Origin of the sequence: Haemophilus parainfluenzae (genome assembly GCF_003252725.1) — a bacterium.
In the GTDB taxonomy this organism is placed as follows: domain Bacteria; phylum Pseudomonadota; class Gammaproteobacteria; order Enterobacterales; family Pasteurellaceae; genus Haemophilus_D; species Haemophilus_D parainfluenzae_L.
This window is the reverse complement of record NZ_QEPO01000005.1, coordinates 1-57,671: the sequence shown is the minus strand read 5'-3', so window position 1 is coordinate 57,671 and position 57,671 is coordinate 1. Positions and strand designations below refer to the sequence as shown.

Below are 57,671 nucleotides of genomic sequence, written 5' to 3'. Positions count from 1 at the left end.
TGCGTTTAAGAGATAAATTGCATTATTTGGCTCAGGCGGGTGTGGATGTGGTGATCGTCGCGAAATTTGACCGCACTTTTGCTGATCTTCCAGCAGAACAATTCATTGAAGATTGGCTTGTACGCAAATTAAATGTGAAGTTTCTCAGCATTGGCGATGATTTCAAATTTGGTGCGAAACGTTTAGGCAATTTTGCCATGTTGCAACAAGCCGGAAAGCAGTTTGGTTTCGAAGTGGAAGACAGTCGCACCTTCTGTTTAGATGAGTTACGTATCAGTAGTACCGCTATTCGTGAAGCGTTGGCTAAAGATGATTTACAGCATGCGGAAAATTTACTCGGCAAGCCTTATCGTATTTTTGGTCGTGTGATACACGGCAATAAATTAGGGCGAACCATTGGTTTTCCTACCGCGAATGTTCGCTTACATCGCCAAGTGAACCCAGTAAAAGGGGTTTATGCGGTGAAAGTGCGGTTAAAATCAGGCGAGATTTTTAATGGCGTCGCCAACATGGGAAAACGCCCAACTATTAACGGCACGATACAATTATTAGAAGTCCATTTGTTTGATTTTTCTCAGAATATTTATGGACAAATGGTCGAAGTGGAATTCTGCCATAAGATTCGCGATGAGATAAAGTTTCCTTCTTTTGAAGCGTTGAAAGCTCAAATTGAACAAGACGTAAAAACAGCGAAAGCATTTTTTGCAAAATAGAATTATATTGAAATATAAAATTGGAAAATAACATGACAGTTGATTACAAAAACACGTTAAATTTACCTGAAACAGGTTTCCCAATGCGCGGCGATCTAGCCAAACGCGAACCTGTAATGTTAAAAAATTGGTATGACAAACAGTTGTATCAAAAAATCCGCCAAGCGACTAAAGGCAAAAAATCCTTTATTTTGCATGATGGCCCTCCATATGCGAACGGCAATATTCATATCGGTCACGCCGTTAATAAAATTCTGAAAGATATTATTGTTAAATCTAAAACTGCATTAGGTTTTAACTCGCCTTATATCCCAGGTTGGGACTGTCATGGCTTGCCAATTGAATTAAAAGTAGAAGGTTTAGTGGGCAAACCAAACGAGAAAGTTACTGCAGCTGAATTCCGCCAAAAATGCCGTGAATATGCCGCAGAGCAAGTAGAAGGTCAGAAAAAAGATTTTATCCGTTTAGGTGTGTTAGGCGATTGGGATAATCCTTATTTAACAATGAACTTCAACACAGAAGCAAACATCATCCGTACACTCGGTAAAGTGATTGCGAATGGCCATTTATACAAAGGTTCAAAACCAGTGCATTGGTGTTTGGATTGTGGCTCTTCTTTAGCAGAAGCAGAAGTGGAATATGAAGACAAAGTTTCTCCATCTATCTATGTTCGTTTCCCAGCAGTAAGTGCGGTTGAAATTGAAGAGAAATTTAACGCAGTAGGCAAAGGCCATGGCAAATTATCTGCGGTGATTTGGACAACCACTCCTTGGACAATGCCATCTAACCGTGCGATTGCGGTAAATGCAGACTTAGAATACAACTTGGTACAACTTGGCGATGAGCGCGTGATTTTAGCTGCTGAATTAGTTGAATCCGTAGCGAAAGCCGTGGGTGTAGAACAAGTTGAAGTTTTAGGTTCAGTAAAAGGTCAGGCGCTCGAGTTAGTTCGCTTTAACCATCCGTTCTATGATTTCACTGTACCAGTAATTTTAGGTGATCACGTGACCACTGATGGCGGTACGGGTTTAGTACATACCGCACCTGATCACGGTTTAGACGACTTTGTCGTGGGTAAACAATATGATTTACCGATGGCGGGTCTTGTATCGAATGACGGTAAATTTATTTCAACGACGGAATTCTTTGCAGGCAAAGGCGTATTTGAAGCGAATCCATTGGTTGTTGAAAAATTGCAAGAAGTGGGCAACTTATTGAAAGTTGAGAAAATCAAACACAGCTACCCACACTGCTGGCGTCACAAAACCCCGATTATTTTCCGTGCGACTCCGCAATGGTTTATCGGCATGGAAACACAGGGTTTACGCCAACAAGCATTAGGCGAGATCAAACAAGTTCGCTGGATTCCAGATTGGGGTCAAGCGCGTATCGAGAAAATGGTTGAAAACCGCCCTGACTGGTGTATTTCCCGTCAACGTACTTGGGGCGTGCCGATGACCTTATTCGTGCACAAAGAAACCGAAGAACTTCATCCGCGTACTTTAGCGTTACTTGAAGAAGTGGCGAAACGTGTAGAGAAAGCCGGTATTCAAGCATGGTGGGATTTAGACGAAAAAGAATTATTAGGTGCGGACGCAGAAACCTATCGTAAAGTGCCTGATACCCTTGACGTATGGTTTGACTCAGGATCAACCTATTCTTCTGTTGTGGCGAATCGTCCAGAATTTAACGGTCAAGATATCGATATGTATTTAGAAGGTTCTGACCAACACCGTGGTTGGTTTATGTCTTCTTTAATGCTTTCGACGGCAACAGACAGCAAAGCACCATATAAACAAGTATTAACTCATGGTTTCACCGTGGATGGTCAAGGCCGTAAGATGTCAAAATCTATCGGTAACATCGTGACACCACAAGAAGTGATGGATAAATTCGGTGGTGACATTTTACGTTTATGGGTGGCTTCTACCGACTATACCGGTGAAATGACCGTTTCTGATGAAATTTTAAAACGTGCCGCGGACAGCTATCGTCGTATTCGTAACACTGCGCGTTTCTTACTAGCTAACTTGAATGGTTTTGATCCGCAACGTGATGCCGTTAAACCGGAAGACATGATTAGCTTGGATCGTTGGGCGGTAGCTTGTGCGTTGGATGCACAAAAAGAAATTAAAGAGGCGTACGATAACTATCAATTCCACACTGTGGTACAACGTTTAATGCGTTTCTGTTCTGTGGAAATGGGCTCGTTCTACCTTGATATTATCAAAGACCGTCAATATACCACCAAAGCAGACAGCCTTGCGCGTCGTAGCTGCCAAACAGCGTTATGGCACATTGCGGAAGCTTTAGTTCGTTGGATGGCACCAATCTTGTCATTTACGGCTGATGAAATTTGGGGCTACTTGCCACAAACTGCGACTGCGCGTGCAGAATTCGTCTTCACTGAAGAATTCTACGACGGTTTATTTGGCTTAGGCGAGAATGAAAAATTAGATGATGCTTACTGGCAACAACTCATTAAAGTTCGTTCTGAAGTGAACCGTGTATTAGAAATCGCCCGTAACGATAAAGTGATCGGTGGTGGTTTAGAAGCAGAAGTAACAGTTTATGCTAACGATGAATATCGTGCATTGTTAGAGCAATTAGGCAATGAATTACGTTTCGTGTTAATTACCTCAAAAGCAGAAGTGAAACCATTAGCTGACAAACCAGCGGATGTGGCTGCGGGCGAGTTAGAGGGAATTGCGGTAAGCGTAGCTCGTTCTAACGGTGAAAAATGTCCACGTTGCTGGCATTATTCTGACAAAATCGGCGTGAATCCTGAACATCCTACACTTTGTCCACGTTGTGTGGAAAACGTAGCGGGTAACGGTGAAGTACGTCAGTTCGCATAAGCTTAAAATTATAAAGAAAAAGTGCGGTCAATTTGACCGCACTTTTTTATGTTGAAATGAACAGAAATAAAAAGGCTGATATGAATCAGCCTTAAAGATTTTATTGGTTAAAAGTATTACATACAGAAGGGTTAGCGCTTTGTAAGCCTTTTCTGAACCATTCTAGACGCTGTGCAGATGTACCGTGAGTGAAGCTATCAGGTACTACATAACCTTGGCTGCGTTTTTGTAAACGGTCATCACCTACGGCTTCTGCTGCATTAAACGCTTTTTCTTCATCGCCGCGTTCAAATAAACCACTTTTCACCGCTTGGCTCGCCCAAACACCAGCAAAACAGTCAGCTTGAAGTTCTAATTGAACAGAAAGTTGATTTGCCGTTTTACGATCGCTGCTTTGTTGTGCGCGATTCACTTGCGGCAGAATACCAAGCATATTTTGTACATGGTGACCGACTTCGTGCGCAATCACATAAGCAAAGGCTGAATCACCCGCTGCACCCAGTTTATTTTTCATTTCATTATAGAATGATAAATCAAGGTAAACTTTGCGATCGCTCGGACAGTAGAATGGGCCCATTGCAGATTGACCAGTACCACAAGCAGTTGGCGTTACGCCATTGTAAAGTACCATGGTTGGTTCACTATAGGTTTTACCCATTTGTCTAAAATATTGTCCCCAAACGGTTTCAGTATCCGCTAATACCACTTTAGAAAGACTCGCAAGCTGCTGTTCTTCTTGGGTTTCTAATCGTTGAGAGCTTTGTCCTGAAAAATCCGGTGTGCCCACTAAGCCTGAAAGATCCACGCCATAATAAGCACCAACTAATAAGATAATAATACCGAAAACACCAGTCCCTCTTCCGCCACCGAAGTTACCGCCGCCAGAGCCACGTCTATCTTCAATATTTGAGCTTTCTTTACGACCTTGCCAACGCATAATTTTTCCTTTCTGAGTGAGTAAATTAAAAATCGGCGTATTCTATCAAAGTGCGGTCAATTTTAGATCGGTTTTCTTGAAATATTTACATAGCTTTACACTCTGATTTATAGACTTCTGAAGGGAATTTCAGTATCGTAATAATCCCTTAAACAAACATACAAAAGGAACTTTAAAATGGGTTTATTTGATTTTGTCAGTGACATTGGTAAGAAAGTTTTCTCTAAAGAAGAAGAGGCGTCTAAAGCAGTGACTCAACACATCGCAGAAGACAATCCAGGCGTGGAAAACTTATCTGTTACCGTTGAAAATGGTGTAGCAAATATCCAAGGTGTGGCATCAACTGCAGCGGCATTAGAAAAAGCAGTATTAATGGCGGGTAACATTCAAGGTATCCACTCAGTAACAAGCGATGCAAGCATCAATAACGGTGAAACCTTAGGCAGTGATGAAACATTCTATGTAATCCAAAAAGGTGACACCTTGTGGAAAATCGCTGAGAAAGCTTACGGAAATGGCGCGAAATATACCGCTATTGTTGAAGCGAACAAAGAAGTGATTAAAGACGCGGATAAGATTTTCCCAGGTCAAAAAATTCGTTTACCGAAAGGTTTATAATTCGATAAAAAGTGCGGTTATTTTTGACCGCACTTTTTTCTTTATTCAAAATTGTTGATAAATTGTGCAATTTTAGCGGGTTTTCTATTGAATTTTCCGGTTTCTATCGACTGTTTGATTTTCTTTCGCTATAATTTGGCGGTTTTTTATTTTTACAAACAATAACGTGTTCGGTGTGGTTTTTACCGAGTGCAACATTAATTGAGGTTACAAATGTCATTAAATATTGAAACAACTCAAGGTTTAGAGCGTCGTGTGACGATCACCGTTCCAGCTGAAGCTGTAGAAAAAGCAACTCGTGAAGAATTCAAACGTGCAGCAAAAAATGTACGTGTTGATGGTTTCCGTAAAGGTCACGTGCCAGCTCACATCATTGAACAACGTTTTGGCGCATCAATCCGTCAAGATGTATTAAACGATTTATTACCACGTCATTTCTTTGACGCAGTAATCGCTGAGAAAATCAACATCGCAGGTCGTCCAACTTTCGCTATCGAAACGTTCGAACCGGGTAAAGATTTATCATTCACTGCAACTTTCGAAGTGTACCCAGAAGTTGAATTAAAAGGCTTAGAAAACATCAAAGTTGAGAAACCAACTGTTGAAATCACTGAAGCTGATATCGATAAAATGATCGATGTATTACGTAAACAACAAGCGACTTGGGCTGAAAGCAAAGCTGCAGCGAAAGCAGATTCTCGTGTAACCATCGACTTCGTTGGTTCAGTAGACGGCGAAGAATTCGAAGGCGGTAAAGCAACTGATTTCGTTCTATTCATGGGCCAAGGCCGCATGATCCCTGGTTTCGAAGAAGGTATCGTAGGCCACAAAGCAGGCGAACAATTCGATATCAATGTGACTTTCCCAGCGGAATACCATTCTGAAAACTTAAAAGGTAAAGATGCAAAATTTGCGATCACCTTGAAAAAAGTAGAAGAAATGGAATTACCAGAATTAACAGATGAGTTCGTTGCTAAATTTGGTCCAAACACCAAAACTGTGGCAGATTTACGTGCAGAAATCCGTAAAAACATGGAACGTGAATTGAAAAATGCATTAGTTTCTCGCGTTAAACAACAAGTCATCAACGGTTTAATCGAACAAAACCCAATTGATGTTCCAGCTTCTGCAGTAGAAGAAGAAATCAATGTGTTACGTAACCAAGCAGCACAACGCTTCGGTGGCAATGCACAACAAGCTGCACAATTACCACGTGAATTATTTGAAGCTGATGCAAAACGTCGTGTTCAAGTTGGTTTATTATTCTCTGAAGTGATCAAATCAAACGAATTGAAAGCGGATGAAGAACGTGCGAAAGCAATGATCGCGGATATCGCTTCTGCTTACGAACAACCAGCTGAAGTAGTTGAATATTACAGCAAAAATGAAGAGTTAATGAACAACATTCGCAATGTAGTATTAGAAGAACAAGCAGTTGATGCCGTTCTTGCTAAAGCTCAAGTGACTGAAAAAGCGTCTTCATTTGATGAGATCATGAATCCACAAGCATAATAATTGATAGAACGTGAATTAAATTCACAGATATATCATCGAAAAGTGCGGTTGTTTTTTTCAATGAAAAGCGACCGCATTTTGTTTTTACTGATTTTCGGGTAGAATATTGCCCGATTTTTTAGCACATATTTAGGGGCAAAAATGAGTGTAATTCCTATGGTTGTCGAACAAACCTCTCGTGGTGAACGTTCGTACGACATTTATTCCCGCCTATTAAAAGAGCGCGTGATCTTCTTGAATGGTGAAGTAGAAGATCATATGGCAAATTTGATCGTGGCACAGCTACTTTTCTTAGAATCAGAAGATCCGAAAAAAGACATCAATATTTATATTAACTCACCGGGCGGTTCAGTGACTGCGGGTATGGCAATTTACGATACCATGCAATTTATTAAACCGGATGTGCGTACTCTTTGCATTGGTCAAGCTTGCTCAATGGGCGCATTTTTACTTGCAGGGGGGGCAGCAGGAAAACGTGCTGCATTACCGAATGCACGAGTGATGATTCATCAACCGTTAGGTGGTTTCCGTGGACAAGCATCTGATATTCAGATCCACGCGCAAGAAATTTTAAAAATTAAACAAACCTTAAACGAGCGTCTTGCTTTCCATACCGGTCAAAGCATCGAACGTATCGAAAAAGACACCGATCGTGACAACTTTATGTCGGCGGAAGAAGCAAAAGCTTACGGCTTAGTGGACGATGTGTTGATTAAACGTTAAGGATTTAACATGACAACAAATGATAACGATCTTCACTGTTCTTTCTGCGGAAGAGAAAAAAGTGAAGTAGGTAAATTAATTGCGGGTACAGATGGTTATATTTGTAACGAGTGTATCGAGCTTTGCCACAGTATGTTGGAAGACAGTGGAGAAATCGAAACACCTAGCGAACTGGCAGTTGAAGAAAAATTACCGACACCGCACGAAATTCGTGCGCACTTAGATGATTATGTGATTGGGCAAGATTATGCGAAAAAAGTCTTGTCAGTGGCGGTTTACAATCACTATAAACGCTTACGTACGAACCACCAAAGCAATGATGTGGAATTAGGTAAAAGTAACATCTTGTTAATTGGTCCAACAGGTAGCGGTAAAACCTTATTAGCACAAACCTTGGCACGTCGTTTAAATGTACCTTTTGCTATGGCCGATGCGACGACGTTAACTGAAGCCGGTTATGTGGGCGAAGACGTGGAAAATGTTCTGCAAAAATTATTGCAAAATTGCGATTACGATACAGAAAAAGCAGAGCAGGGCATTATCTATATTGATGAAATTGATAAAATTAGCCGTAAATCAGAAGGCGCATCTATTACTCGAGATGTGTCTGGTGAAGGTGTGCAACAAGCCTTGTTGAAATTAATTGAAGGCACTATTGCGTCTGTACCACCACAAGGTGGACGTAAACATCCTCAACAAGAAATGTTGAAAGTGGATACCTCAAAAATCCTCTTTATTTGTGGTGGGGCATTTGCTGGCTTAGATAAAATCATCGGTAAGCGTACACAAACTGATACTGGAATTGGTTTTGATGCGAAAGTAGAGAAGGAAGAAGAGAAAGAAAATCTTTCTGAATTATTCCGTCAAGTTGAGCCGGATGATTTAATGAAATTCGGTTTAATTCCAGAATTTATTGGTCGTCTTCCGATGATTGCACCATTAAGCGAATTAGATGAAGAAGCGTTAATTCAGATCCTTACTCAACCGAAAAATGCACTGACCAAACAATATCAAGCATTATTTGGCTTAGAAGATGTGGAACTTGAATTCACGCCAGAAGCATTAAAAGCGATGGCGAAAAAAGCCCTTGAACGTAAAACCGGTGCGCGTGGTTTACGCTCAATCGTTGAGGCTGTATTGTTAGATACGATGTATGATTTACCTTCAATCGAAAACTTGCAAAAAGTGATTGTGGATGAAGAAACCATCGTTGATAACAAACCACCGAAGCTCGAATATAAAAACTAACAGAAAGTGCGGTTGTTTTTTCTAACATTTTTCATAGGCAATCCCGAAAGAAAATGCTACAATCGCACGTTCTGAAATTAATCTAAAAATTATTTATCCCTTATTTTATACGGATTCACTTATGGCAACTGAAATTGTTGAGAAAAAGAAACACGACCAAGAACAAGTCGTAGAAGGTAAATCAAAAGGCTTAAACATGCTTCTTTGGATTCTTTCTGTGGCATTTTTTACTGCTGCAGCGATTGGTAACGTTTATTTTAAAGACGCCTTCTCTTTACCTGTGCGTGTAGTTGGCGTAGTTGTCGCTTTATTAATTGCCTTTGGGTTAGCTGCAATTACTAACCAAGGTACAAAAGCTCGTACATTCTTTAGCGAAGCAAAAGTTGAAGGTCGTAAAGTGGTATGGCCAACTCGTGCAGAAACACGTCAAACAACTTTAATCGTAATTGGGGTAACCGTGCTTACCTCTTTATTCTTCTGGGCAATTGATTCAATTATCATTGCATTGATTAACTTCTTAACTGATTTGAGATTCTAAAATGAGCGAAACTGAAAACGTATCCAAAAAACGTTGGTATGTATTGCAAGCATTCTCAGGCTTTGAGAGTCGTGTTGCAATCACATTGCGTGAATATATCAAACAACAACAAATGGAAGATCAGTTTGGTGAAGTATTAGTGCCGACTGAAGAAGTCGTTGAAAACGTAGCAGGTAAACGTCGTAAAAGCGAACGTAAATTCTTCCCAGGCTATGTATTAGTTGAAATGGCAATGAATGATGACACATGGCACTTAGTGAAAAGCGTACCACGTGTAATGGGCTTTATCGGCGGTACACCAGATAAGCCAGCGCCAATTTCTAAACGTGAAGCAGATTTAATTTTAAATCGTTTAGAGCAAAGTGCTGAAAAACCACGTCATCGTAAAGAATATCAACCTGGTGAAGAAGTGCGTGTGACAGAAGGTCCATTTGCTGACTTTAATGGTACGGTTGAAGAAGTGGATTACGAAAAAGGTCGCTTAAAAGTGTCTGTATCTATCTTTGGTCGTGCAACACCAGTTGAGCTTGAATTTGGTCAAGTGGAAAAAACACGTTAATTTCCCTTTTCCAAAATAAGAAATTTAATGGCCGCACTTAAAAAATAAAGTGCGGTTGTTTTTCGAGTAGTTTTTCTGCTTGAAATTTCGAGGCCGATTAATTAAAATACGGCCTTTCATTAACAGGGGAGCCGATTTCGGCGTTATCACCCATTTAGAGGAAACTAAAAAATGGCAAAAAAAGTCCAAGCATACGTTAAGTTGCAAGTTGCAGCTGGTATGGCAAACCCATCACCACCAGTTGGTCCTGCATTAGGTCAACAAGGTGTGAACATCATGGAATTCTGTAAAGCATTCAACGCTCGTACTGAGAGCTTAGAAAAAGGTTTACCAATTCCAGTTGTTATCACTGTATATGCAGACCGTTCATTCACTTTCATTACTAAAACTCCACCAGCAGCAGTATTATTGAAAAAAGCAGCAGGTATCAAATCTGGTTCAGGTAAACCGAACAAAGATAAAGTGGGTAAAGTAACTTTAGATCAAGTTCGTCAAATCGCTGAAACTAAAGCAGCAGATATGACTGGCGCGACTATCGAAACTAAAATGAAATCAATTGCTGGTACTGCTCGCTCAATGGGCTTAGTGGTGGAGGAATAATACGATGGCTAAATTGACTAAAAAAATGAAAGCAATCAAAGCTGGCGTAGATTCTACTAAAGCATACGAAATCAACGAAGCAATCGCGTTATTAAAACAATTCGCAACGGCTAAATTCGTTGAAAGTGTTGACGTTGCAGTAAACTTAGGTATCGATCCTCGTAAATCAGACCAAAACGTTCGTGGTGCAACTGTATTACCACACGGTACTGGTCGTGAAGTACGCGTAGCTGTGTTCACCCAAGGTGCTAACGCAGATGCAGCTAAAGAAGCTGGCGCTGATTTAGTCGGTATGGAAGATTTAGCAGAGCAAATCAAAAAAGGCGAAATGAACTTTGACGTTGTTATCGCTTCTCCTGATGCAATGCGTGTTGTTGGTCAATTAGGTCAAGTATTAGGCCCACGTGGTTTAATGCCAAACCCTAAAGTTGGTACCGTAACACCAAACGTTGCTGAAGCAGTTAAAAATGCTAAATCTGGTCAGATCCGTTATCGTAACGATAAAAACGGTATCATCCACACAACAATTGGTAAAGCAAACTTCTCTGAAGTTCAATTAAAAGAAAACCTTCAAGCATTATTGGCTGCTTTAAACAAAGCAAAACCAACTACTGCAAAAGGTATCTTTATCAAGAAAGTAAGCATCTCTACAACTATGGGTGCTGGTGTGGCTGTTGATCAAGCTTCACTATAATTAAGCGTTAAAACTTAATTTAAATTAACCGCACTTTGGGTAACTGAAGTGCGGTTATTTTTTTGTGTTCTTTTCAATAAAGTGAAATATTGAGAATATAAAAAGAGCGGTCAAATTCCATTGTTTTGTGAATTTGACCGCTCTTTTTATGAGAGATTACTTCGCTAAAGCGAAAATTGCTTCAATAGCTTCTTTGGTATAAGTTTTTTCCACTTTCGCTCTGATAGCGGTTTGAACCGCATTTTCAACAATTTCAGCTAAGGTTTTATCATCAATGCCAAGTTGTTCAAGACGAGTTGGTGTACCGATTTTATCAAACCAAGCTTTTAGGGCTTGAATACCATCTTCAGCTTTATCTAAGCCAAATATTTCTTTAGCAAAGCGTTTGAATTGATCGGGTCTTTGAGATTGATACCATTGCATCCACGCAGGCATAATCACGGAAAGCCCAGCACCATGTGGCACATCTGAAATCGCACTCATGGAATGCTCAATCATATGATTTGGGAAACCGTAAGGTGAGATACCTAAATGCGTTAAACCATTCAACGCAAGTGTAGCCGCCCAGGCAAATTCACCACGAGCATTGAGATCTTGTGGATCATTGAGCAAGATTTCAGTCGTACGGATAACAGTTTTAATATTGCTTTCTACTAAGAAATCAATAATTTCAGGACGATATTCCGCCGTGAAATAGGCTTCAATAGAATGAGCAATGATATCTGCGGCAGAATACACTAAATAATCACGAGTGACGGTTGCTTGTAATTTCGGATTAATGACGGATACTTTCGGGAATAAATGATTGCTGTGAATTGAATATTTTTGCTGCGTTTCTTCATTAGTAATGACTGAGCCCCAGTTCATTTCACTGCCTGTTGCCGCAAGGGTGATTACATCAAAAATCATCAACGCTTTTTGCACCGGTGTGCCTTTAAAAAAGTCCCAAGTATCACCGTCATAGCACGCACCAGCCGCGATCGCTTTCGCACTATCAAGGCAAGAGCCGCCACCGATACTCAACACACTATCTGCACCAAAGGCTTTTGCCATTGCAACGGCTTCACGGACTTTGCTGATTGTCGGGTTACTTTTTACCCCACCACATTCAATGTATTCAATGCCATGCTTACGCAAGCTTTTCGCCACATCTTCAAATAAGCCGGATTGTTTGACACGATCACTGCCATAGATAATTAAGGCCTTTTTTGCACCGTATTCGTGCATATATTTACCCATCTCTTTTTCTTTATCGAGGCCAAATTCAATGCGAGTAGGGTTTTGAAAACTAAATGGATACATATTTATCTCCTTGTTATCTGTTAAGTGCGGTCAGTTTTTGCGTTGTTTTTATTCCACAAAGTAATGCGGAATGAAGTGGCTATCATTACCGGTAACTGGGGTAAAATCTTCTCTCAATCCAATGCCGCATGCTACATCACCCACTACCCAAGACCCAATCATTGGATACATGCCATCAAAATTTGGCAGTTCAAATTTTTGTTGATAGATGTAGCCTGCCTGATCATAAAAGGCAGAATGTTCGCTGCCTTTGGCGGCAAATTCTAGACCATTACGTTTTTCATAGTAAGAAACATTGGCGCCCTCACGACCTAATGTCGGTTTTTTCACCCATATTGATTGGCGATCGGTAATATCATGCTTGCTAAAGTAAGCGGGTAGTAATAAAGGATGATTTGGGTGTTTTTGCCACAATTTCGCTAATAGCACTTTATTGCTTAATAGTAATTTCCACGCAGGTTCGATAAAAGTAGTGGATGAATTAAGCATGTGTGGTGCATATTCTGTCATAGTCATCCATTCAAGCGGGTAGAGCTTAAATAAACAATCAATAGGTTGATTATTCAGATCGAGGAATTGCTGACTGTCTTTATCGTAGCCCACATCTTCAATGGCAAGCTGATGAATATGCCAACCTGCGTTGTAAGCCACATCTGCTAAGTAATCGATATTGCCCCAATCTTCACGGCCCGCTTCTTGCATGGCACTAAAATGGAAATCGTTTAGTCCTGTTTGCTGCTGAATAAACTGAAAGCGATTGAGCAATTCTTCGTGAATCCAATTAAATTGGTCACGATGTCCTAAGCCTTCAATTTGCTCTAACCATTGCCATTGCACCACAGCAGCTTCAAGCAGAGAAGTAGGCGTATCGGCATTGTATTCAAACATTTTGAGGTTTTCACCGTCATAACCAAAATCAAAACGGCCATATAAGTGCGGTACGTTTTTAGACCATGTTTGTTCAATCAGATTTTTCTGTAAATCGGTGAAGCGATAATGGGCATAATCACCTTGCTTCACTTCATCGTTAACAAAGTCCATACACATCGAGTGCAATTCGTTGGTGGCATCTTCAATACGATCGATTTCAGCTAGAGTAAATTCATATGCCACATTGTCCGACCAATAATGTGAGCCATCAGAGGAAGGCAGATTATAGTAATCAAAGCCCACATCTAATAATTGTTGCACCATATTGGGGCGAGTAGGAAAGCCTGTGATTCGTTTCATATTTAACCGCCTGAGCTCCGGCTGCTGCTTGAGCTAGCGCTTTTAAAGCCACCGCGTGAAACTGGTTTGCTGTAAGTGCTACCAGCATTGCCTTTTACTAATACAGGTTTACCGACAGAACGATTAGTTTGCGGTTGAATAACTTGACCCGTTGGCGTTGAGACGGCACGATTGCTTGGATTGTAACTAGGGCCTAAAAATGAACCCATCGTACGCGCGATCATATAGCCCATTGCGGCACCTGCAATCGCACTGCCCATACTGCCGTGTCCTTCTCCTGTTGCAGAACTAGTGTGGCTTGTTCCCTCAGCGCTGCTTGAATTGCCAGAGTGAGTTGCTCCATCTGGATTCAAGGTTTGTTTAACGGTCTGATTGTCTTCTGACCACTCGCTATTATTGCTTGGACGTGTATTTAAATTGCCTGAGAGAGAGGAGCCAGATCCAGCATGTGCAGTCGTGCTGCTGTTATTTTCATTAGATTGGTCAGCTTCGCACAATTCAATTTTTTGCCAATCGGCTAAACAATCCTCAAGGCTATTATAAACATCTCGTTGGACTTGCTCTTCTGAGCAACCGCCCAATAAAGCCACAATGGAAAGGCTGACGAGAACTTGATTTTTCTTTTTCATCATAGGGTTAAAGTGTTAATAATTCAGTTAAATGATTGATTTCTAATGTAGGCAAAACACTTGCTTCAGTAAATGAATTGAGGTTTTTACCCGATAAATTAATCCATACAGCTTGGCAACCAGCTTGAATGGCGCCTTGAACATCCGTAGTTAAGTTGTCACCGATGTGTAAAATTTCACTCGGTTTTACGCCAAAATAATGGGCGGTTTGATGGAACAAATCTTGATGAGGTTTCGCTCTGCCTTGTTCTCCACCACGTAAACTCAGCTGAAAGTGTTCAAGCCCAATGCGTGTAGCAATCACATTACCATTGGTAATCACGCTCAATAGGTAGCGTTCTTTAAGTTGGTTTAATACTTCAATACTTTCTGCGGGTACATCAATTTTGTGTCGCCATTCAATAAATTCTTCCATAGCGAGAGCCAAAGTGCGGTCAATTTCACCCGCACTTTTACCATGATGCGCAAGTAAGTTGCGTAACGTTTCGACACGCCAGGCAATCACATCTTCAGTAATCAAGGAATCTTTTTCCGCCAGTTGCCATTTCCATTCTCGCCAATATTCTGAGGTAAGAGCACTCAATCGAGTGTGCTCTTGCACACATTGAAGAAAATGCTCTTCGGCCAAACGAATGACATCACTGTTATCGTAAAGGGTGTCATCAAGATCAAAACTCATGACCTTGAAAGGCTGAAGACCGCGGTAAAATCGCATAGTTAATCCTATTTAATGGTATTCACACCAAGCCATGCGGTTGCTCGTTCATTGGTGATTTCTTCGTGTGTCCACATGCTCATTAAGTCAGGCTGAGGATGCTTGTTGGTGTTATAGCCGATCAAATGAGCAAAATCAAATACGGCATGCGGATAGCCGTTAATAAGCAATAAGGCTAAATAACCGCTTTCATCCCAGCAAATTTCTAATTTACGTGCCTCGTGGTGATTGCGAGTGTTATCGACGTTATAAACATGTAAGTAATCGACAACAGGCTGCGCATTTTGACGCATATCTAACGCATAAAAATAGCCCGTTTCACCGTCATCTTCAAACATCACCGCCAGATGATCATGCACAGTAGAGTGTGTGCCGACTTGTTTGGGTTGACCGAGAAAGAGTTGATCTTCGAGGGTTAAATGTAACATGGTATTTCCTAATCAAATTGTGTAGTCCAGTGGCTACTATGGTGTGCCTGAAAGCAAAGTTCAACCTGTGCGGGCGTATTTTTTTCTTCATTCATTGGTGGCAGTTCATTTAATGCAAAATAGGCAGATTGCACTGTTTCACTATTTGGTTGAAATTTACCACTTAATGGTTCGCACATGACGAAGGTTTTGAGTACAGGATGTACAAAAGGCGGAAAATTGCGTTTATGTTGTTCATGAATAGCAATAATAAAAGTCGGCTTAACATTAAGCCCCGCTTCTTCGCGTACTTCTTTAATCGTATTACTATGAATGGTTTCTAGCACATCTATCCAGCCGCCAGGCAGTGACCAAAGACCATCATGTTCTTGTACTAATAAAATTTTATCATCTTTGAAAATAGCTGCGCGCGAATCGATTTTAGGGGTTTGATAACCAGTCCCATTGCAGAAAAACGATTTGACAGTTTCTTTGGGTATTGCTGTTTTATAAGCGAGCATTTCAGCAGACAAATCCCGCAAGCGTTCATAGCGTTCAATATCATAGATATTTTTGCAATAAGTTAGCCCGTTTTGTGCAATACTTTGGATTTCGATAGCCCAAGATAGCCAAGGTTCAGTAAGAAGTGAATCCGATTGTGTCTTCATAAAAACACCGCACTTTTGTGCAAAGTGCGGTGAGATTTTACAGTAAATTCAGCGTGAATTACGCTTGACCTTTAACCGCTTTTAAACCTAAGAACGGAGCTGGTGTACCAGCGCGTTCTAATGCTTCTTCGATACGGATTAATTGGTTGTATTTCGCAATACGGTCAGAACGGCTCATAGAACCAGTTTTGATTTGACCTGCTGCTGTACCAACCGCTAAATCAGCGATAGTCGCATCTTCAGTTTCACCTGAACGGTGAGAGATAACCGCGGTGTAACCTGCATCTTTAGCCATTTTGATTGCTGCTAAAGTTTCAGTTAAAGAACCGATTTGGTTGAATTTGATTAAGATAGAGTTTGCGATACCTTTTTCGATACCTTCTTTTAAGATTTTGGTGTTAGTGACGAATAAGTCGTCGCCCACTAATTGAACGCGGTCGCCTAACACTTTAGTTTGGTATGCAAAACCATCCCAGTCAGATTCATCTTGACCATCTTCGATAGACACGATTGGGTATTGTTTGGTTAATTCTTCAAGATAATGTGTGAACTCTTGAGAAGTGAATGAACGGCCTTCGCCTTTCATTTCGTATTTGCCAGTTTCTTTGTTGTAGAACTCAGAAGAAGCACAGTCCATTGCTAAAGTGACGTCTTTACCTAATACATAACCAGCTTTTTCTACTGCTTCTTTGATACATGCTAAAGCATCTGCATTAGATGCTAAATTAGGTGCGAAACCACCTTCATCACCTACAGCAGTGCTCATGCCTTTAGATTTTAATACTTTCGCAAGGTTGTGGAATACTTCAGCACCGATACGAAGTGCTTCACGTAACGTTTTCGCACCAACTGGTTGAATCATGAATTCTTGGATATCAACGTTGTTGTCGGCGTGTTCACCACCGTTGATGATATTCATCATTGGTAATGGCATAGAGTAAACGCCTGGCGTGCCGTTAAGTTCTGCGATGTAAGCGTAAAGTGGTAAACCTTTAGATGCTGCAGCGGCTTTCGCTGTTGCTAAAGATACCGCTAAGATTGCGTTTGCACCGAAGTTAGATTTGTTTTCAGTACCGTCTAAATCGATCATGATTTGGTCGATTTCAGCTTGGTTAGACGCTTCTTTACCTACTAATGCATCTGCGATAGGACCGTTTACCGCTGCAACCGCTTTTAATACACCTTTACCTAAGAAACGAGATTTGTCGCCGTCACGTAATTCTAATGCTTCACGAGAACCAGTAGATGCACCTGATGGAGCCGCTGCTAAACCAACGAAACCACCTTCAAGATGAACTTCAGCTTCTACAGTTGGGTTACCACGAGAGTCGATGATTTCACGACCAATGACCTTAACGATTTTTGCCATTTTGTTTTCCTCTGTTTAAAGTTAATTAAAATTAGTTAGGCGAACCTAAAGTGGCAATATAATAAAGCAAATTTAGAAATTTGTCTTGGAAAAATGACCGCACTTTGATCTGTATCTTATTTTTCACTCAAGTGCGGTAAGTTTTTATCTCTTTTTCGCCAATTATTCTCTTATTTCAGTGGAATTGCCTTCAAAAGTTGGTTAAAGTTGCGCGAAATTTCGTATTATTTTACGGCGAATTATTTATTCTTAATTGAGACTTTGTTGCATTGAAAAAGGAATCATTATGTCTCTTTCGACTTTTTTTCAGCAGATCAAAACACAAATAAAATCAGCAATATCCACCCATCCGATTGAAATCTTCATGATTGCTGCATTTGCTCTTGGGATTTGGTTTGTGGATATGAACTCCGAAAAAGATCATTTAGCTTATTGGCTATTTGAGCCCATGCTGTTTGCCTTTATTTATTTATCTCGCCCTTATGCCTGGTATCGTTTTTCGTGGGTTGTGCCGCTTATTGCCGTTTTCACCATTTGGCAAGTGAATGATAATGCTGATTTTTATGGCTATAGCCCTAAGTTTTGGGGCGCTCAATTTATTGTATTATTGATATTATGTGGCTTTCCATTTGTTAGAAACAATCAAGCCTTTACTTATCGTAATTTTACGACGCTATATTACATCACTTCATCCATTGCTGGCTGGGGGCTCGTCTCTGGTTTGGTAGCCGCAATTTTGGCTTCAATCAGTACATTATTTAACATTGATTTTAGTGAATGGTTTCAAAAGCATCTTTATTCCTCAATTACTGCATTTTGTCTTCCTTTGTTCTTTTTGGTCTTTCAACAGCGCCACGAAAATACAGAGATGACGCTAAATCGTAGTTTTGACATTTTAGTGAATTTTATCTTAGCGCCCGCTTTGATGATTTTTACTGCACTACTTTATGCTTACGTTGGCAAAATTGTCTTAGCAGGGGCTTTGCCAAAAGGTATGGTGTCGAATATTGCGTTGCCTTACTTAGTTGGAGGCTTAGGTGTTTACGCTTTACGTAGTATTAGTGTGAAAGCAAATTGGGATAGTTTCTTTAAGTTTTTCCCATACCTTTCCACTGTGCCAATTGTATTGTTATGGTTGGCTATTGTCCGTCGAATTAGTGCCTATGCTTGGACTGAGCAACGGATTTATTTAGTGGCTCTAGCCTCGGCGATTACGATTGCTTATACCATTTTAATCATTCCTAAAATTCGTCAATATCGTTTGATTTCTGTCGTTGTGATAGTAGCTATTTTTGCCATGACTTGGGTGGTGAAACCGAAAGAAATCGCTTATCAAAGCCAAACAGAACGTTTTGAGCATTTACTCACAAAGCTTAATTTATCTGATAGGCAAGGAAAAATTCGTGATGATGTGGATTTTTTAAGTCGTTTAGAAAATATGCCAGAAAACGAACGCCAAGATTGGAATGAATTAGATGATGTATCTGATTATTTAGTCCATCGTTTGGACTTAGGGCCTTATGACAGCTCTAATTATGAAGAGAAACGAAAAGCCTTTGTACAAAGATATGGTGAAAAAGCGAATGAACTGATTTCATTGGATGTTTATGAGCATTCTTTCCGTATCAATGATAGTGACATTATGGCTCTGCAAAATAGCCCGGTTAGAGAAGCGGCGTTTGAATGGTCATCAATTGATGTGAGTTCGTATAAAAAATGGATCCATGTGCCAGTTTATCAATTCTATCGTGTGGACGATAACGGATCGAAAAAAGAAGAGAATGAGCCAAAAGAACGAGCCGAAGTTTGTTTTGTTGAAGAGCATGATAGATATTGTACCGATATGGATCAACACATTAAAAAGGTCTTTCAACAACATCATTTAGACTCAATGAAAAAACTGGCGGAATCAGATCTTAAACTAATCACCAAAGACTTGCTAAAAATTGATGCGCCAAGTTTTGCTATCTATTTAGGTTCACTTGAAATGCAATTTAGTCAAAAAAAGGGCTATCACTACAAAGAATTAACCGTCGAAGCCATTTTTGAAAAATAGGTTAGATATGTAAAGTACGGTGATGTTATTGCAAAAAATTTGGCTAAAAATGACCGCACTTTGATATTAAAACGGATAAAAATTTCCCTAATCCTATTCAGATTGGGGACGTAGTCTGATGAAGTAAAAGCTTTATTGCGTTCTTTGATACAAAAGCTTTTTCAAGAATTGTGTATGTGTATCTAAAATACTAAACATCGTTTCCCGATCTTCACCAAATAGTGAGATTTCATTATTTGAACGAACTTTGTCATAAGCTGAAAAGGCGATTTCAAACTCTTCAGTGCGTAATTTAATGCTTTTCCCGTGCAGTATAAGGCTCAGTAAGCTGACTTCTTTAGGTGTTAATTCTGGAAATAAATGACTTATCCATAGCTCCATAGAGTATTGAATAGACTCGCTAATTTTGTCATGTATTTTACTCGCTTGGCCTTGATGTATCCGATAAAACAATAATGGCTCTGGTAAATTCGCAAATTTCTTTTGATGTAATGCACATTGTACCCACATATGAAAATCGGGCGCTGTGGCTGTTTGTGCATAATTGATCGCAAGTGCCTTGATACTAGAATGTCGCCACATTGAAGAGGGATTAATGATATTGTCACGAGCTAAAGAAAAATGTGCTTTTATATCTTTATCTAAAAGAGGAAGTGTACTTACTTTAGACATTTTATCAGTTTGCCCATCATTAAAGAGCAGTGCATTACTTCCTAAAATATCAATTTCAGGATGCTCGTCTAAATATTGAACTTGTTTTTCAAGACGGTGTGGCACACAAATATCATCGGCATCCATACGTGCAACATATTCCACATTCATATAGTTAAGCATATCCATGGCAAATTGCATGACAGCAGGTTCACCTTGGTTTTGAGGTAAATGGTAAACACGTAAGCGAGCATCTTTTGTCGCATAGCTTTCGAGAATGTCACCTGTGTTATCGGTAGAAGCATCATTAACTGCCAGAATACAAAAATCACTAAAGGTTTGATTCAACAATGAATCTAAACATTCAGTGAGAAAATTTTCTGCATTATATGCGGGTAAAATAACAGCAAGTTTCATTTTTAGTTATCCATTATTAAATGAGTGAATAAGGCACAGATGATATTATTCCTTATTAATACAAAGTGCGGTCAAAAACACAAGAGTTTTTGACCGCACTTGTTTATGGAATTATCAGTAAATTACTTTTCAGTTTTTAACTGATTTTCTCTTGCTGCTTTGACAAAGCCTTCGAATAATGGGTGGCCATCACGTGGCGTTGACGTAAATTCTGGGTGGAATTGACATGCTACAAACCATGGGTGGTTTGGTACCTCAATGATTTCCACTAATTTACGATCCGCAGATAAGCCAGTCACTTTAAGACCCGCTTTTTCAATTTGTGGAAGCAGGTTATTGTTCACTTCATAACGGTGACGGTGGCGTTCTTCAATGGTTTCTTTGCCATATAATGCACGCGCTTTTGAGCCTTCAATTAAATGACATTGTTGTGCCCCTAAACGCATTGTACCACCAAGATCAGAATTATCATCACGGGTTTCAATATGGCCTTCCGCATCTTGCCATTCTGTAATCAAACCAACAACAGGTTGCTCACAGTTACGATCAAATTCAGATGAATTCGCTTTCTCAAGACCGGCAACATTACGCGCATATTCGATTAACGCAATTTGCATCCCTAAGCAAATGCCTAAATAAGGGATGTTGTTTTCACGCGCATATTTAGCGGTTAAGATTTTGCCTTCTACACCGCGATAGCCAAAACCGCCCGGTACTAAAATACCATCGACACCTTTTAATACATCAGTGCCTTTCGTTTCAACATCTTGAGAATCAATGTATTTGATATGCACGTTTAAACGGTTTTTTAAGCCAGCGTGTTTTAAAGCTTCGTTCACTGATTTATATGCATCAGGTAATTCAGTATATTTACCTACCATACCGATGGTCACATCGCCCACAGGGTTGGCTTCTTGATAAAGCACTTGTTCCCATTCAGAAAGATCTGCTTCAGGGCAGTTTAAGTGGAAACGTTGGCAGATAAATTCATCTAAACCTTGTGATTTTAATAATGCTGGAATTTGGTAGATTGAATTCACATCTTTTAATGAGATGACCGCACGTTCTGGTACGTTACAGAATAAGGCGATTTTGGCACGCTCGTTTGGTGGAATCATGCGATCTGAGCGGCAGATAAGCACATCTGGTTGAATACCAATCGAAAGTAATTCTTTTACAGAATGTTGCGTTGGCTTGGTTTTCACTTCGCCCGCAGTTGGGATGTATGGCACTAACGTTAAGTGCATAAAAATAGTGTGCTCACGGCCGACTTGTACGGCAAGTTGACGAAGGGCTTCTAAGAATGGAAGTGATTCAATATCACCTACGGTTCCGCCTACTTCCACGATAACCACATCATGTCCTTGCGCACCAGCAATCACGCGATCTTTGATTTCATTGGTGATGTGTGGGATAACTTGAATTGTCGCACCTAAATAATCACCACGACGCTCTTTGCGTAATACTTCAGAGTAAATTTTACCTGTGGTGAAGTTATTGCGTTTTGTCATTTTGGTACGAATAAAACGCTCGTAGTGACCTAAGTCTAAATCGGTTTCCGCCCCGTCTTGTGTCACGAACACTTCGCCGTGTTGGGTTGGGCTCATTGTACCCGGATCCACGTTGATGTAAGGGTCTAATTTCATAATAGTCACGTTTAAGCCACGTGCTTCTAAAATTGCTGCCAATGATGCTGCAGCAATACCTTTACCTAACGATGAAACCACACCGCCTGTGACGAAAATATAATTTGTAGCCATAGTGAGAGACCTAAAATGTTGGGATAAAAATGATTATAGCCAATCATCTTTTATGCAAATTTGTGCAGAATACTGAAAAGTGCGGTCAAAAATAAAAGAAAAAGATGATTAGCTATCAAGACGGGAGGATAGTTTACAGGATTTGAGATTTTTATACAATCTTGTCTTGTCAGGAATGTATGAAAATTAAATGGCTTATCATATTCTCCATTCTACGATAGAATACGCCCAAATTTTTTTACAAAGAAGAGAAGAATTTATGACAAATAAAGCATTAAGCGTGGTGATTTTAGCGGCTGGCAAAGGCACTCGTATGTATTCTGATTTACCTAAAGTCTTGCACAAAGTGGCAGGTAAACCGATGGTAAAACATGTGATCGATACGGCAAATCAATTAGGTGCGGAAAACGTGCATTTGATTTATGGTCACGGTGGCGAATTAATGCGTGAACGTTTGGCAAATGAAAGTGTGAATTGGGTATTCCAAGCTGAACAATTGGGTACAGGACATGCTATGCAGCAAGCGATGCCTTTTTTCCGTGATGATGAAAATGTTTTAATGGTGTATGGCGATGGCCCAATGATTACACCGGAAACATTGCAAAAATTAATCGATGCGAAACCTGAAAATGGTATCGCAGTGTTAACGGTCGTATTAGATAACCCAACAGGTTATGGTCGAATCGTACGTGAAAATGGCAAAGTTGTAGGGATTGTTGAACAAAAAGATGCAACGCCTGAGCAACTCAAAATTCAAGAGATTAATACAGGTGTGTTAGTTTCAGATGGTGCAAGTTTCAAAAAATGGTTAGCGCGTTTAGATAATAATAATGCACAAGGCGAGTTTTATATTACTGATGTAATTGGCTTAGCTCATCAAGATGGTTGTCCGATTGTAGCTGTTCAAGCAACTGATTTTATGGAAGTTGAAGGGGTAAATAATCGCCTACAATTAGCCAAAATGGAACGCTATTATCAATGTAAACAAGCAGAAAAACTTTTACTTGCAGGCGTGATGTTGATTGATCCTGAGCGTTTTGATTTACGCGGCACATTAGAGCACGGTAAAGATGTTGAGATTGATGTGAACGTAATTGTGGAAGGCAATGTGCGCTTGGGTGACCGTGTAAAAATCGGTGCAGGTTGTGTATTGAAAAACGTGACTATTGGTGATGATGTTGAGATCAAGCCTTATTCTGTTTTAGAAGATGCCACAATTGGTGAGAAAGCGGCGATTGGTCCATTCTCTCGTTTACGTCCAGGTGCTGCATTAGCGGCTGAAACCCATGTGGGTAACTTTGTAGAAATTAAAAAATCCACAGTGGGTAAAGGTTCTAAAGTCAACCACCTTACTTATGTGGGTGATACTGAAATCGGTGAAAACTGTAACATCGGTGCGGGTGTCATTACTTGTAACTATGACGGTGCAAATAAATTTAAAACAATCATTGGTAACAATGTTTTTGTTGGCTCAGATACGCAGTTAGTTGCACCAGTTACTGTAGCCGATGGCGCAACGATCGGTGCGGGCTCAACGATTACTCAAAATATTGAGAAAGATGAGCTTGTGATTACTCGTGTGCCTCAACGTCATATTCAAGGTTGGCAAAGACCAGTGAAGAAAAAGTAATTAACATTGAAAGGCGAACCAATGTGTTCGCCTTTTATGATTTGATGCCTTTTGCTTTATAAAGGCTATTCGAGTTGTTAAAATCATCGTCCATTTATAAAGACAGATAATTTCCTATGACAAAAAATAAAACAGGACTTTCATTCCTTTGGTTAAGTGCGGTTGCATTTATCCTTGATTTACTGACCAAATATATCGTAGTGCAACGCTTTGATCTCTATGAAAGTGTGAACATATTGCCCGTTTTTAATTTAACCTATGTGCGTAACTATGGCGCAGCGTTTAGCTTCCTTGCGGAACATGATGGTTGGCAGAAATATTTCTTTATCGTGCTTGCAATTGGGATTTCTTTAATGCTGGCTTACTTTATGAAAAAGAATTCTGCAGAACAAAAATTACAAAACTCAGCTTATGCACTGATTATTGGTGGTGCTTTAGCCAATATGGTAGATCGTGTGTATAACGGTTTTGTGGTGGATTTCTTAGATTTTTATTGGGATATTTATCATTATCCGGTATTCAATGTGGCAGATATTGCGATTTGTATTGGTGCGGGTTTATTAGCATTAGATGCCTTTAAAGGTGATAAAAAGAGCGGTCAAAAATGAAGATAATTTTAGCTAACCCTCGCGGATTTTGCGCGGGTGTCGATCGGGCCATTAGCATTGTTGAATTAGCACTTGAAATTCATGGTGCACCGATTTATGTACGTCATGAAGTGGTGCATAACCGTTTTGTGGTAAATGGTTTGCGTGAGCGTGGGGCAATTTTTGTAGAAGAATTAAGTGAAGTGCCAGATGGTGCCATTGTGATTTTCTCCGCTCATGGCGTGTCACAAGCCGTTCGTCAAGAAGCGAAAGATCGCCAGTTAAAAGTATTTGATGCAACTTGTCCGTTGGTAACCAAGGTACATATGCAAGTGGCTCGTGCGAGCCGTAAAGGGACGAAAGCGATTTTGATCGGACACAAAGGCCATCCAGAAGTGGAAGGCACAATGGGGCAGTACAGCAACGAGGAAGGTGGCATTTTCTTAATTGAAAGCGTGGAAGATATTGCTCGTTTGCCAGTTCAAGAAAGTGATGATTTAACCTTTATGACGCAAACCACACTTTCTCTTGATGATACGGCGGAAACTATCAGTGCATTGAAAGACAAATATCCTGCGATTCAAGGTCCGCATAAAAACGATATTTGCTATGCCACAACCAATCGTCAAGAAGCGGTGCGTGAATTAGCAAAACAATGTGATTTAGTGGTTGTTGTAGGTTCTAAAAACTCATCAAATTCTAACCGTTTAGCTGAGTTGGCATCACGTATGGGCGTGAAATCAAAATTGATTGATGATCCAAATGATGTGGCAGCAGATTGGTTTGAAGGCGTTGAAACAATTGGTGTGACTGCGGGGGCTTCAGCACCAGAAGAGTTGGTGCAATCCGTGATTGCTCGATTAAAAGAATTTGGTGCCGATACTATTGAAGAGCTTCAAGGCTTAGAAGAGAATATGTTCTTTGAAGTGCCAAAAGAGTTAAGAATAAAAGAAGTAAACTAATTATATTAAAAAAGTGCGGTTAATTTACCGCACTTTTTTTGTGTTATTTTATTTTTTATTGTGCACTTTAAGCCATTTTTGCATTTGTTCAATTTCTGCCTGTTGAGCGTTAATAATATTCTCAGCAAGCTTACGCATCTCAGGATCTTTTCCGTATTTTAATTCAACTTCCGCCATTTTTACTGCGCCAATATGGTGTGGCAACATACCTGCTGCAAAAGCAACATCAGGATCTTTATATTGCGCAGCTGCCATCATGTCTTGATGCATTTGACTCATACCTTGCATTAATTCTTGTTGCATTGCAGAATCTGTCGACATTGGCATATTCATGTGTGCTTGATGCGATTGTTCATTAGCTTGGGCATAAACTGAAACTGCAGCAGCGCTAAGTGTGATAAAAGTCATAAGTTTTTTCATGTTTTTCTCCTATGTGATAACTGAATGAGCACGAATCATAAACCTTGACCTAAGGTTAAAGTCAATATTTATTCCGAAAATTTTTGGTGAGGTGCTAAAATAAGACAATATTTGATATGAGGGACAGAATCATGAAGCAAAAAATTGTGCTTGCCACTGGCAATAAAGGCAAAGTAAAAGAAATGGCAGACGTATTAGCCGATTTCGGTTTTGAAGTCATTGCTCAGACCGATTTAGGCATTGAAAGTCCAGAAGAAACAGGATTAACGTTTGTTGAAAATGCGATTTTGAAAGCACGTTATGCATCTGAAAAGTCGGGTTTACCGGCTATTGCAGATGATTCAGGTCTGGTAGTCGATGCGTTAAATGGTGCGCCAGGATTGTATTCTGCACGTTATGCCGGTGTGGATGGTGACGAAGCTGATGCGAAAAACCGAGAAAAATTACTGGCAGAATTATCCGATGTTCCAACGGAACGTCGCCAAGCAAAATTTGTGAGTACGATCGTATTATTACAACACCCAAGTGATCCTTCTCCTATCATTGCTCAAGGTGAATGTGACGGGCAGATTATTTATGAAGAAAAAGGTGAAAATGGCTTCGGTTACGACTCACTCTTTTTTAGCCCAGAAAAAGGCTGCACCTTTGCCGAATTAGAAACCGTAGAGAAAAAGAAAATTTCTCATCGTGCGAAGGCATTAGCTGTTTTGAAATCAAAATTAACTGCCTAAAGTGCGGTTGATTTTTAACAAGAATTAAAGGATACAAAATGATTATTACCACTACGCCTAATATTGAAGGGAAACAAATCGTAGAATATAAACAAGTTGTCTTTGGAGAAGTGATTGCAGGGGCAAACTTCATACGTGATTTTTTTGCGGCTATTACCGATGTGATTGGTGGGCGTTCTAGTGTTTATGAGCGTCGTATTAGTCGTGCGCGTCAAGATGCCTTGAAAGAGTTGGAGGAAAAAGCGATTGCTTTAGGGGCAAATGCCGTGGTTGGCGTAGAGATTAATTACGCAACAGTAAGCAATAAAAGTATGTTTATGGTGATTGCAAGTGGCACGGCAGTGGTAGTGCGCTAAGGTCGTTTTTTCATTTATTAAAATGTAATTTTTGCGATCAAGATCGCAAAAGTGCGGTCAATTTCTTGCGTGTTTTTGGTGTTTCTTAAAAATGTCGCTGTTGATATGAATCAACGGTACTTATTTGTTAATAAAGGGCATTTTTATGAAATTGATGAAACATTTATTTAGTTCATTATTTATTGCAGGCGCGATGTTGAGTACACAAGCTATTGCAGAAGAAAATACAGCAGAGCAGGCTCAACCGCAACCGCAACCGCAACCGCAACCGCAAACGCAAACGCAAGTGCAGCAACAAACTGCTGTGCAAGCACCATCACAAACTGTACAACAATCGGTGAGTGATAGATTAAATATCAATACCGCTAGCGCATCAGACATTCAAAAAGCACTGATTGGTATTGGGGCGAAAAAAGCAGAAGCCATTGTGCAGTATCGTGAAAAACACGGTAATTTCACTGTGGCAGAACAACTACTTGAAGTACAAGGCATTGGCAAAGCCACACTAGAGAAAAACCGAGATCGTATCGTGTTTTAATGTTGTTATTTTTATATGAAAAGCGGAATAGTGATATTCCGCTTTTTTATTTTTTGAGCAGAAATTTACCAAAACTTGCAAAATATCAAATTTTTTTGAAATAAATGGGGGATTTCTTGCAATGGTTTTATAAGAGAGTAGAATACCAAATGGGTATAGGAATACCTATGTTGTAGTATAAGAAATAATAAACCAACTATTTGGAGTTAGATATGGCATCAGAAAATTTAAATCAATCTTCTGTTGCTCTCACACCAGTTGAAGCAACGGATTATGCTGAAAGCGTCTCTGCGTATAAAGCGCAAAAACGCCCATTTTTATCATTTCTGTCTGGTATTAGTGCTGGGGCTTGTATTGCTTTGGCCTTTGTATTCTATACGACGACACAAACAGCAAGCGCAGGAGCGCCTTGGGGATTAACCAAGTTAGTCGGTGGGTTAGTCTTCTCTTTAGGCGTAATTATGGTGGTAATTTTAGGATCTGAATTATTCACCTCTTCTACTTTAACCTTAGTTGCCCGCGTAGGCGGTAAGATAACCACAACTCAAATGATCCGAAATTGGATTGTGGTATATTTGGGCAACTTTGTGGGCGGTTTATTTATTGCTGCAGTGATTTGGTTTGGGGGACAAACCATGGCAGCAAATGGTCAATGGGGTTTAACCATTTTGGCAACCGCTCAACATAAGATTCATCATACTTGGTTTGAAGCATTTAACCTTGGTATTTTATGTAACATTATGGTGTGTGTAGCGGTATGGATGTCTTATTCCGGTAAAACTGTTACAGACAAAGCATTTATTATGATCATGCCGATTGGTTTATTTGTCGCATCTGGTTTTGAACACTGTGTGGCAAATATGTTTATGATTCCACTAGGCATTATCACAGCTCATTCTAGTACGCCAGAATTTTGGCAACAAATTGGTGTGGATCCAATGAAATATGCAGATTTAGATCTCTATCATTTCATTGTGAAGAATTTGATTCCAGTAACGTTAGGAAACATTGTGGGTGGTGCAGTTTGTATCGGCTTATTCCAACGTTATTTAACCAAAGCTCACTAATGTACTAACGAACTAAACAAGACTTATTTTTTATCAATTAAAAAAGGAAATGACTATGTCAGAACTTAATGAAGCACAAAAACTTGCGTGGGCAGGATTCGTTGCCGGTGATTGGCAAGAAAACGTCAACGTGCGTGATTTTATTCAAAAGAACTACACCCCGTATGAAGGTGATGATTCTTTCTTAGCAGGTCCAACCGAAGCGACAACAAAACTTTGGGAAACCGTAATGGAAGGAATTAAAGTTGAAAACCGCACACATGCGCCATTAGACTTTGACGAACATACGCCTTCAACGATTACTTCTCACGCACCGGGTTATATCAATAAAGACTTAGAGAAAATCGTAGGTCTTCAAACCGATGCTCCATTAAAACGTGCTATTATGCCATTTGGTGGTATTAAAATGGTGGAAGGGTCATGCAAAATTTACGGTCGTGAATTAGATCCTGAAGTGAAAAAAATCTTCACTGAATATCGTAAAACCCACAACCAAGGTGTATTCGATGTTTATACGCCAGACATTTTACGTTGCCGTAAATCAGGTGTATTAACTGGTCTTCCAGATGCTTACGGTCGTGGCCGTATCATCGGTGACTATCGTCGTGTAGCACTTTATGGTGTTGACTTCTTAATGAAAGATAAATATGCACAATTCTCTTCTTTACAAAAAGACTTAGAAGATGGCGTAAATCTTGAAGCAACTATCCGTTTACGTGAAGAAATCGCAGAACAACACCGCGCATTAGGCCAAATGAAACAAATGGCAGCAAGCTACGGTTACGATATTTCTAACCCTGCAACTAACGCTAAAGAAGCAATTCAATGGATGTACTTTGCTTACTTAGCCGCAATCAAATCACAAAACGGTGCAGCGATGTCATTTGGTCGTACTGCAACCTTTATCGATATCTATATCGAACGTGATTTAAAAGCAGGTAAACTTACTGAAACTGAAGCGCAAGAATTAGTTGACCACTTAGTCATGAAACTTCGTATGGTTCGTTTCTTACGTACACCTGAATACGATCAATTGTTCTCTGGTGACCCAATGTGGGCAACTGAAACCATCGCAGGTATGGGTTTAGATGGCCGTACATTAGTAACCAAAAATACATTCCGTATTTTACACACCCTTTACAACATGGGTACTTCTCCAGAACCAAACTTAACCATTCTTTGGTCTGAACAATTACCTGAAAACTTCAAACGTTTCTGTGCGAAAGTATCGATTGATACCTCATCAGTTCAATATGAAAACGATGATTTAATGCGTCCAGACTTCAACAATGATGACTACGCAATCGCATGTTGTGTATCACCAATGGTTGTTGGTAAACAAATGCAATTCTTCGGTGCGCGTGCGAACTTAGCGAAAACATTGTTATACGCAATCAACGGCGGTATCGATGAAAAATTAGGTATGCAAGTAGGTCCGAAAACTGCACCAATTACTGATGAAGTGTTAGATTTCGATACCGTAATGACCCGTATGGATAGCTTTATGGATTGGTTGGCAAAACAATATGTGACCGCCTTAAACATCATCCACTATATGCATGATAAATATTCATACGAAGCTGCATTAATGGCATTACATGACCGTGATGTATACCGTACTATGGCTTGTGGTATCGCCGGTCTTTCTGTTGCAGCAGACTCACTTTCAGCAATTAAATATGCGAAAGTTAAACCAGTTCGTGGTGACATCAAAGATAAAGATGGCAATGTTGTAGCAAGCAACGTCGCGATCGACTTCGAAATCGAAGGTGAATATCCACAATATGGTAATAACGACAACCGTGTAGATGACATCGCTTGTGATTTAGTTGAACGTTTCATGAAGAAAATTCAAAAACTTAAAACTTACCGCAACGCTGTGCCTACACAATCTGTATTAACCATTACTTCTAACGTAGTTTATGGTAAGAAAACAGGTAACACCCCAGATGGTCGTCGCGCAGGTGCACCATTCGGACCTGGTGCAAACCCAATGCACGGTCGTGACCAAAAAGGTGCGGTAGCATCATTAACTTCTGTAGCTAAACTTCCATTTGCTTATGCGAAAGATGGTATTTCTTATACCTTCTCAATCGTACCAAATGCGTTAGGTAAAGATCCAGAAGCACAACGTCGCAACCTTGCTGGATTAATGGATGGTTACTTCCACCACGAAGCAGCAGTAGAAGGTGGTCAACACTTAAATGTGAACGTATTAAACCGTGAAATGTTATTAGATGCGATGGAAAATCCGGACAAATATCCGCAATTAACTATTCGTGTATCTGGTTACGCAGTACGTTTCAACTCTTTAACTAAAGAGCAACAACAAGACGTCGTCACTCGTACATTCACAGAATCGTTCTAAAACACGATAAAATTTAACCGCACTTTAGCGGGAACATAAAAATTATGAGCCTGATTTAAGTCAGGCTCATTTTTTATAGATGATATTTTTGGTAAAATTTAGCTAGATTTATTTTTTGGAAATTTATGTATGTCTGTTCTAGGAAGAATTCACTCCTTTGAATCCTGTGGAACCGTGGATGGTCCCGGCATTCGTTTTATTTTATTTATGCAAGGCTGTTTAATGCGTTGCAAATATTGCCACAATCGTGATACTTGGGATCTTGATGGTGGTCGCGAAATCAGTGTGGAAGAACTTATGAAAGAAGTGGTGAGTTATCGTCACTTTATGAATGCAACCGGTGGTGGTGTAACAGCATCAGGTGGTGAAGCCATTCTTCAAGCTGAGTTTGTACGAGATTGGTTCCGAGCTTGTAAAGCAGAAGGCATTAATACTTGTTTAGATACTAATGGGTTTGTACGTCATTATGATCACATTATTGATGAACTGATCGATGTAACCGATCTTGTTTTGCTTGATTTAAAAGAACTTAACGATCAAGTACACCAAAACCTTATTGGTGTACCAAATAAACGGACACTTGAGTTTGCGAAATATCTGCAAAAACGTAATCAGCGAACCTGGATTCGTTATGTAGTAGTTCCAGGTTATACCGATAACGATCATGATGTTCATTTGCTCGGACAGTTTATTGAAGGTATGACCAATATTGAAAAAGTCGAACTTCTCCCTTATCATCGATTAGGTGCTCATAAATGGAAAACCCTCGGCTTTGAGTATGAGCTCGCAGATGTTTTGCCACCGACGAAAGAATCGCTTGAACATATCAAAACGATTCTTGAAGGATATGGACATACGGTAAAATATTAAGCTAAGGTATAAAAAGATTAACAGCAGGCTTTAGAAAGCTTTAAGGAGGAAAAATGAAAAAATTAGCATTAACGTTTTTAGGTGTAGCCCTTTTAGCAGGCTGTTCAGCTGTTCAATCGCCAGTTACACAAGAAGAGGTGACATTAACGCCTCCTTCAAAAGATAGAGTAGGGTATGTTCGATTAGTAAAAGATAAAAATTACTACATTGATACTGATTCAATTTGGGTGGACAACCAAGATTTAAATCAAGTGCATTTTGATGCGGTGGTGAATTTGGATAAAGGTTTATATGTGTATCCAAATGAGAAAAGACGTTATGCACGTTCTGTTCGCCAATATAAAATCTTAAACTGTAAGAACTACCATTTAACCCAAGTTCGTACTGATTTTTATGATGATTTCTGGGGCGAAGGTTTGCGTGCCGCACCGAAAAAACAAGAAAAATACACAATTAGCTTAAAACCTAATACAACGCTCTATGCGGCTGCACAAATCATTTGTGTGAACTCAGATAGAAAACCTTCTTTAGAGTTAGAAGGCTCAAAAGCAAAATAATCAATCAAAGTGCGGTTAGGAATAACCGCATTTTTTATATCACTGAAACTAATGCACAAACAATAAAAAACGGCCAATATTCATTAAATATTGACCGTTCTTTTTATCTTATAATGAAAGATTATTTCACACGAGAAACGTATTCGCCTGAACGAGTATCGACTTTAATCACTTCACCAATTTGAACGAAAAGAGGCACTTTCACCACTGCGCCAGTGCTTAATGTCGCTGGTTTACCGCCTGTACCTGCAGTATCACCTTTAAGACCTGGGTCTGTATCGATGATTTCTAATTCTACGAAGTTTGGTGGTGTGATGCTGATTGGCGCACCATTCCATAAAGTCACGATACAATCTGCTTGGTCTAATAACCATTTTTCTGCGTCGCCTACTGCTTTTGCATCAGCAGAGTATTGTTCGAATGTTTCTGGGTGCATGAAGTACCAGAATGCATCATCTTTGTATGAATAAGTCAGGTTAAGATCCATAACATCAGCAGCTTCAACCGAAGTACCAGATTTGAAGTTTACATCTAATACTTTGCCTGAAATTAATTTACGAATACGAGTACGAGTAAAAGCTTGGCCTTTACCTGGTTTAACGAATTCGTTTTCAACGATCACACAAGGCTCACCGTCTTGCATAAATTTTAGACCTGGTTTGAAATCACTGGTAGTATATGTAGCCATATTAAAAATATCCTAAAAAATAGAGATTGTTTGAAAGTGCGTATTTTAACCCGAAATATTGCGATTAGAGAAGAACAAAATTGGTTAGAAACCCTAAAAAATGCGATTTCTGATCCTAAAATATTACTAAAAACCTTAAATTTACCTGTTGACGATTTTGCCGAGGATATCACTGCTCGTAAACTTTTTGCTATGCGAGTGCCTTTACCTTTTGTTGAAAAAATGGAAAAAGGGAATCCGAAAGACCCACTTTTTTTGCAAGTGATGACGGCTCAACAAGAATTTATTGAAGCGGAAGGTTTTAGCCAAGATCCTTTAGATGAGCAGCAAAAAAATGCGGTGCCTAATATTCTGCATAAATATCAAAATCGCTTGCTTTTCATGGCAAAAGGAGGCTGCGCGGTTAACTGTCGCTATTGTTTCCGTCGCCATTTTCCTTATGATCAAAACCCAGGCAATAAAACGAGTTGGCAACAAGCAATAGACTATATTGCGGTCCATTCAGAAATTGAAGAAGTGATTTTTTCGGGTGGCGATCCGATGATGGCAAAGGATAGTGAATGGGCATGGCTATTAGAACGCCTTGAAAAAATACCGCACTTACAGCGTTTACGTATTCACTCTCGTTTGCCAGTCGTGATCCCAGATCGCATTACGGATGAATTTTGTGATTTATTGCTAAAAAGCCCATTACAAGCGGTGTTTGTAACACATATCAATCATCCAAATGAAATTGATGAGGCGCTCTCTTTGGCTATGCAAAAACTGGCAGGTGCTAAAGTCACGTTACTCAACCAATCAGTCCTTTTAAAGGATGTGAATGATAATCCACATACATTAAAAGTATTAGGCGATAAGCTGTTTCAATCGGGTATTCTGCCTTATTACTTACATTTATTGGATAAAGTGCAGGGGGCAAGCCATTTTTATATCTCAGATGAGAAAGCATTACAAATTTACAAAGAATTACAGGCTCTCACTTCTGGCTATTTAGTGCCCAAATTAGCACGAGAAATCGGCGGAGAGCCAAATAAGACTTTATACACAGCTTAAGATCCGATAAAATACGACTCAATTTTTCACCGCACTTTTGTGCGATCTTTAGTTTAGCAAATCGAGGTAATACCGTGGATAATAAAAATCAACCTAACGACAATTCATCTCAAAATGAATTAGATTTAGGATTTAATCACTCTGACTCTGTGACACCAAGAAAGCCGGTTCAACAAAGTGGCTCAATTTTTGATAAAGCCAAAGGTTTATTTGGTAAAAAAGAACAGCCAGATACGCAATTCCATGTTCGTCGCGAGCCAACTTTTGGCGCGGCAGCAAGCCAACCTTTTTCTCCTTCTCAAGCATTCCAAAGTGAAAATGCTGAACAGTCAGCACCATCAAGTGCTTTCGGAGCTCAAGAGCCCGTTGAAAATGTTCAAGTAGAAAACGTAGCGGAAGAAAAAGTGATTTTTGAAAATTCACCTGCAGAAGAGATTGTGGAAGAAGTGACAACTCAAGCAGAAACCGTTGCACCGGCAGTAACCACTGCGGCAGCAAGCTTGAAATCACCTGAAAAATGGAAGGTTTTACAAATGTTACCAGAAAAACATCGCCGTTTATTTATTGCTATTTTGGGTTTAGTGGTATTGTTGATCATTTTCTTCACCCTAAAACCAAATTCAGATACGGTGGAGTCTTTTGAACAACAAACCAGTAATGAAATTCCAGTTCAATTCCAATCATTGGATCAGTCTCAACCGGTTGAAACCACCGTATTAGATAACAATAACAATGCAGCGCCGGCAACAACGGAGCAAGCCGCAAATGAAGCTAAATCAGATGCTCCTCCAGCCATGGAGTATGTAGGTGATAAAGCAGATTCTGCGAAATCACAGCCTGCAGAGCCTGCACAACAAACTGTTGCTCAACAACCAGCGACACAACCTGCGCCGGTTCAACCAGCTGTTGCACCAGCTCCAGTTAAAGAACCTGTGAAAATAGTACAACCAACTGTAGAAAAACATACCGCAATGGTTGAACATAAAGTAGAACCACGTCGTGAACAGACACCAGTGGTTCAAGAGAAAAAACAACCTAAACCAGTAACTGAAAAGGCGACAGCTCAACCGACTCAAACTGTGAAAAAAGAGTCAAGCAAAATTCAAGAAGGTAAACCTGTTGCTACTAAAGACAGTAAGGTTCAAATTGTGGAAGCGAAATCAGCAACCCACAATGCGGTGAAAGCAGCTGAACCAGCAGCACAAACCGCTTCAACCGGTGCAACAAAAACATTAACGGTGCCGCAAGGTGTTTCACTGATGCAAGTATTCCGTGATAATAAACTGAATATTTCAGATGTGAATGCCATGACAAAAGCAAGTGGTGCAGGTAATGCATTAAGCAGTTTCAAACCTGGTGATAAAGTACAGGTATCTGTGAATAGTCAAGGCCGAGTGAGTGAGCTTCGTTTATCAAATGGCGGTAAGTTCATTCGTCAAGCCGATGGTTCATATCAGTATAAAAAATAATTTTTAGTGGGCGAGTAATCGCCCATTTTTCTAGATAAGATTGTTTATCCTTGCTCATTTCGCAAAGTGAGCAATCATAAACAACCCTTGATGGAAATAGAATTCATGTTAAAAAAATTAAGCGTAATTTTGACCGCACTTTGTCTTTCTGCTTGTTCACAAAATGTTGAATTAAGCAAACCAGCACCACAGAAAATGAAAGTGCAAACCGTTGATAAAAAATCCCAAAAGGGTTCAGCGACGGTTTATTTGTGTAAAGGCAATAAAGAAGTGAGTGTGGTTCATACCAAGCAAAAACAGAAAAGTAAAAAAACACTCAGTCAGGTGACCGTTACTTTTAATGATGTAACCGAAAAATTGACACGAGTGATTTCTGAGCGTGGGAGAAATTATGCGAATATTCGTTGGTATTGGCAGGAGCGTGATGACTTCAGTCAATTACAAACTAGCGTAGGTGAAGTGCTCGCAGAACGCTGTGTTAAACAACCAAGTGAATTAAAATCAGGCAAATAATTCTTTTATGGATCTCCAACGCGGCTTTGTGTTACATCGTCGTCCTTATAGTGAAACCAGCCTTTTGGTGGATTTATTCACTGAAGAAACGGGACGTTTGACGGTTATTGCAAAAGGTGCACGTGCGAAACGTTCGGCATGGAAATCTGTCTTACAGCCTTTTACGCCATTGCTTCTTCGTTGGTCAGGAAAAGGTGCATTAAAAACACTCACGAAAGCAGAGCCCGCAGCAATTACGTTGCCTTTGCAGCAAACGGCTTTATATAGCGGATTTTATGTAAATGAGCTGATTACTCGAGTGATCGAGCCCGAAACGGCCAATCCACAACTTTTTCAGCATTATCTTCAATGCTTAACAGGCTTAGCCACTCAACCACAGGTTGAGCCTACACTGCGTCTATTTGAATTTCATTTACTTAAAATATTAGGTTATGGCATTGATTTTTTGCATTGTGCTGGCTCAGGTTTGCCAGTGGATGAATCGATGACTTACCAATACCGTGCTGAAAAGGGTTTTATCGCATCGTTGGTGAAAGATAACTTGACCTTTTATGGTCGAGATTTACTCGCCTTTGAGCGTTTAGAATTCACCGATGAGGCGGTCTTACAATCGGCAAAACGTTTTACCCGCATCGCGCTTAAGCCTTATTTAGGTGATAAGCCACTGAAAAGCCGAGAATTATTTACGCAAAATGTACTTTATTTAAAATAATCCCTTTCTTTGATACAAATAGATTAAGACACCATCATGGCTTTACCTTACGCTCCACAAAAAAAACAGAAAACCACGCAAAAAATCGTCGCTGAAATTCAGGATTTAGATTATCAAGGATTAGGCGTAGCCAAAATTCAAGGTAAAACCTGGTTCATTGAAAATGCCTTACCAACGGAAAAAGTGGAAGCGGTAGTGATCGATGAAAAACGTCAATATGGATTAGCCAATGCTCAAAAGTGGCTACAAGAGAGTAATCAGCGTGTTGAGCCACAATGTCGTTATTATGGGCGTTGTGGTGGATGCCAAGGCCAGCATATTCCTGTGGAAATGCAACGTAAAGCGAAAGAGAAAGCCCTTTTTTCTCGTTTAAGTAAACTGCAAGCAGAGCCCATTCAATTAATGCCCATGATTTGTGGTGAACAATGGGGCTATCGTCGTCGTGTCCGATTAAGTTTGCTGTGGGATGCTAAAAACAAAACCGTTGAAATGGGATTTCGTCAGAAAAACTCCAATCAGTTAGTCAGCATTCAGCAATGCTTAGTGGCAGAGCAAGCAATCAATGATTTGATTCCCAAATTGACCGCACTTTTGGCGCAATATTCAGCCCCGAAACAATTAGGACATATTGAATTAGTTTCAGCAGAGAATGGCGTAGCCATGTTATTACGCTATAAGGGAAATTTAGCCGAAACTGACCGTACTTTGTTGCTCGAGTTTGCTCATATAAATGCTGTAAATTTGTTTTTACAAGATGATCAAAGTCTTCAACTTGTGCATGGTGAAATGCCTTATTATGCGTTAGATGATATTCGCTTATCTTTCGATATCCGCGATTTTATTCAAGTGAATACACACTTAAATCAACAAATGGTTGAGACTGCTTTAGATTGGCTTGATTTGAATCAGGACGATCACGTTTTAGATTTGTTCTGTGGCATGGGCAATTTCACGTTACCTTTGGCCAAACGCGTGAAAAGTGCGGTTGGAATTGAAGGTGTTTTTGACATGGTTCAAAAAGCCCAATTGAATGCACAGTTTAACCATATTGAGAATGTTGAATTTTATCAAGCCGATTTAGACCAAGCTTTTTCAGAACAACCTTGGGCAAAACAACATTTCAATAAAATTCTTCTCGATCCGCCTCGTAGCGGTGCGGCTTTTGCACTGAATGCGTTATGTGAGCTTGGTGCAGAAAGCATTCTTTATGTATCTTGCAACCCTGCAACCTTAGTACGAGATGCAGAAATTCTCCGATCTTTCGGTTATCGTATCATCAAAACGGCCATGATTGATATGTTCCCGCATACCAGTCATTTGGAGTCAGTGACATTATTTATCAAATAAGGTGTAAATTCTGATAGAATAGTCAGACTTTTTTGTTGTCTTAAAAAGACAACTCGGTTGACAGGATGTTGCCGAGCCATATTCATCAACAAGGGGGTATTATGGTTGCAGTTCGTGGTTCTCACTTATCTAATCCACATGATTTTGTGATCGAACAATGGTGTTCGAGCCTTAAACTTGCTGCCCCCGTAGAAAAGTCTCTGATTGATGCATGGTATTATGCTCAAGCCAAAATAGCCGAACATGCCGATCAAATGGAGAATGCCATTCTCACATTGCAATCTGGTGTGGAAATGGTGGAAATTCTGCATGAAATGAATATGGATAGCGAAAGCTTGCTCACCGCCATGTTATTCCCATTAGTGGCAAACCGAATTGTCGATTGGGAGCAAATTCAAGAACATTTCGGCCCTAAAATCACCAAACTGCTTAAAGGTGTGGAGGAGATGGATAATATCCGTCAGCTCAACGCCAGTCATTCAGCCAATGCTTCTCAAGTGGATAACGTGCGCCGTATGCTCCTTGCGATGGTGGACGATTTCCGCTGTGTGATCATCAAACTTGCCGAACGTATTACCTTTCTTCGCGATGCGGAAAATCATTTTTGCGAAGAAGAAAAAGTGTTGGCAGCCAAAGAGTGTTCCAATATTTATGCTCCGTTGGCGAACCGTTTAGGTATCGGTCAATTGAAATGGGAACTTGAAGATTACTGCTTCCGTTATTTGCATCCAGAACAATATCGAAATATCGCCAAATTATTACATGAGCGTCGTTTAGATCGTGAGCAGTATATTACTGATTTTGTGACAGAATTAACCGGTTATTTAAAAGAAAATATTGATCAGGTTGAGGCTTACGGTCGTCCAAAACATATCTATAGCATTTGGCGAAAAATGCAAAAGAAACATCTGGAATTCAGTGGTTTATATGATGTAAGAGCGGTCAGAGTTATTGTGCAAAAATTGCAGGATTGTTATACCGCGCTTGGTATCGTACACACTCATTTCAAACATTTACCAAAAGAATTTGATGACTATGTTGCCAATCCAAAACCGAATGGCTATCAATCCATTCATACTGTGGTATTGGGCAAAGGTGGTAAGCCGATTGAAGTGCAAATTCGTACTCAACAAATGCATGATGATGCGGAGCTTGGCGTTGCCGCACACTGGAAATACAAAGAGGGGACAACAGGTAGTCTTTCAGCTTACGAAGAAAAAATCACTTGGTTGCGTAAATTACTAGCATGGCAAGATGATATTACGGATTCTGGCGAAGTGATGGCGGAATTGCGCAGCCAAGTCTTTGATGACCGAGTATATGTGTTTACGCCAAAAGGTGAAGTGGTTGATTTACCCGCGGGATCAACCCCTCTCGATTTTGCTTATGCGATCCACAGTGAAATTGGTCACCGTTGTATTGGGGCGAAAGTTGGGGGACGTATTGTGCCATTCACCTATCACCTACAAATGGGTGAGCAAGTGGATATTATCACGCAGAAAAATCCTAACCCAAGCCGAGATTGGGTCAACCCGAACTTAGGCTTTACCTATACTTCAAAAGCGCGTGCGAAAATCCAAGCGTGGTTTAAGAAACAAGATCGTGATAAAAACGTTCCAGCTGGTAAAGAGCAGTTAGATAATGAACTTGCTCGTTTGAATATCAGTTTGAAACAGGTTGAGCAGCTTGCCTTGCCTCGTTATAACTTAAGAAATCTCGAAGATTTATACGCGGGCATTGGTAGCGGAGATATTCGCTTAAATCAGTTGATGAATTTCTTGCAAAGCCGATTGATCAAAGTGACGGCTGAAGAAGCAGATCAAGAAATTCTCCGCCATGTGGCGAGTAAAAGCGCGAATACTGCACAGCAAAAGGCGCAACAGAAAGCCGAGCAACAACAGAATAAAAGTTATGTGATCGTTGAAGGGGTCGGTAATTTAATGCACCATATGGCGCGTTGTTGTCAGCCTATTCCAGGTGATGCCATTGCAGGCTACATTACGATGGGACGAGGTATTTCAATTCATCGTTGCGATTGTGAACAGTTTATTGAATTACAAGCTGCCCATCCGGAACGTGTAGTGGAAGCCCTTTGGGGAGATAATTATGCGGCTGGTTTTCATATTAATATTCGCATTGTGGCCAGTGATCGCAACGGTTTATTACGCGATATTACGACCGTGCTCGCGAATGAAAAAGTCAGCGTGTTAGGGGTTTCAAGCCGTGCGGACACCAAAAAACAAGTGGCAACGATGGATATGGAAATTGAACTGAAAAATGTCGAAAGTTTAAGTAAAATACTGGCTAGATTAGCGAAGTTAGACGACGTTATCGAAGCAAAACGTTTATAGATTACAACATAGGAACTTTTATGTATAAAACCACGGGATTAACCCATTTAATTAACTCTACAAAATATTCTTTGCAAGGCTTAAAAAGCGCATTCAAAAATGAAACCGCATTTCGCCACGAATGTTTTCTTGCGTGTATTATGATTCCGCTCGCCTTTTGGCTGGGTGACACTAAAATTGAAATTGCCTTGATGATTTCATCGGTTTTACTCGTGATGGCAGTAGAGCTGTTAAATAGTGCAGTTGAAGCGGTGGTGGATCGTATTGGCACAGAACGCCATGAACTTTCAGGGAGAGCCAAAGACCAAGGCTCAGCAGCGGTATTCATTGCACTTTGCATTGTTGTCGTGGTTTGGGGAAGTATTTTATTTTTCTAAAGTGCGGTCAATTTTCAGTAACAATTTCGGCTTATGTGTTTTACATAAGCCGTTTTTGTAGGTGGAAGTCGGACAAGATTTTATTCCTCTGCTTTTGCTGATATAAATAAGAAAGATTTTTGCATATTCATATCAACAGGAGGACGCTATGCCAACAGTCTCAGCCTTAGGTGCGCTCATTGCACTCATTGTCGCTATTTTCCTTATTTTGAAAAAAGTCTCACCAGCCTATGGTATGTTAGTCGGGGCTTTAGTCGGGGGATTAGTTGGCGGCGCTGATTTATCTCAAACCGTGAGTCTCATGATCGGAGGCGCTCAAGGTATCACTACCGCAGTCATGCGAATTCTCGCAGCAGGGGTATTGGCGGGAGTACTGATTGAGTCCGGTGCGGCTAATACCATTGCTGAAACCATTACAAACAAGTTAGGTGAAACAAGAGCATTATTAGCGTTAGCGTTGGCCACATTAATTTTAACCGCCGTTGGTGTATTTATTGATGTTGCCGTGATTACGGTCTCTCCAATCGCCTTAGCACTTGCTCGTCGTACTGACTTATCAAAACCCGCTATTCTCTTAGCGATGATTGGTGGGGGAAAAGCAGGAAACTTAATGTCTCCCAATCCCAATGCAATCGCGGCGGCAGACACATTCCATCTTCCTTTAACGTCAGTGATGATGGCAGGGATTATCCCCGCTATTTTTGGCTTAATATTGACGTATTTTTTAGCAAAACGTTTAAGAAACAAAGGTTCGCGCGTTTCATCCCAAGAGGTTGTCGCAGTGGAAACACAGAATCTACCCTCATTTTTGACCGCACTTGTGGCACCTTTGGTTGCCATCTTCTTACTGGCACTTCGTCCGTTAGTCGATATTAAAGTCGATCCTTTAATCGCTTTACCACTTGGTGGTCTGATTGGCGCATTATGTATGGGCAAGCTTCGTCAAGCCAATAACTATGCGATTAGCGGTTTAGGGAAAATGGCTCCGGTGGCAATTATGCTACTTGGTACGGGGGCTTTAGCCGGTATTATTGCTAATTCCGGTATGAAAGATGTGCTCATTGAAGGCTTAAAACATTCTGGCTTACCTTCTTATATCCTGGCGCCAATTTCAGGTGCACTCATGTCGCTTGCCACAGCATCAACAACTGCAGGGACAGCGGTTGCTTCGAATGTGTTTAGTTCAACGCTATTAGAGTTGGGGGTGAGTAGTCTGGCAGGTGCCGCGATGATTCATGCGGGTGCGACAGTTTTCGATCATATGCCACATGGTTCTTTCTTCCATGCAACTGGTGGTAGCGTAAATATGGACATGAAAGAACGCTTAAAATTGATTCCTTATGAAAGTGCAGTGGGGTTAATTATGACCATTGTGTCCACCTTAATTTTTGGTGTATTTAGTTAGTTTAAGGAGAGAATATGAAAATTGTCATTGCGCCTGATTCATTTAAAGAAAGCTTAACCGCACTTGAAGTGGCTAATGCGATTGAAACAGGCTTTAAACGTATTTTTCCGAATGCCGAATATGTGAAATTACCAATGGCGGATGGTGGTGAAGGTACCGTGCAATCCTTGGTAGATGCAACTCAAGGTCGATTGATTGAAACGGAAGTCACTGCCCCCTTAGGCAATCAAGTAAAAAGCTTTTTCGGTTTATCGGGTGAGGGTAAAACGGCGATTATCGAAATGGCAGCCGCATCGGGATTGCATCTTGTCCCGATAGATAAACGCAATCCTTGTCAAACCACCAGTTTTGGTACAGGGGAGCTAATTAAGCAAGCCCTTGACCTTGGTGTTCAACATATCATTTTAGGAATTGGCGGGAGTGCCACAAATGATGGTGGCGCGGGTATGCTGCAAGCATTAGGCTTACGTTTATTGGATAAAAATGGTCAATCCATTGGCTTTGGTGGCGCAGAATTATCTAAAATTGCTGAAATTCAAATGACTGATTTAGATCCTCGATTGCAATACGTGCAAATCGAAGTAGCTTGTGACGTGAATAATCCACTTTGTGGTGAACGAGGTGCCTCTGCGATTTTTGGTCCACAAAAAGGTGCAACGCCTGAGATGGTGAAAGAACTGGATGAGGCATTAGCTCATTTTGCTAAAATTGCCGAGCGGGATTGTGGTAAACAAATTCAAGAACAACCAGGCGCAGGGGCAGCAGGTGGTATGGGCGGAGGTTTATTGCTCTTACCCAATGTGCAGCTCAAAGCCGGTGTACAGATCGTGTTAGATAATTTGAAACTCGCTGAGCAAGTTAAAGACGCTAATTTAGTCATTACCGGTGAAGGCCGTATGGATGCACAAAGTATCTTAGGTAAGACCCCAATCGGTGTGGCGCGCACGGCGAAACAATTTAATAAGCCAATCATCGCAATCGTAGGTTGTTTACGTGAGGATTATGAAGTGGTGTATAAACATGGCATTGATGCGGTGTTCCCAATTATCCGTAATCTGGGTGATTTACCGACAATTCTCAAGCAAGGTGAGCAGAATTTAGTTTCAACAGCTCAAAATGTGGCAAGATTGCTGTCATTGAAATAAGCTTTTTCATACTAAAGTGCGGTCAAAAATAACGATAAATTTGACCGCACTTTTTGATCTTATCCTCTCGGATGAAATCTTTCATGAAGGTGTTTCAAGCGTTCTTTAGCCACATGAGTATAGATTTGCGTAGTGGAGAGATCGCTATGTCCGAGGAGCATTTGCACAACACGGAGATCCGCACCGTGGTTCACTAAATGTGTCGCAAAGGCATGACGGAGAACGTGCGGTGAAAGGGCATCCGTATCGATTCCCGCTAACACCGCATAATGCTTTATACGATGCCAAAAGGTTTGGCGAGTCATTTGCTGAGCTCGTTGACTTGGAAAGACCACATCTGAACTTTGTCCATTAAGCAAAATAGGACGACCGTAAAGTACGAATTGTCGCACCCAAAACGCGGCCTCTTCTCCCATTGGTACAATACGTTCCTTGTTGCCTTTGCCAATCACACGCACGACACCTTGTTGTAAATTCATATTTTCAATGGTGAGGGTGACCAACTCTGTCACACGCAATCCCGTAGCGTACAGCAATTCCAACATGGCTTTATCGCGTAACTCAAGCGGAATTTCTACATCTGGTGTATTTAATAAATCTGTGACTTGTTGCTCGGTTAAATACTTAGGCAAACGGCTTGGTAATTTAGGCGAGCTCAGTACGGCACTGGGATCATCTGTACGATATTTTTCACGGTATAAATATTGGAATAATTTCCGCATCGCACTTAGCATTCGTGCGGTGCTAGTCGCTTTATAGCCTTGTTCTAAACGGCTACCTAGAAATTGCTGTAGATCTAATGGCTCGAGGGTTTCGAGGGATAAATTTTGTTTATCCAACCAATCACATAGTGCGGTCAAATCGAGACGATAAGACTGCACGGTGTTTTCAGACAATCCTTTTTCGATCCAATATTCATTCAAGAACAAATCGACTAGCGTGAGATTATTCATGTTTACACTCTATGTACCAAAAAGGCTTTCACGCCACGTGGGGTGATAAATAAGCCAACGAAGGCAAAGGCGGCCATTAAACTAAAGGCATAAACTGGCGAAATTGGATAAAGTACGCCAGAAAGCGCAGTGAAAATCGCAATGGCTGCACATCCCGCCAAGGCATTGTATAAGCCTTGTAATTTCGCAATATGGGTTTGTGGTTGTGTGGTGATGTAACGCACAGTTGCGTAATGACCGACGACATAAGTAAGACTGTGAAAACATTGCAGTAAGACAATCTCAACAAAGGTATCGGCATAACCGAAAGCGAGCCAACGCACGATAGCCGCAATACCGGTGAGATAGAAAAGGGCTGTAATGGTCCAGTTTTTGAATAATCGAGTAGAGAAGAAAAAGACCACGATTTCAGCTAATACACTGATTCCCCAAAATAAACCTGCATCGGAAACGGAGTGGCCATGATTTGTCCAAAAAATAGTGCTATATGAGTAATAAGCGGCATGCGATCCTTGAATCAGTGAAATCGCAATAAACAAACGAAGGGTCGTTTTATTTTTCAGTAAGTCTAAAAATCCAACGGAATTTTCGACCGCACTTTGTGGTTCGTCCTGTGGCATTGGGTTTGGATGAAGTAACTGAACAATACTATAGAAAACGAGTATGCCCGTGATCATCCAAGTAATATATTGCTCACCCACGAGTCCAACAAAATAACCGAATACCATCACACCAACAACGAACGCAAAGGAGCCAATTAAGCGTGCTTTGCCGTAATCTAAATGAATTTGTTGTTGCCATGTACTGGCAAGGCTATCACCAATCGGCATACCGGCCGCATTCACCATGGAATACAACGCAAGTCCAATAAATAATAGCCAGAAATTGTGCGACATCAGTCCAATTAACGCCATTGTAATGGCACTGGCCACACCTAAATAACGTAAGCCATTTACTAAGAGAGATACGCGTTTGATTAAGCCGGAAAATAAAATACCACCGCTGAAACGGAAAATGTAGGCACAGGCAAGCAATAAGCCGATGCTTTCTTCGCTATAAGATTGCGTTTTCAACCATGCTGGGAACAGAGGAAGAAACACACCGTAGGCGCAGTAGTAGCCAAAAAAGCTCAAGGCGAGCCAAGTAAAAGGACGAACTTGCATTAGAATAATTTTTCCATTTCTTGTGAGCGTGCCACACAGGCCTGCATCGCTTGTTTAATGATGTCGTTAAATTGGTGTTGATTGAACACATTCAACGCGGCTGCGGTGGTACCGCCTTTTGAGGTGACATTTTCTCGTAAAGTCGAAAGAGCTGTCTGTGGATTTTCAATCACCAGCTTCGCCGAGCCTAACATGGCTTGTTGTACCAACGCACGAGATTGGTTTTCGTCTAAACCCATTTCTATTAAGCCTTGTTGCATGGCTTCTAAAAATTGGAAGAAGTAAGCCGGGCTACTGCCAGATGCCGCGGTGACCGCATGCATGTGATCTTCATTCGTCACCCAAGTGGTTTTCCCTACAGCTGAAAGTAAATCTTCCGCAAAAGTGCGGTCAATTTCAGGTATGTTTTTATCAGCAAATAAGCCTGCCATGCCTTCACCCACTAATGCAGGTGTGTTTGGCATCACGCGAACAATGGATTTTGCCGTTGGAAGGAGTTCAGCTAATCGGGCAGTCGAAATCCCTGCTGCAATAGAAATGATTAATTTATCAGAAAAATCAACCGCACTTAATGGCTTGCAAACATCGGCTAGCACTTGTGGTTTTACCGCAAATAAGACAACTTGAGATTGTGTGATGGATTGCTCGTTATCCGTAGAAACCGAGACGCCGTATTGAGCAAAAAAAGCACGTTTGTCTTCATTAGGATCATTAACAATAATTTTATCGGCAGGATAACCTTGTTTTAATATGCCGAGCACAATGGCTTGCGCCATATTGCCACCACCGATGAAGGCAATTAATTTCTGTTGCATCATTTTTTCCCGTGAGTTTATGGGCTACAATGTCGCGTATTTTACCCTATTATGAAGGAAGTGTTACGATGTGGTTTAAAAATTTAATGTCATATAGGCTGACGAAGCCCTTAGATTGGGATCTTAATGAATTACAACGCCAGTTGTCAGATTGTGAATTTCATCCTTGTGGCTCACAAGATCAAAGTAAATTCGGTTGGACGAATCCCTTGAAAGATAGCGAATTATTGCATTTTTCTGTTGGTAAATACATTTTATTGGTTGCGAAAAAAGAAGAGAAAATGTTGCCGGCGAATGTGGTAAAACGTGAATTAGATGAACGCATTGAAAGCCTGGAGCAAAAAGAAAACCGTAAATTGAAGAAAACGGAAAAACAAACGTTAAAAGATGATGTGGTGATGAATTTATTGCCACGCGCATTCACTAAAAATCAGCAAACTTCTGTATGGATTGATACGGAGAACAACCTTGTGCATGTCGATGCGGCATCCAGTAAACGAGCAGAAGATGCCTTGGCGTTATTACGTAAATCACTTGGTTCGTTACCCGTTGTACCCTTAGCTTTTGCAAATGAACCTTCGACCATTTTAACGGATTGGATTGTGCAGGAAAAAATCCCGCATTGGTTGGTGGCATTAGAAGAAGCTGAACTGCGTGGAAGCCAAGAAGACAGCGTGATTCGATGTAAAAAACAGCCTTTAGAAAATGAAGAGATTCTCGCGCTTTTACAAGATGGAAAAAAAGTGGTGAGCAAGCTTGCATTGGAATGGGAAGATACGCTGACTTTTGTGTTTAATGAAGATTGTACGCTCAAACGTTTAAAATTTGCTGATACGGTGCGTGAGAAAAATGCCGATATTTTAAAAGAAGATTATGCACAACGCTTTGATGCTGATTTTGTATTAATGACGGGCATTTTATCTAAACTGACAGAAAACTTGCTTGATGAATTCGGTGGCGAGAAAGTCAGATTAGGCTAGTTTTAATCATGAAATAAAAAAGGCGAACATGATGTTCGCCTTTTTTGTTTAAAAGTGCGGTCAAATTTCCGCACGTTTTTAATTAGTGTGTGCTCGTACTGGTTGTTGTACGGTTTGCACGTTTACGATCGTTTTCCGTTAAGAGTTTTTTACGGATACGGATCGATTCAGGTGTTACTTCCACTAACTCGTCGTCATCGATAAACTCGATGGCTTGTTCAAGTGTAAATTTCACCGGCGTGGTTAAGACGATGGCATCATCTTTACCTGATGCACGCATATTGGTGAGTTTTTTACCTTGTAAACAGTTAACGGTTAAGTCGTTTGTACGGCTGTGAATACCGATGATTTGACCTTCGTAAACTTCTACGTTGGCTTCGATCATTAATTTACCACGCTCTTGTAAACCAAATAGTGCATAAGCTAATGCTTTACCTGTCGCGTTAGAAATTAATACACCGTTTTTACGTTGGCCGATTTCACCTGGTTTGATGTCATCGTAGTGATCGAAACTAGAGTAAAGTAAACCAGTACCTGACGTCATAGTCATGAATTCACCACGGAAACCGATTAAGCCACGGCTCGGGATGATGTATTCTAAACGCACACGGCCTTTGCCATCCGGCATCATATCGCGAACTTCACCTTTACGGATACCTAATGCTTCCATGACAGAACCTTGGTGTTGTTCTTCTACGTCGATAGTCACTTGTTCGTAAGGCTCTTGTTTTTTGCCGTTGATTTCACGGTAGATTACTTTAGGACGAGAAACCGCAAGCTCATAACCTTCACGACGCATATTTTCAATTAATACAGAAAGGTGTAATTCACCACGGCCAGAAACACGGAATTCATCTGGGTTTGGTGTTTCTTCTACGCGTAATGCCACGTTGTGAACTAATTCTTTGTTTAAACGTTCAAGAATTTGACGAGAAGTCACATATTTACCTTCTTGCCCCGCAAAAGGAGAAGTATTTACACAGAAGAACATGGTGACAGTTGGTTCATCAACGGTTAATGAAGGTAAGGCTTCAACGGCGTTGATATCACAAATAGTATCCGAGATATTTAATTCACCTAAACCGGTAATCGCGATGATATCACCTGCGTAAGCAACATCTTCTTCATAACGTTGTAAACCAAGGTGACCTAACACTTGACCTACACGGCCTTGACGAGTTTTACCTTCGCCATCAATGATAGTCACAGGTTGATTTGGTTTGATTGCACCACGTTTGATACGACCGATACCGATAACACCCACATAGCTGTTATAGTCTAATTGTGAGATTTGCATTTGGAATGGGGCATCAAGTTCCACTTTTGGCGGTTCAACGTGTTGAACGATCGCTTCAAATAATGGGGTCATGTCTTCCGCTAATTCTTCGTGTTCAAGACCTGCGACACCATTTAATGCAGATGCATAGATAATAGGGAAGTCTAATTGCTCATCGGTTGCACCAAGGTTAACGAATAAATCAAAAACTTGATCCACCACCCAGTCAGGACGAGCGCCTGGGCGGTCAACTTTGTTGATAACTACGATTGGTTTTAAACCGTGAGCAAAGGCTTTTTGGGTTACGAAACGCGTTTGTGGCATTGGGCCGTCAAAAGCATCTACGACTAAAAGTACAGAATCCACCATAGAAAGCACACGTTCTACTTCACCACCGAAGTCGGCGTGTCCTGGGGTATCTACGATGTTAATGCGATAACCATTCCAGTTAATTGCAGTATTTTTTGCAAGAATGGTAATACCACGTTCTTTTTCAAGATCGTTTGAGTCCATTACGCGTTCATCAACATCACCACGAGTTGATTCAAATGTACCAGATTGTTGAAGGAGTTTGTCAACGAGGGTGGTTTTACCATGGTCAACGTGAGCGATAATTGCGATATTGCGCAATTTATTAATATCAATGTCGTTTTTCATTTATTACGTTCTTAATGTTTAAGTTTTGTAGGGTGGAATTTTTATGCCACCGAATAGTCCAAGTAGTTTGAATTAGTGAGTAAACCCACTCTACGAGAATCTCGAAAGGGCAAAAATTATACACGATATTTCGCTGCTCTGCTATGCTAGGGCATAAAATAAATCTTATGAAAAAAGCAAGCGATTGCGTTATAATGCTCCTTTAATTTTATTAAAGATTATACACATAGCAAAATAGAGGACTCCTTATGCCAAATGCAAATGCAATTGCCAACGTATTCAAACTGATCGAAGAGAACGATATTAAATTCGCACTACTTCGTTTCACTGACATTAAAGGTAAAGAACACGGTGTTTCTATCCCGGTTAGCCTTGTCGATGAAGATATGTTTGAAGATGGCAAAATGTTCGATGGCTCTTCTGTTGAAGGTTGGAAAACCATTAACAAAGCCGATATGCTTTTAATGCCAATTGCTGAAACTGCAGTAGTCGATCCATTTGCGCAGATCCCAACACTTTCAATTCGTTGTAGCGTTTATGAGCCAACAACCATGCAAAGCTATGATCGTGATCCGCGTTCAATCGCTATTCGCGCAGAAAACTATATGCGTTCAACAGGCGTTGCAGATCAGGCATTCTTTGGTCCAGAACCTGAGTTCTTCTTATTTGATGATGTGCGTTTTGATGTATCAATGAACCGTGCTTCTTTCGCCATTGATGACATTGAAGCCGCTTGGAACACCAATAAAAAATATGAAGGCGGTAACAATGCTTATCGTCCATTGAAGAAAGGTGGTTATTGTGCGGTGGCACCAATTGATACAGCTCATGATATTCGTTCTGAAATGTGTTTAATTTTAGAAGAAATGGGCTTAGTCATCGAAGCTCATCACCATGAAGTGGCAACCGCGGGCCAAAACGAAATTGCAACGAAATTCAACAGCTTAACCTTAAAAGCAGATGAAACACAAATCTATAAATATGTGGTGCAAAACGTTGCATTAGAACATGGTAAAACCGCTTGCTTTATGCCGAAACCAATTACGGGTGATAATGGTTCAGGTATGCACTGTAATATGTCATTAAGCAAAGATGGCAAAAACATTTTCCAAGGTGATAAATATGCAGGCCTTTCTGAAACCGCACTTTATTATATCGGCGGTATCATTAAGCATGCAAAAGCATTAAATGCATTCACTAATCCAAGTACTAACTCATACAAACGTTTAGTGCCTGGTTTTGAAGCACCAGTATTGTTGGCTTACTCTGCAAGTAACCGTTCAGCTTCAATTCGTATTCCGGCAGTAACTAGCCCGAAAGCAATCCGTATTGAAGCGCGTTTCCCAGATCCAATGGCAAACCCATATCTTGCATTTGCTGCATTATTAATGGCGGGCCTTGATGGCGTAGTGAACAAAATTCACCCAGGTGATGCAATGGATAAAAATCTTTACGATCTTCCACCGGAAGAATTAAAAGATATTCCAGCAGTCGCGAGCTCGCTAGAAGAAGCATTGAATTCATTAGAAAAAGACTATGAATTCTTAACGCAAGGTGGTGTGTTTACGAAAGACTTTATCGAAGCATTTATTAATATTAAACGTAAAGAAGTAGAGCGTTTAAATATGACACCACATCCTGTTGAGTTTGAGATGTATTATGCCTAGTGCGCGTATAATTAACTGATTCTATTTATAAAAGGTATTATCAAATTTTGATGATACCTTTTTATTTTATTAAATAAATGTATTTTATTATTAACATAAATGAAGTATAAAATGGAGTAGAGACTAGTTCCCTTGTTAGAGTAGGGGAATTTAGGTAGAATGGGGTAGTCTATAACATGTCGAAGTACTTAAAGGAATTGATGATGGCTAATGTTTATTCGCAAAAAATAAATGAAACTGATGAGGTTGACTTAATTGAATTAATAAGAACCTTATGGAAGAAAAAACTATGGATTATTTTGTCTGCTTTCGTTTTTACTATCATCGCAGCAGGCTATGCCTTTACAGCTAAAGAGCAATGGACATCTACAGCTATTGTTGCTGCTCCCCGCTCAACTGATTTAGGAAGTCTTTTGCCCGTGCGTGCAGAATATGCTCGTATTGTGGGTGATAGTGAATTTTCAACTGGTAAATTATCAAATTCTCTTTATGAACAATTTAAACATTTTCTTTTATCAAGTGATTTAAAAAGAGAGTTTTTGTCACAATCGACTTTAGTTAAAGATTACACTAAAGAAATGACAGATGAACAAAGAGATAATTACATTGAGACTGCAATTTCAAACTATCTCGTAGTTCATGAAGTTGATCCAAAGAAGAAGGATTTGACTGAATTAGATAAAATTGGATTAAAGCTTACTTTTTCAGCTGAAACGCCTAAATTAGCTCAATCAGTATTGATTGATTATATTAATTTTGTGAATAAATATGTCTTAAATCAAACTAATAAAGAATTTAAGCTCGGGTTTAATTTACGCTTAGATGCTTTAAAGTTTACTAAATTACAAATTGAAGAAAGCTTAACTGAGGCTAAAAAGGTTCAAGTAGAGAATTTAACTAAGGCTTTAAATATCGCGAAGAAAGCAGGAATTACAGACTTTTCTAAAGCAAATACAAATAGTTTATCGGTTCCTGAATATATGTTAGGTGAGGGACGTTTAAATATCTCTGACTCTAAATTAGCTGATGGGACCTACCTATTTATGTTGGGAGAGAAATATTTACAAGCGCAACTAGATATTGCAAAGAATACAGAAATTGTTTATCCAGTAGATTATTATAGTACAGAAAGACAGTTAACAAAATTAACAAAATTGGAGCCTAGTTTAGATAATATTGGAGAAGTAAAAAGTTATTATTATTTGAGTTCTCCAGACTATCCCGTTCAACGTGATTGGCCTAAGCGATTGATTTTACTTATTGTAGGATTTGTTTTTGGTGTAGTACTTTCATCATTAATCATTTTAGCTAGAGAAGTATTTTCAAATAAGGCATAAATATGAAAGATATTAAAATTATTATAGCTACACACAAGCAACATTTTATGCCATCAGATGATATGTATCTGCCATTACATGTAGGTAAATTAGGGAAAGAGGAACTTGGTTATCAAGGCGATGATACTGGTGATAATATCTCAGCTAAAAATCCTAATTTTTGTGAGCTAACAGGGCTTTATTGGGCGTGGAAAAATTTACCTAATGATTATTTAGGTTTAATTCATTATCGCCGTTTTTTTAGTGTAAAAAGCCGTGCAGAGCGTAAAAAGAATCCGTTAGAAACACTCTATTTAACACGCGAAGAAGCGAGTCAATTATTAAGCCAATATGATGTAATCGTACCAAGTAAACGCAATTATTACATTGAAACGCTTTATTCGCATTATGCGAATACCTTACATGCCGAGCATTTAGATATAACTCGTGAAATTATTGCCGAAAAGTGCGGTGAGTTTTTAGGAAGTTTTGATGCGGTAATGAAACAGCGTGGCGGCTATATGTTTAACATGTTCATAATGTCTAAAGAATTAGTGAATGATTATTGCAGTTGGCTATTCCCCATTTTATTTGAATTAGAAAAACGTATTCCTGCGGAACAATATTCAGTATTTCACGCTCGTTTTTATGGACGTGTCAGTGAGTTGTTATTTAACGTTTGGTTAAAACAATATTCTCAATCTAAACTATTAAAAGTGAAAGCAATTCCATTTGTTTATGGTGAGAAAATTAATTGGTTGAAGAAAGGAACTGCATTTTTAATGGCTAAGTTCTTTGGTAAGAAATACGAAAAAAGTTTTTAATAGAGGAATATAAAATGAAATTATTCACAATTGGTCCAGTAGAAATGTTGCCTGAAATCAAGAAAGTTGCAGGTGAACAAATACCTTATTTTAGAACCGATGAATTTTCAAATATTATGTTGGAGTCTGATAGGCTCATAAAAAAATTGATGAATTCGGGAGAAAATTCTAAATCTATTTATTTAACCGCTTCAGGTACAGCTGCAATGGAAGCCGCGTTAATGAATTGTATATTACCGACAGATAAATTATTGGTTATTAATGGAGGTACATTTGGAGCTAGATTTAGTCAGATTTGTGATATTCATGAGTATGATTATTGTGAGATAAAACTCGGAGGTAATGAGGAATTAACATATAAACATCTAGAAGAATATGAAAATATAGAGTTCAATGCTTTAGTTGTAAATATTGATGAAACTTCTACTGGTCAATTATATGACATAGAGTTACTTTCGCAATTTTGTAAAAGAAAAGGAATGTATTTAATTGTTGATGCGATTAGCTCTTTCTTATGTGATCGATATGATATGAGTAAATATGATATTGATATAACGATTATTAGCTCTCAAAAAGGCTTATGTATTGCTCCAGGACTATCTATTGTGGTACTTAGTGATAGGATTGTTACTGATAGAATATTAGTTAATAATGTTAAATCTCTTTATTTTAATTTTAAGGAATACATTGCTGATTTTGAAAGAGGACAAACTCCGTTTACTCCTTGTGTAGGTATTTGTTTGGAGATGCATAAGGCATTAGCTATAGTTGATTCTATTGGTATTGATAAGTATTTGAATAATATTAAAACTGTTGCTCTGGATTTTAGAAATAGAATAAAGGATTTGCCAGTTTCAATTCCTAAATTTCCATTAAGTAATGCTATTACTCCGGTAATTTTTGAGAAGCCAATTGCAACTAAAGTATTTACTACATTAAAAAATGAATATCAAATGATGGTAAACCCTACAGGAGGGAAAAATAAAGAATATTCTATTAGAGTTGCTCATATAGGAAATACGACAGTAAATGATAATGAGAAATTAGTTTCAGCTATAAAAGAAATTCTTAAAAATATATCTTAGGGAATAAGATGAAATGAAAAAAGTTATAACCTATGGAACATTTGATTTATTTCATGAAGGGCATTTAAATTTACTTAAGCAAGCAAAATTGTTGGGTGATTATTTAATTGTTGGTATCACGTCTGATTATTTTGATAAATGCCGTGGTAAGTATAATGTTCATGATTCACTAATGACCAGGATCTCTAATGTTCAGGAGACTGGGCTTGCGGACGAGATTGTTATTGAAGAATATTTTGGACAGAAAATAGATGATATTAAGAAGTATGGTATTGATATTTTTACTGTCGGTTCTGATTGGGTAGGTTATTTTGATTATTTACGAGAATACTGTGAGGTTATTTATTCTAAAAGAACTAAAGGCATCTCAAGTACCCAAATTAGAAATACTCATTCACTAAAATTGGGTATTATAGGTGGAGAGAAAATTGTTGATAGATTTTTATCCGAAGTTAGCTTTATTAGTGGTGTTAGCATAACAGGTGTTTATTATGCAGGTCCAGTTTCTTCTGAAAAATGTAAAGAGTTATATGAATATAATAGTCTAAATGAGTTTTTCTCTCAGAGTGATGCCGTTTATGTTAATGTACCTTTAAAATATAGATATAAACATATAAAAGAATCGTTACTCAATGGTAAACATGTTCTTACAGAATTTCCTTTTTCAAATAACTATGATAATGCAAAAGAGCTAATTGAACTTGCTAATGCACGTAATTTAGTGTTGATGGAGGGCTTAAAAACGGCATATTGCCCAGCATTTACGAAAATGATTTCATTGGTTAAAAGTGGAGTTATTGGAAATATATTAAATATTGAAGCTAGGTTTACACAAGTTCTTGAAGATGACCTATTTAATGAACAAATTCGTATTTCTGGTGGGAGTATTGAATCGTTAGTTTCTTATCCTTTGCTTATTATATTTAAATTACTAGGAATAAATTATGAAGATATTTCATTTACATCACATTTTGAAAATAATATTGATATTTTTACTAAAATAGACTTACGTTACTCTAATTCTATAGCTAGTGCAACAGTTGCTATTAAAGCTAAAGCAGAAAGTAATTTAATTATTGCTGGGACTAAGGGATATATATATGTCCCTGCGCCATGGTGGAAAACAGAATTTTTTGAAGTATGCTATGAGAATATAAATAATAATAGTAAGTACTTTTATAAGTTTGAAGGTGAAGGGTTAAGATATGAATTAGTTGAATTTATTAGAACTATTCAAACTAATGCGGTGCAGAACAATTTATTGAATTATAATGAAATGTTAGCTGAGACTAAAGTGATCGATTTATTTTTATCTAACTATAATGTGAAAAAATTTTAACGAGAATAATATATGGTAATTGAATCTCTACACGCAGAAGAAATCTGTGGATTTTATGTTAACGAAAAAATGAAATTAGTTTGGAAAACTGAATTAGAATTACTTAAGAAATTTATTTCGGTATGTGAAAAATATAATCTGAAATATTATATGGCTGGAGGGTCATTATTAGGTGCAATTAGACATAGTGGATTTATTCCATGGGACGATGACATTGATATTGATATGCCTAGAGATGATTATAATAAATTGCTTGAAATTGCAAAATATGAATTTACGGATCCTATTTTCTTTCAAACTACATATACAGAACAAAATTATGTTAGACCTCATGCACAAATTAGAAATTCAAATACAACAGCTATTGTTAGTCATGAAAAAGGACTATATTTTAACCAAGGAATTTTTATTGATATCTTTCCCTTGGATTCAGTACCAGCGAATAAGATAAAAAGATATTTTCATTCAAATATATTAAAGCTTCTAAGCATTATTTTGAAAGCAGGTATTATGATTAATCCTGTAAAAAACCCTAGTAGATTGAAATGTTTAGCTCATTATCTTGTGATGCCCATCTTCAAGTTATTTGATTATAAGAAATTGTTTCATTTATTTGAAGATATTTGCTCTAGATATAATAATAACAAGGATCTACCTATAGGAGAAATTTCCTTTGATTATAGAGATAAATGTATTTGGCCAAGAGAATGTTTTAATGATGTTACTATAAAGGATTTTATGGGGCTTAAAGTTGCTTGCCCTATCGGGTACGATACTATACTAAAAATTACTTTTGGAGATTATATGACTCCTCAGCAGGAAGCATCTTATCATGGTAATATTATTTTTGATACAGAAATTAGCTATAAAGAATATTTAGAGAAATAAGTATGTTAAGTTTAATAAAATCTTTTTTGAAAAACTCACCTTTGATTTACTATGCTTGTAAAGCAGTTGTCGTCTATAGTTTATTAATGCTAAGGGGTGTTATTTATTTCTTATCTTTTTTAATTCCATTAAAATCGAACAGAATATTGTTTAGAGCATATGAGGGGAGAGGGTATACTTGCAACCCCAAAGCTATTTCAGAATATATATTAAACAAAACTAACGAATATGAAATTATTTGGGCATTTAAGGAGCCTGAAAAGTTTCTTTATTTGCAAGAGAAAAATATTAAACTAGTTAGAGTATATAGCATTAAATATTATTATTATTATATTTCTTCTTCAGTTCTAATATTTAATGATTTTTGGTCATCATTTATTAAACCTAGAAAGAAACAAATATTTATTAATACGTGGCACGGTAGCGGTGCGTTAAAATGTGTTGGATTATGTACTATGCCACATCCAGTAGATAAACTGCTTTATAAAATGCGACATTCATTTGGATACTTAATTTGTGGCTGTCAAAAATTTAAAGAAATTAGGGAGATATCATTTGGAGATAATATAATCGATCTAGAAATAGGTTTACCTAGAAATGATATTTTTTTTGCAAATGAATTGTTAAAAGGTCAGATTATTTCTAAAGTAAGAAAAGAGCTTGATATTGATTCTTCTTTAAAAATTGCTTTATATGCTCCTACTTATCGTGAAAATTTTGCAAAAGAATTATATGGACTAGATATTTCTAGTACTTTGAGTTCATTAGAAAAGAAATTTGGTGGTAAATGGGTGTTGTTAGTGAGAAGTCATTATTTTAATACTGACGATAGTGAAATAGATGGTTCTATTATTGATGCCTCTTCATACTCTGATATGCAAGACTTATTATTAGCTTCGGATGTACTCATAACTGATTATTCTTCATCTTCTTGGGACTTCTCATTACAATATAAACCATGTTTCTTATATATGCCTGACTTAGATACATATAAAAAGGATTTTAGTTTTTATAACCCTATCGAAGGTTTGCCTTACCCTAAAGCGAGTACGAATGAAGAATTAATAAATAATATTACAGAATTTAATTATGAAGAGTTTAAAATTAAATTGATTGATTTTTATACTGAGTTTGGTAATTTTGATAATGGGAAGGCTTCAGGAAAACTATACAATGTTATATTAGATGGTACATATGATGAATATTAAAAATAGAGTTTTAACATTTATATTTTTATTATTCTATACAGCTAATGTATTTTTTTCTAATATATCTAATTCACAATACTTTATTAGTCTAGATAATCACGAAATGATTTTGAGTAAAATCAAGATTATTTTATATGGCATAGGTTT

General features: G+C 39.1%; 54 protein-coding genes (1 of these 54 running past the window's edge). 38 read left to right on the top strand and 16 right to left on the bottom strand.

Going from position 1 to position 57,671, the window contains the following annotated elements; genetic code table 11:
* Positions 1 to 713, top strand: the 3' portion of a protein-coding gene (gene ribF / locus DPV85_RS07080; protein ID WP_111327535.1) for a bifunctional riboflavin kinase/FAD synthetase. 214 nt of this gene lie to the left of the window's left edge; 713 of the gene's 927 nt are visible here — the last part of the coding sequence; the start codon falls outside the window, past its left edge; its stop codon occupies positions 711 to 713.
* 32 nt (positions 714 to 745) lie between these two features.
* Entirely contained in the window at positions 746 to 3,571 is a 2,826-nt protein-coding gene (gene ileS / locus DPV85_RS07075) for an isoleucine--tRNA ligase (protein ID WP_111327534.1), read from the top strand.
* Between the two features lie 100 nt (positions 3,572 to 3,671).
* Here ileS and ypfJ read toward each other — a convergent pair whose 3' ends face one another.
* Positions 3,672 to 4,508, bottom strand: a complete 837-nt coding sequence (ypfJ, locus tag DPV85_RS07070; protein WP_049367255.1) for a KPN_02809 family neutral zinc metallopeptidase — start codon at positions 4,506 to 4,508, stop codon at positions 3,672 to 3,674.
* Between the two features lie 177 nt (positions 4,509 to 4,685).
* On the opposite strand from ypfJ, the gene lysM reads away from it, so the two are divergent.
* The 8 genes from lysM (at position 4,686) to rplA (ending at position 11,003) form a co-directional block, all read left to right on the top strand.
* On the top strand, positions 4,686 to 5,126 hold the full coding sequence (gene lysM / locus DPV85_RS07065; protein ID WP_065244619.1) for a peptidoglycan-binding protein LysM: 441 nt from the start codon (positions 4,686 to 4,688) through the stop codon (positions 5,124 to 5,126).
* A gap of 213 nt (positions 5,127 to 5,339) precedes the next feature.
* The gene (tig, locus tag DPV85_RS07060; protein ID WP_049384847.1) at positions 5,340 to 6,638 is read left to right on the top strand and encodes a trigger factor; all 1,299 of its coding nucleotides are present in this window, start codon (positions 5,340 to 5,342) and stop codon (positions 6,636 to 6,638) included.
* 144 nt (positions 6,639 to 6,782) lie between these two features.
* The gene (gene clpP / locus DPV85_RS07055; protein WP_005699645.1) at positions 6,783 to 7,364 is read left to right on the top strand and encodes an ATP-dependent Clp endopeptidase proteolytic subunit ClpP; all 582 of its coding nucleotides are present in this window, start codon (positions 6,783 to 6,785) and stop codon (positions 7,362 to 7,364) included.
* A 9-nt stretch (positions 7,365 to 7,373) separates the two neighbouring features.
* On the top strand, positions 7,374 to 8,612 hold the full coding sequence (clpX, locus tag DPV85_RS07050; protein WP_005698128.1) for an ATP-dependent protease ATP-binding subunit ClpX: 1,239 nt from the start codon (positions 7,374 to 7,376) through the stop codon (positions 8,610 to 8,612).
* Positions 8,613 to 8,733: 121 nt separating this feature from the next.
* A complete protein-coding gene (secE, locus tag DPV85_RS07045; protein ID WP_111327533.1) occupies positions 8,734 to 9,150 on the top strand; it encodes a preprotein translocase subunit SecE in 417 nt (138 codons plus the stop codon).
* A gap of 1 nt (position 9,151) precedes the next feature.
* A complete protein-coding gene (gene nusG, locus DPV85_RS07040) occupies positions 9,152 to 9,709 on the top strand; it encodes a transcription termination/antitermination protein NusG (protein WP_005695227.1) in 558 nt (185 codons plus the stop codon).
* 171 nt (positions 9,710 to 9,880) lie between these two features.
* Entirely contained in the window at positions 9,881 to 10,309 is a 429-nt protein-coding gene (gene rplK, locus DPV85_RS07035) for a 50S ribosomal protein L11 (protein ID WP_014064251.1), read from the top strand.
* 4 nt (positions 10,310 to 10,313) lie between these two features.
* Positions 10,314 to 11,003: a 50S ribosomal protein L1 gene (gene rplA, locus DPV85_RS07030; RefSeq protein ID WP_005695230.1), complete on the top strand. Its 690-nt coding sequence runs from the start codon at positions 10,314 to 10,316 to the stop codon at positions 11,001 to 11,003.
* A gap of 156 nt (positions 11,004 to 11,159) precedes the next feature.
* Here rplA and DPV85_RS07025 read toward each other — a convergent pair whose 3' ends face one another.
* From DPV85_RS07025 to eno, 7 genes are read right to left on the bottom strand one after another with little or no spacing between them, the layout of a single operon-like run.
* Complete coding sequence (locus DPV85_RS07025; protein WP_111327532.1) at positions 11,160 to 12,305, bottom strand: iron-containing alcohol dehydrogenase; 1,146 nt, start codon at positions 12,303 to 12,305, stop codon at positions 11,160 to 11,162.
* Positions 12,306 to 12,353: 48 nt separating this feature from the next.
* The gene (locus tag DPV85_RS07020; protein WP_111327531.1) at positions 12,354 to 13,535 is read right to left on the bottom strand and encodes a glutathionylspermidine synthase family protein; all 1,182 of its coding nucleotides are present in this window, start codon (positions 13,533 to 13,535) and stop codon (positions 12,354 to 12,356) included.
* Positions 13,536 to 13,537: 2 nt separating this feature from the next.
* Positions 13,538 to 14,164: a hypothetical protein gene (locus DPV85_RS07015; protein ID WP_165816488.1), complete on the bottom strand. Its 627-nt coding sequence runs from the start codon at positions 14,162 to 14,164 to the stop codon at positions 13,538 to 13,540.
* Between the two features lie 7 nt (positions 14,165 to 14,171).
* Positions 14,172 to 14,879, bottom strand: a complete 708-nt coding sequence (locus DPV85_RS07010; RefSeq protein ID WP_111327529.1) for an HAD-IA family hydrolase — start codon at positions 14,877 to 14,879, stop codon at positions 14,172 to 14,174.
* Between the two features lie 8 nt (positions 14,880 to 14,887).
* Positions 14,888 to 15,307 carry a DUF2251 domain-containing protein gene (locus DPV85_RS07005; RefSeq protein WP_054420249.1) on the bottom strand — a complete coding sequence of 140 codons (420 nt, stop codon included), beginning with the start codon at positions 15,305 to 15,307 and terminating at the stop codon, positions 14,888 to 14,890.
* Between the two features lie 8 nt (positions 15,308 to 15,315).
* A complete protein-coding gene (locus DPV85_RS07000) occupies positions 15,316 to 15,954 on the bottom strand; it encodes an NUDIX hydrolase N-terminal domain-containing protein (protein ID WP_111327528.1) in 639 nt (212 codons plus the stop codon).
* A 58-nt stretch (positions 15,955 to 16,012) separates the two neighbouring features.
* Positions 16,013 to 17,323 (bottom strand): phosphopyruvate hydratase, encoded by a 1,311-nt coding sequence (gene eno / locus DPV85_RS06995; RefSeq protein WP_070776207.1) that lies wholly within the window; start codon positions 17,321 to 17,323, stop codon positions 16,013 to 16,015.
* Between the two features lie 286 nt (positions 17,324 to 17,609).
* On the opposite strand from eno, the gene DPV85_RS06990 reads away from it, so the two are divergent.
* The gene (locus DPV85_RS06990; RefSeq protein ID WP_111327527.1) at positions 17,610 to 19,379 is read left to right on the top strand and encodes a DUF4153 domain-containing protein; all 1,770 of its coding nucleotides are present in this window, start codon (positions 17,610 to 17,612) and stop codon (positions 19,377 to 19,379) included.
* Positions 19,380 to 19,511: 132 nt separating this feature from the next.
* On the opposite strand, the gene DPV85_RS06985 is transcribed toward DPV85_RS06990, so the two are convergent.
* On the bottom strand, positions 19,512 to 20,447 hold the full coding sequence (locus tag DPV85_RS06985) for a glycosyltransferase family 2 protein (RefSeq protein WP_111327526.1): 936 nt from the start codon (positions 20,445 to 20,447) through the stop codon (positions 19,512 to 19,514).
* A 122-nt stretch (positions 20,448 to 20,569) separates the two neighbouring features.
* Complete coding sequence (gene pyrG / locus DPV85_RS06980) at positions 20,570 to 22,207, bottom strand: glutamine hydrolyzing CTP synthase (protein WP_111327525.1); 1,638 nt, start codon at positions 22,205 to 22,207, stop codon at positions 20,570 to 20,572.
* Between the two features lie 259 nt (positions 22,208 to 22,466).
* On the opposite strand from pyrG, the gene glmU reads away from it, so the two are divergent.
* The 3 genes from glmU to ispH all read left to right on the top strand — a co-directional run bounded on the left by glmU (position 22,467) and on the right by ispH (position 25,386).
* Positions 22,467 to 23,837, top strand: coding sequence for a bifunctional UDP-N-acetylglucosamine diphosphorylase/glucosamine-1-phosphate N-acetyltransferase GlmU (gene glmU, locus DPV85_RS06975; RefSeq protein ID WP_111327524.1), 1,371 nt, complete (start codon positions 22,467 to 22,469; stop codon positions 23,835 to 23,837).
* 116 nt (positions 23,838 to 23,953) lie between these two features.
* The gene (lspA, locus tag DPV85_RS06970; RefSeq protein ID WP_049364771.1) at positions 23,954 to 24,445 is read left to right on the top strand and encodes a signal peptidase II; all 492 of its coding nucleotides are present in this window, start codon (positions 23,954 to 23,956) and stop codon (positions 24,443 to 24,445) included.
* Entirely contained in the window at positions 24,442 to 25,386 is a 945-nt protein-coding gene (gene ispH / locus DPV85_RS06965) for a 4-hydroxy-3-methylbut-2-enyl diphosphate reductase (RefSeq protein ID WP_111327523.1), read from the top strand. Before lspA ends, ispH begins: the two co-directional genes overlap by 4 nt.
* Before the next feature lie 48 nt (positions 25,387 to 25,434).
* Here the strand turns inward: ispH and copM are convergent, their stop codons facing one another.
* Positions 25,435 to 25,806, bottom strand: coding sequence for a CopM family metallochaperone (copM, locus tag DPV85_RS06960; RefSeq protein WP_111327522.1), 372 nt, complete (start codon positions 25,804 to 25,806; stop codon positions 25,435 to 25,437).
* A gap of 131 nt (positions 25,807 to 25,937) precedes the next feature.
* Here copM and rdgB point away from each other — a divergent pair, with 131 nt between their 5' ends.
* The 7 genes from rdgB (at position 25,938) to DPV85_RS06925 (ending at position 32,293) form a co-directional block, all read left to right on the top strand.
* The gene (gene rdgB / locus DPV85_RS06955; protein ID WP_111327521.1) at positions 25,938 to 26,537 is read left to right on the top strand and encodes an RdgB/HAM1 family non-canonical purine NTP pyrophosphatase; all 600 of its coding nucleotides are present in this window, start codon (positions 25,938 to 25,940) and stop codon (positions 26,535 to 26,537) included.
* Positions 26,538 to 26,575: 38 nt separating this feature from the next.
* A complete protein-coding gene (locus DPV85_RS06950; RefSeq protein WP_005695251.1) occupies positions 26,576 to 26,893 on the top strand; it encodes a heavy metal-binding domain-containing protein in 318 nt (105 codons plus the stop codon).
* 145 nt (positions 26,894 to 27,038) lie between these two features.
* A complete protein-coding gene (locus tag DPV85_RS06945; protein WP_111327520.1) occupies positions 27,039 to 27,431 on the top strand; it encodes a helix-hairpin-helix domain-containing protein in 393 nt (130 codons plus the stop codon).
* Positions 27,432 to 27,643: 212 nt separating this feature from the next.
* A complete protein-coding gene (gene focA / locus DPV85_RS06940; RefSeq protein WP_111327519.1) occupies positions 27,644 to 28,498 on the top strand; it encodes a formate transporter FocA in 855 nt (284 codons plus the stop codon).
* A 55-nt stretch (positions 28,499 to 28,553) separates the two neighbouring features.
* Entirely contained in the window at positions 28,554 to 30,866 is a 2,313-nt protein-coding gene (gene pflB, locus DPV85_RS06935; RefSeq protein WP_165816487.1) for a formate C-acetyltransferase, read from the top strand.
* 129 nt (positions 30,867 to 30,995) lie between these two features.
* The gene (gene pflA / locus DPV85_RS06930) at positions 30,996 to 31,736 is read left to right on the top strand and encodes a pyruvate formate lyase 1-activating protein (protein WP_049364777.1); all 741 of its coding nucleotides are present in this window, start codon (positions 30,996 to 30,998) and stop codon (positions 31,734 to 31,736) included.
* A gap of 53 nt (positions 31,737 to 31,789) precedes the next feature.
* Positions 31,790 to 32,293, top strand: a complete 504-nt coding sequence (locus tag DPV85_RS06925; RefSeq protein ID WP_070868327.1) for a surface-adhesin E family protein — start codon at positions 31,790 to 31,792, stop codon at positions 32,291 to 32,293.
* A 121-nt stretch (positions 32,294 to 32,414) separates the two neighbouring features.
* On the opposite strand, the gene efp is transcribed toward DPV85_RS06925, so the two are convergent.
* On the bottom strand, positions 32,415 to 32,981 hold the full coding sequence (gene efp, locus DPV85_RS06920) for an elongation factor P (RefSeq protein ID WP_007241760.1): 567 nt from the start codon (positions 32,979 to 32,981) through the stop codon (positions 32,415 to 32,417).
* 36 nt (positions 32,982 to 33,017) lie between these two features.
* Between efp and epmB the strand changes: the two genes are divergently transcribed.
* From epmB to DPV85_RS06875, 9 genes are all read left to right on the top strand, one after another.
* Entirely contained in the window at positions 33,018 to 34,034 is a 1,017-nt protein-coding gene (epmB, locus tag DPV85_RS06915; protein ID WP_111327578.1) for an EF-P beta-lysylation protein EpmB, read from the top strand.
* A 74-nt stretch (positions 34,035 to 34,108) separates the two neighbouring features.
* Positions 34,109 to 35,503: an opacity-associated protein OapA gene (gene oapA / locus DPV85_RS06910; protein WP_111327517.1), complete on the top strand. Its 1,395-nt coding sequence runs from the start codon at positions 34,109 to 34,111 to the stop codon at positions 35,501 to 35,503.
* 105 nt (positions 35,504 to 35,608) lie between these two features.
* Entirely contained in the window at positions 35,609 to 36,016 is a 408-nt protein-coding gene (locus DPV85_RS06905) for an MliC family protein (protein ID WP_049364780.1), read from the top strand.
* A 7-nt stretch (positions 36,017 to 36,023) separates the two neighbouring features.
* The gene (recO, locus tag DPV85_RS06900) at positions 36,024 to 36,728 is read left to right on the top strand and encodes a DNA repair protein RecO (RefSeq protein ID WP_111327516.1); all 705 of its coding nucleotides are present in this window, start codon (positions 36,024 to 36,026) and stop codon (positions 36,726 to 36,728) included.
* A 36-nt stretch (positions 36,729 to 36,764) separates the two neighbouring features.
* Positions 36,765 to 38,075, top strand: a complete 1,311-nt coding sequence (gene rlmD / locus DPV85_RS06895) for a 23S rRNA (uracil(1939)-C(5))-methyltransferase RlmD (RefSeq protein ID WP_111327515.1) — start codon at positions 36,765 to 36,767, stop codon at positions 38,073 to 38,075.
* A 101-nt stretch (positions 38,076 to 38,176) separates the two neighbouring features.
* The gene (relA, locus tag DPV85_RS06890) at positions 38,177 to 40,426 is read left to right on the top strand and encodes a GTP diphosphokinase (RefSeq protein WP_111327514.1); all 2,250 of its coding nucleotides are present in this window, start codon (positions 38,177 to 38,179) and stop codon (positions 40,424 to 40,426) included.
* A 20-nt stretch (positions 40,427 to 40,446) separates the two neighbouring features.
* Positions 40,447 to 40,803, top strand: a complete 357-nt coding sequence (locus tag DPV85_RS06885) for a diacylglycerol kinase (protein WP_005698040.1) — start codon at positions 40,447 to 40,449, stop codon at positions 40,801 to 40,803.
* Between the two features lie 148 nt (positions 40,804 to 40,951).
* Positions 40,952 to 42,208 (top strand): GntP family permease, encoded by a 1,257-nt coding sequence (locus DPV85_RS06880; RefSeq protein WP_111327513.1) that lies wholly within the window; start codon positions 40,952 to 40,954, stop codon positions 42,206 to 42,208.
* Between the two features lie 14 nt (positions 42,209 to 42,222).
* Positions 42,223 to 43,353 carry a glycerate kinase gene (locus DPV85_RS06875; protein ID WP_111327512.1) on the top strand — a complete coding sequence of 377 codons (1,131 nt, stop codon included), beginning with the start codon at positions 42,223 to 42,225 and terminating at the stop codon, positions 43,351 to 43,353.
* A gap of 59 nt (positions 43,354 to 43,412) precedes the next feature.
* Here DPV85_RS06875 and xerD read toward each other — a convergent pair whose 3' ends face one another.
* The 3 genes from xerD to proC are packed head-to-tail and all read right to left on the bottom strand — an operon-like array spanning position 43,413 to position 46,284.
* The gene (xerD, locus tag DPV85_RS06870) at positions 43,413 to 44,306 is read right to left on the bottom strand and encodes a site-specific tyrosine recombinase XerD (RefSeq protein ID WP_005698164.1); all 894 of its coding nucleotides are present in this window, start codon (positions 44,304 to 44,306) and stop codon (positions 43,413 to 43,415) included.
* A 2-nt stretch (positions 44,307 to 44,308) separates the two neighbouring features.
* A complete protein-coding gene (locus tag DPV85_RS06865) occupies positions 44,309 to 45,469 on the bottom strand; it encodes a 3-phenylpropionate MFS transporter (RefSeq protein ID WP_111327511.1) in 1,161 nt (386 codons plus the stop codon).
* Positions 45,469 to 46,284 carry a pyrroline-5-carboxylate reductase gene (gene proC / locus DPV85_RS06860; RefSeq protein WP_111327510.1) on the bottom strand — a complete coding sequence of 272 codons (816 nt, stop codon included), beginning with the start codon at positions 46,282 to 46,284 and terminating at the stop codon, positions 45,469 to 45,471. The genes DPV85_RS06865 and proC overlap by 1 nt, the downstream gene beginning before the upstream one ends.
* Positions 46,285 to 46,352: 68 nt before the next feature.
* Here proC and rdgC point away from each other — a divergent pair, with 68 nt between their 5' ends.
* Positions 46,353 to 47,264 (top strand): recombination-associated protein RdgC, encoded by a 912-nt coding sequence (gene rdgC / locus DPV85_RS06855; protein ID WP_111327509.1) that lies wholly within the window; start codon positions 46,353 to 46,355, stop codon positions 47,262 to 47,264.
* A gap of 82 nt (positions 47,265 to 47,346) precedes the next feature.
* Here the strand turns inward: rdgC and typA are convergent, their stop codons facing one another.
* Positions 47,347 to 49,197, bottom strand: coding sequence for a translational GTPase TypA (gene typA / locus DPV85_RS06850; protein WP_049364789.1), 1,851 nt, complete (start codon positions 49,195 to 49,197; stop codon positions 47,347 to 47,349).
* A gap of 248 nt (positions 49,198 to 49,445) precedes the next feature.
* Between typA and glnA the strand changes: the two genes are divergently transcribed.
* The 7 genes from glnA to DPV85_RS06815 all read left to right on the top strand — a co-directional run bounded on the left by glnA (position 49,446) and on the right by DPV85_RS06815 (position 57,524).
* Positions 49,446 to 50,864 carry a glutamate--ammonia ligase gene (gene glnA, locus DPV85_RS06845; protein WP_070868313.1) on the top strand — a complete coding sequence of 473 codons (1,419 nt, stop codon included), beginning with the start codon at positions 49,446 to 49,448 and terminating at the stop codon, positions 50,862 to 50,864.
* Between the two features lie 203 nt (positions 50,865 to 51,067).
* Complete coding sequence (locus DPV85_RS06840) at positions 51,068 to 52,201, top strand: LPS O-antigen chain length determinant protein WzzB (protein ID WP_111327508.1); 1,134 nt, start codon at positions 51,068 to 51,070, stop codon at positions 52,199 to 52,201.
* 2 nt (positions 52,202 to 52,203) lie between these two features.
* Positions 52,204 to 53,004, top strand: a complete 801-nt coding sequence (locus DPV85_RS06835) for a DUF4422 domain-containing protein (protein ID WP_207798039.1) — start codon at positions 52,204 to 52,206, stop codon at positions 53,002 to 53,004.
* A 14-nt stretch (positions 53,005 to 53,018) separates the two neighbouring features.
* On the top strand, positions 53,019 to 54,089 hold the full coding sequence (locus DPV85_RS06830; protein WP_207798038.1) for a pyridoxal-phosphate-dependent aminotransferase family protein: 1,071 nt from the start codon (positions 53,019 to 53,021) through the stop codon (positions 54,087 to 54,089).
* Positions 54,090 to 54,102: 13 nt separating this feature from the next.
* Positions 54,103 to 55,428, top strand: coding sequence for an adenylyltransferase/cytidyltransferase family protein (locus tag DPV85_RS06825; protein WP_111327506.1), 1,326 nt, complete (start codon positions 54,103 to 54,105; stop codon positions 55,426 to 55,428).
* Between the two features lie 12 nt (positions 55,429 to 55,440).
* On the top strand, positions 55,441 to 56,316 hold the full coding sequence (locus DPV85_RS06820; protein ID WP_111327505.1) for a LicD family protein: 876 nt from the start codon (positions 55,441 to 55,443) through the stop codon (positions 56,314 to 56,316).
* Positions 56,317 to 56,318: 2 nt separating this feature from the next.
* The gene (locus DPV85_RS06815; RefSeq protein WP_111327504.1) at positions 56,319 to 57,524 is read left to right on the top strand and encodes a CDP-glycerol glycerophosphotransferase family protein; all 1,206 of its coding nucleotides are present in this window, start codon (positions 56,319 to 56,321) and stop codon (positions 57,522 to 57,524) included.
* The last annotated feature ends 147 nt before the right edge of the window (positions 57,525 to 57,671 follow it).

Coding starts and splice junctions, on each gene's coding strand:
- tig (WP_049384847.1), top strand. CDS start 5,340: ATGTCATTAAATATTGAAACAACTCAAGGTTTAGAGCGTCGTGTGACG.
- clpP (WP_005699645.1), top strand. CDS start 6,783: ATGAGTGTAATTCCTATGGTTGTCGAACAAACCTCTCGTGGTGAACGT.
- DPV85_RS06950 (WP_005695251.1), top strand. CDS start 26,576: ATGATTATTACCACTACGCCTAATATTGAAGGGAAACAAATCGTAGAA.
- secE (WP_111327533.1), top strand. CDS start 8,734: ATGGCAACTGAAATTGTTGAGAAAAAGAAACACGACCAAGAACAAGTC.
- DPV85_RS07020 (WP_111327531.1), bottom strand. CDS start 13,535: ATGAAACGAATCACAGGCTTTCCTACTCGCCCCAATATGGTGCAACAA.
- glnA (WP_070868313.1), top strand. CDS start 49,446: ATGCCAAATGCAAATGCAATTGCCAACGTATTCAAACTGATCGAAGAG.
- DPV85_RS06875 (WP_111327512.1), top strand. CDS start 42,223: ATGAAAATTGTCATTGCGCCTGATTCATTTAAAGAAAGCTTAACCGCA.
- DPV85_RS06820 (WP_111327505.1), top strand. CDS start 55,441: ATGGTAATTGAATCTCTACACGCAGAAGAAATCTGTGGATTTTATGTT.
- DPV85_RS06990 (WP_111327527.1), top strand. CDS start 17,610: ATGTCTCTTTCGACTTTTTTTCAGCAGATCAAAACACAAATAAAATCA.
- DPV85_RS06825 (WP_111327506.1), top strand. CDS start 54,103: ATGAAAAAAGTTATAACCTATGGAACATTTGATTTATTTCATGAAGGG.
- focA (WP_111327519.1), top strand. CDS start 27,644: ATGGCATCAGAAAATTTAAATCAATCTTCTGTTGCTCTCACACCAGTT.
- rdgC (WP_111327509.1), top strand. CDS start 46,353: ATGTGGTTTAAAAATTTAATGTCATATAGGCTGACGAAGCCCTTAGAT.
- DPV85_RS06835 (WP_207798039.1), top strand. CDS start 52,204: ATGAAAGATATTAAAATTATTATAGCTACACACAAGCAACATTTTATG.
- copM (WP_111327522.1), bottom strand. CDS start 25,806: ATGAAAAAACTTATGACTTTTATCACACTTAGCGCTGCTGCAGTTTCA.
- DPV85_RS06945 (WP_111327520.1), top strand. CDS start 27,039: ATGAAATTGATGAAACATTTATTTAGTTCATTATTTATTGCAGGCGCG.
- DPV85_RS07005 (WP_054420249.1), bottom strand. CDS start 15,307: ATGTTACATTTAACCCTCGAAGATCAACTCTTTCTCGGTCAACCCAAA.
- recO (WP_111327516.1), top strand. CDS start 36,024: ATGGATCTCCAACGCGGCTTTGTGTTACATCGTCGTCCTTATAGTGAA.
- DPV85_RS06815 (WP_111327504.1), top strand. CDS start 56,319: ATGTTAAGTTTAATAAAATCTTTTTTGAAAAACTCACCTTTGATTTAC.
- relA (WP_111327514.1), top strand. CDS start 38,177: ATGGTTGCAGTTCGTGGTTCTCACTTATCTAATCCACATGATTTTGTG.
- lspA (WP_049364771.1), top strand. CDS start 23,954: ATGACAAAAAATAAAACAGGACTTTCATTCCTTTGGTTAAGTGCGGTT.
- typA (WP_049364789.1), bottom strand. CDS start 49,197: ATGAAAAACGACATTGATATTAATAAATTGCGCAATATCGCAATTATC.
- pflB (WP_165816487.1), top strand. CDS start 28,554: ATGTCAGAACTTAATGAAGCACAAAAACTTGCGTGGGCAGGATTCGTT.
- pyrG (WP_111327525.1), bottom strand. CDS start 22,207: ATGGCTACAAATTATATTTTCGTCACAGGCGGTGTGGTTTCATCGTTA.
- glmU (WP_111327524.1), top strand. CDS start 22,467: ATGACAAATAAAGCATTAAGCGTGGTGATTTTAGCGGCTGGCAAAGGC.
- DPV85_RS06865 (WP_111327511.1), bottom strand. CDS start 45,469: ATGCAAGTTCGTCCTTTTACTTGGCTCGCCTTGAGCTTTTTTGGCTAC.
- DPV85_RS06985 (WP_111327526.1), bottom strand. CDS start 20,447: ATGAAACTTGCTGTTATTTTACCCGCATATAATGCAGAAAATTTTCTC.
- rplK (WP_014064251.1), top strand. CDS start 9,881: ATGGCAAAAAAAGTCCAAGCATACGTTAAGTTGCAAGTTGCAGCTGGT.
- DPV85_RS06830 (WP_207798038.1), top strand. CDS start 53,019: ATGAAATTATTCACAATTGGTCCAGTAGAAATGTTGCCTGAAATCAAG.
- DPV85_RS07000 (WP_111327528.1), bottom strand. CDS start 15,954: ATGAAGACACAATCGGATTCACTTCTTACTGAACCTTGGCTATCTTGG.
- DPV85_RS06925 (WP_070868327.1), top strand. CDS start 31,790: ATGAAAAAATTAGCATTAACGTTTTTAGGTGTAGCCCTTTTAGCAGGC.
- xerD (WP_005698164.1), bottom strand. CDS start 44,306: ATGAATAATCTCACGCTAGTCGATTTGTTCTTGAATGAATATTGGATC.
- DPV85_RS06880 (WP_111327513.1), top strand. CDS start 40,952: ATGCCAACAGTCTCAGCCTTAGGTGCGCTCATTGCACTCATTGTCGCT.
- ypfJ (WP_049367255.1), bottom strand. CDS start 4,508: ATGCGTTGGCAAGGTCGTAAAGAAAGCTCAAATATTGAAGATAGACGT.
- pflA (WP_049364777.1), top strand. CDS start 30,996: ATGTCTGTTCTAGGAAGAATTCACTCCTTTGAATCCTGTGGAACCGTG.
- DPV85_RS07010 (WP_111327529.1), bottom strand. CDS start 14,879: ATGCGATTTTACCGCGGTCTTCAGCCTTTCAAGGTCATGAGTTTTGAT.
- eno (WP_070776207.1), bottom strand. CDS start 17,323: ATGGCAAAAATCGTTAAGGTCATTGGTCGTGAAATCATCGACTCTCGT.
- rlmD (WP_111327515.1), top strand. CDS start 36,765: ATGGCTTTACCTTACGCTCCACAAAAAAAACAGAAAACCACGCAAAAA.
- efp (WP_007241760.1), bottom strand. CDS start 32,981: ATGGCTACATATACTACCAGTGATTTCAAACCAGGTCTAAAATTTATG.
- DPV85_RS06885 (WP_005698040.1), top strand. CDS start 40,447: ATGTATAAAACCACGGGATTAACCCATTTAATTAACTCTACAAAATAT.
- ispH (WP_111327523.1), top strand. CDS start 24,442: ATGAAGATAATTTTAGCTAACCCTCGCGGATTTTGCGCGGGTGTCGAT.
- DPV85_RS07015 (WP_165816488.1), bottom strand. CDS start 14,164: ATGAAAAAGAAAAATCAAGTTCTCGTCAGCCTTTCCATTGTGGCTTTA.
- clpX (WP_005698128.1), top strand. CDS start 7,374: ATGACAACAAATGATAACGATCTTCACTGTTCTTTCTGCGGAAGAGAA.
- DPV85_RS07025 (WP_111327532.1), bottom strand. CDS start 12,305: ATGTATCCATTTAGTTTTCAAAACCCTACTCGCATTGAATTTGGCCTC.
- ileS (WP_111327534.1), top strand. CDS start 746: ATGACAGTTGATTACAAAAACACGTTAAATTTACCTGAAACAGGTTTC.
- DPV85_RS06840 (WP_111327508.1), top strand. CDS start 51,068: ATGGCTAATGTTTATTCGCAAAAAATAAATGAAACTGATGAGGTTGAC.
- rplA (WP_005695230.1), top strand. CDS start 10,314: ATGGCTAAATTGACTAAAAAAATGAAAGCAATCAAAGCTGGCGTAGAT.
- lysM (WP_065244619.1), top strand. CDS start 4,686: ATGGGTTTATTTGATTTTGTCAGTGACATTGGTAAGAAAGTTTTCTCT.
- proC (WP_111327510.1), bottom strand. CDS start 46,284: ATGCAACAGAAATTAATTGCCTTCATCGGTGGTGGCAATATGGCGCAA.
- rdgB (WP_111327521.1), top strand. CDS start 25,938: ATGAAGCAAAAAATTGTGCTTGCCACTGGCAATAAAGGCAAAGTAAAA.
- DPV85_RS06905 (WP_049364780.1), top strand. CDS start 35,609: ATGTTAAAAAAATTAAGCGTAATTTTGACCGCACTTTGTCTTTCTGCT.
- nusG (WP_005695227.1), top strand. CDS start 9,152: ATGAGCGAAACTGAAAACGTATCCAAAAAACGTTGGTATGTATTGCAA.